This window comes from Pseudorhodobacter antarcticus (assembly GCF_900110135.1).
GTDB lineage: Bacteria > Pseudomonadota > Alphaproteobacteria > Rhodobacterales > Rhodobacteraceae > Pseudorhodobacter > Pseudorhodobacter antarcticus.
Genome location: NZ_FOCO01000002.1, coordinates 1 through 56,986 on the forward strand (window position 1 = coordinate 1; position 56,986 = coordinate 56,986).

The window sequence follows — 56,986 nt, forward strand, 5'->3', positions numbered from 1 at the left end:
GCCGAACAGTACTTTCATCGTCAGACATGTCTGGATCGCAGCGTCACTGTAGTCGGGCTGTCGGCCACGTTTTCCGGTCGGCGCAGCCTCCCAGGTCATGGTGGGATCGAACCAAATCGTCAGCGAGCCACGACGCTTGAGCGCTTCGTTATAGGCGGACCAGTTCCTGGTCTTGTAGGCGAGGGGTGTCGGTTTACTCATACCACACAGCTACCATGCTGGATTCACAAGATGAATCCCTCATGGGATTTGTGCAACAGAGCCATTGCCTTGCGTAGTGCCAATAAGGCCTTGTTGATGCTTTTGTCCTGCATGAGGGCAATCTAGCAAAATCAGCACGCAAAGGATTCACTTTTGTTGGTGCGTTTGATACATAAATCCGCAAATACCTTCCAGGGCGGAAAGCGGGGGACAGAATGTCCCCCGCTTTCCGCCCTGGCCCCATAAAATCAGGCCGCTGATCCGCCCACTGTCAACCCGCCGATCATCAAGGTCGGCTGGCCCACCCCAACCGGCACCCATTGGCCCGCCTTGCCGCAATTGCCAATACCGGGGTCCATCGCCATATCATTGCCAATCGCGCGGATTTTTTGCAGCGCGGTCGCCCCATCGCCAATCAAGGTGGCCCCTTTGACCGGTGCGCCGATCACACCGTTTTGCACGCGGTACGCCTCGGTGCAAGAAAACACGAATTTGCCGTTGGTGATATCGACTTGGCCGCCGCCAAAACCCACGGCGTAAATGCCGTCTTTCAACGACGCGACGATTTCCGCAGGGTCGGTATCGCCGCCCAGCATATAGGTGTTGGTCATGCGCGGCATCGGGATGTGCGCGTGGCTTTCGCGCCGCCCGTTTCCGGTGGGTGCCACGCCCATCAACCGTGCGTTTTGGCGGTCTTGCATGTAGCCGACCAACACACCGTCATCGATCAGCACATTGCGCTGGCTTGGCGTGCCTTCGTCATCAAATGACAGCGAGCCGCGACGATCGGGGATGGTGCCATCATCCAGTACGGTCACGCCCTTTGCCGCGATGCGCTGGCCCATGAGCCCCGAGAAGGCAGAGGTTTTTTTGCGGTTAAAGTCACCTTCCAGCCCGTGACCAATCGCCTCATGCAGCAAAATGCCGGGCCAGCCGGCGCCGAGGACCACGTCCATCACGCCTGCGGGGGCGGGGACGGCATCTAGGTTAACAAGGGCGATGCGCAGCGCCTCGCGCGCCACAGATTGCCAATGCGCGGGGTCCATCAGGCGGGCAAGGCCGTAGCGGCCGCCCCCCCCCATACCGCCCGATTCGCGCCGCCCGTTTTGTTCGACGATGACGGAAATGTTCAGCCGCGCCATGGGCCGGATGTCAGACAGGCGCAGCCCTTCGGGGCGCAGAATTTCCACCTCTTGCAAGCCCGCCGCCAATGTGGCGGAGACTTGGATCACGCGGGGGTCGAGGGCGCGTGCGTAGGCGTCAATTTCGCGCAGCAGGTCGATTTTGCCAGCGAAACTGGCGTCTGCCATCGGGTTTTGATCGGTATAGAGCCGGGTGTTGGTGCCTTTGGGCGCATCGGCCAATGTGCCACCGCCAGCGCCCACAGCCAAACGTGCGGTGTCCATGCCACGGCGCAGCGCGGATTCGGAGATTTCGGTGGAATGGGCGTAGCCTGCCACCTCGCCGCGCACGGCGCGCAGACCGTACCCTTCGGATGCGTCATAGCTGGCGGTTTTGACGCGACCATCATCCAGAACAATCGCCTCGGACCGGCGGCGTTCCAAAAACAGCTCTCCATCATCGGCACCGTGCGTGGCTTGGCGGAGAAGATCAAGGGCAACCGCCTCATCCAGATGGGTGTCGAAGGGGCGGAAAGGGGCGTCTGTCATGGAAAGTCCTTGATTTACATCAAACGGCGTCGGTTTGCCGCAATGGTTTCTCTTGTCGTCATGGTCTTAATATGGTTTCACCGAGAGTAGAAACAACGGGATTCTGCCCTAAGTTAGGGTAAAGCTTGAAAAACGGCCAAATGGCCGCGTAACGAACGGGAATTGCAGATGCGCATGATGACAGGATTTACCGGATTTGGTGCAGTGATGGCGGCGGGCGCCGCTTTTGCACAGGATTTGGAAGTGGTGGGGCGGCCTATTCCGGGTGGCATGGGCTTTCAGCCTGCTGCGACAGAATTGGCGCGCGATTTGCAGTGGTTGGACCATTTCATTTTGATCATCATCACGGTGGTCACGGTGTTTGTGACGGCGCTGTTGTTGTGGTGCGCATGGCGGTTCCACGAAAAGCGCAACAAGACGCCCGCGACATTCACGCACAACAGCCCGCTGGAAGTGGCGTGGACAATTGTGCCCATCCTGATTTTGGTGGTGATTGGGGTGTATTCGCTGCCCGTGCTGTTCAAGCAGCAGGAAATTCCGAAAGGCGACATCAACATTAAAGTGACTGGGTATCAGTGGTACTGGGGTTACGAATATGTGGATGAAGATTTCGCATTCGACAGCTTTTTGCTGCCGCGCGACAAGTTGGTTGAGGCGGGTTTTGCCGAAAGCGATTACCTTCTGGCGACCGATACATCCGTTGTGGTGCCGATTGGCAAGACCATTGTGATGACAGTGACTGGCGCAGATGTGATCCATTCCTGGACCATCCCAGCGTTTGGCGTAAAGCAAGACGCGGTGCCCGGCCGTTTGGCGCATCTGTGGTTTAATGCCGAGCGTGAGGGCGTGTATTTTGGGCAATGTTCGGAGCTGTGCGGCAAGGACCATGCGTACATGCCGATCACCGTAAAGGTGGTGTCTGAGGAGGCCTATGCAACCTGGTTGGCAGGGGCCAAACAAGAGTTTGCGGGCCTGCCAGCGGCACCTGTGGATGTGGCCTTGGCTGATTGAGGAAAGGCGGCGCGGGGGCAACCCTGCGCCCCCGGTTTTGACGTAAGGATGTGAGATGAGCGACGCGGCGGTTCCCCATGATAAAGAGGCAGGGTTTGGTGATTACATCGCCCTATTGAAGCCGCGCGTGATGTCGCTGGTGGTGTTTACGGCGTTGGTCGGCGTTTTGGTGGCGCCCGGGCAAATCCATCCGTTTATTGCGATGACCGCGATTTTGTTCATTGCGCTTGGGGCAGGGGCATCGGGCGCGCTGAACATGTGGTGGGACGCCGATATTGACGCGGTGATGAAGCGCACGCAGCGCCGCCCTGTGCCTGCGGGCAAGGTGTTGCCGGGCGAGGCGCTTGGGTTTGGCATGGCGCTGTCGGGCATTTCGGTGGTGATGCTGGGGTTGGCGACGAACTTGTTGGCGGCGGGGTTGTTGGCGTTTACGATATTCTTTTACGCCGTGGTGTATTCCATGTGGTTGAAGCGGTCCACGCCGCAAAACATTGTGATTGGCGGGGCTGCGGGGGCGTTTCCGCCGATGATCGGTTGGGCCGTGGTGACGGGCAATGTGGGCGTTGAAGCGGTGTTGATGTTCATGATTATTTTCATGTGGACGCCGCCGCATTTCTGGGCTTTGGCGTTGTTTATGAACGAGGATTACAGCAAGGCTGGTGTGCCGATGCTGACTGTGACGCATGGCAAAAAGGTCACGCGGGCGCATGTGTTGGTGTATACGATCCTGCTGATCCCCTTTGCGGTTGGCGCTGCGTTCACGTCGATTGGCGGGCCGGTGTTTTTGGCCGTATCGGTGGTGTTGAACGGCATATTCTTGCTGGGCGCATGGCGGATTTGGCGGCGCGATGAGGTGATGGCTGCGGCGGATAAATACGCGGTGGAAAAGCAAGTGTTCAAGTTTTCCCTGCTGTATCTGTTCTTGATATTTGGCGCGTTTCTGGCCGAGGCGGCGTTGAAACCTTACGGGCTTGGAGGCTGGTAAAATGGTATTTAGCGAAGAACATGACATGCACAAGCGCCGGTTCAGCCGCAATGTGGGGTTGGGCCTGGTCTTGGTCGCCTTTGTCGCGTTGGTGTTTGGCCTGACGGTGGTCAAGGTGATGAACCTTGGCGAAATGCAGGCGTTTGATCATGTGGTGCGCCCAGAGTTGGTGCCCAATTCTGTCCGTGTTCCTGTTGAGGAGGCCCCCAAGCAATGACCCCCATTAATAAAACTGCCGCGCAATTGACCGGCGTCGCGGTGCTTATGGTATCGCTGTCCTTTGCGGCAGTGCCGTTTTACGACTGGTTTTGTCGGGTTACGGGGTTTGGTGGCACGCCCTTGGTGGCGTCTGTCGCACCCGATGTGATTTTGGACCAAACCATCACCATCCGGTTTGACGCGTCCAAAGATCGCGATATGCCGTGGGAATTCAAACCCATGCAGCGAGAGATGGAAGTGCGGATTGGCGAAACCGGCCTTGCGTTTTATGAGGCGTATAACCCGACGGACCGCGCGGTGGGCGGCATGGCCAGCTATAACGTGGCGCCCGACGCTGCAGGTGGTTTTTTCACCAAAATTGCGTGCTTCTGCTTTACCGAACAGGTGTTGCAGCCGGGCGAACGGGTGCAGATGCCCGTCACGTTTTTCGTGGACCCATCCATTGTGACGGACCGTGAAGGCAAGTTTGTGCATGAAATCACCCTATCTTATACATTTTATGAGGCGGATTTGCCGGTTGAGGAGCAAGCAAGCCTTGCCCCCGCAACGCCTGCGCCTGTAAACTGATAAAAACCGCATCCAAGCGGCGCTTGAGATAAAAACCGAGGGAACGACGACCATGGCCAACGCCAAGAACCACGATTATCATATTCTTCCACCGTCGATTTGGCCGCTTATGGCCTCGGTTGGCGCGTTCATCATGCTGTTTGGCGCGGTGATTTGGATGCACGGGTCCGGCCCTTGGATGGGGCTGATCGGGCTTGCCATGGTGCTGTATGTGATGTTCGCCTGGTGGTCCGATGTGATCGCGGAAAGCCAAGTGGGCGACCATACGCCTGTGGTGCGGATTGGCCTGCGCTATGGTTTCATCATGTTCATCATGTCCGAAGTGATGTTTTTCGCGGCGTGGTTCTGGTCGTTTTTCAAACACGCGATGTATCCGATGGGGCCATTGTCGCCGGGGATTGACGGCGTTTGGCCGCCCGCAGGCGTGGAAACTTTTGACCCGTGGCACCTGCCGTTGATCAACACGTTGATTTTGCTGTGTTCGGGCGCTGCGGCGACTTGGGCGCACCACGCGTTGGTGCATGACAACAACCGCAAGGATTTGAAGAACGGGCTTATTCTGGCGATTTTGTTAGGCGCGCTGTTCACTGGATTCCAGATTTATGAATACAGCCACGCGGCCTTTGGGTTTGCGGGCAACATTTATGGTGCAAATTTTTACATGGCGACCGGGTTCCACGGGTTCCACGTTTTGATTGGGACGATCTTTTTGGGTGTTTGCTTGATCCGGACGTACAAAGGCCATTTCACCCCGGAAAAGCATATTGGGTTTGAAGCGGCGGCGTGGTATTGGCACTTTGTGGATGTGGTGTGGCTGTTCTTGTTCGCCTCTATCTATGTTTGGGGCCAGTGATCGGCACCAAGGGCTGACCAAAATTTAGAAGGGCGCGGGCCGAAAGGGCCGCGCTTTTCGCTTTCAAAACGGTTGATATGGACGGGAATTGCGGATGATGCGGCGCGTGATATTGCCCTTGATGTTTGGGCTGGCCGGGGTGGCGATTTTGGTGTCGCTGGGCCTTTGGCAAGTGCAGCGCCTTGCGTGGAAAGAGCAGGTTTTGGCGCAGATTGATGCGCGCATTGCGGCTATTCCGGTGGACCTGCCCGGTGTGCCGGACCCGGTGGCGGACCAATATTTGCCTGTGTCGGTCAGTGGTGAATTGACCAAGGACAGCGTGGATGTGTTGGTCAGTCGCAAGCAAATTGGCGCGGGATACCGGGTGGTTACGGTGTTGAAAACCGACACAGGGCGCCGGGTTTTGCTGGACCGTGGGTTTTTGGCCGAGGCGGCACGGGGATTGCCGCGTGAGGTTGTCACGCTGGCGGTGACTGGCAATTTGGTTTGGCCTGATGAGGTGGACGGTTACACCCCCGCGCCGGATGCCAAAACCGGGATTTGGTTTGCGCGTGATGTGGTGGCATTGGCCGCAGCACTGAAGGCGGAGCCTTTGTTGGTGGTGGCGCGCAGTGACACAGGCGACGGGATTGAACCGCTGCCTGTGGACAGCGCCGCGATTACAAACGATCATTTGAACTATGCGATCACATGGTTTTTGCTTGCTATCGTCTGGGCGGGGATGACAGTGCTGCTGCTGTGGCGTATGAGGCGGAACGTTGCATAAAGGGGGCGTTTGATGCGCTATATCTCCACCCGGGGTCAGGCCCCTGAGCTGAGTTTTGCCGAGGCGATGATGACCGGGCTGGCGCGCGATGGCGGGCTGTATGTGCCCGCGCATGTGCCGCAGATGAGCGCGCAGGAGATTTCGGCGCTGGCGGGTTTGCCGTATGAGGAGGTTACGTTTCGCGTGATGTGGCCGTTTTTGGGCGACACATTCACCGAGGTGCAGTTTCGCGGTTTGATTGCGGCCGCCTACAAGGGTTTCGGGCACGACGCGCGCGCGCCATTGGTGCAGCTGGGGCCGAACCACTTTTTGCTGGAGCTGTTTCATGGGCCGACGCTGGCGTTCAAAGATTTCGCGATGCAACTGCTGGGCCAGATGATGCAGGCGGATTTGGCGAAGTCGGGCCAGCGGATTACCATTGTGGGTGCGACCAGCGGCGATACCGGGTCGGCCGCGATGGAGGCGTTTCGCGGTCTGTCGAACGTGGATTTGTTCATTTTGTACCCGCATGGCCGGGTGTCCGAGGTGCAGCGCCGCCAAATGACCACCCCATCGGAGGCGAATGTGCACGCGATTGCGATGGACGGCGATTTTGACGATTGCCAAGCGCGTGTGAAGGACATGTTCAACGACATGGATTTTCGCGATGGGGTGCGGTTGGCGGGGGTGAATTCAATCAACTGGGCCCGCGTTTTGGCGCAGGTGGTGTATTATTTCTCCTCTGCGGTGGCGTTGGGTGCGCCGGGGCGGCGGGTGAGCTTCACCGTGCCGACGGGGAATTTCGGCGATATTTTTGCAGGCTATATCGCGCGGGCGATGGGGTTGCCGATTGATCAGTTGGTGGTTGCGACCAATCATAATGACATCTTGGACCGCGCGCTGCGGACGGGAGAGCATCGCACGAATGGGGTGAAGCCGTCGATCAGCCCGTCGATGGATATTCAAGTATCATCGAATTTTGAGCGGGTTTTGTTTGATGCTTACGGGCGCGATGGCATGGCCGTGGCGCAGTTGATGGGTGAGATGAAATCGGGCGGCTTTACGATTTCGCAAAGCGCGTTGCAGATGTTGCGCGAACAATTTGCATCGGGGCGTTGTTCGGAGGATGAAACCAGTGCGACCATTCGTGCCGCGTTTGCCTATACCGGAGAGGTGCTTTGCCCCCATTCCGCCGTGGGTGTGAAGGTGGCAGAAGCCCACTTGGGCGTCGTGCCGATGATCACGCTGGCCACCGCACACCCTGCGAAATTCCCCGATGCGGTGGAGGCGGCGATGGGCGTGCGGCCTGCGCTGCCGGACCGCATGGCCGATCTGTTTGATCGCGACGAACGCCTAACCCGTCTGCCCAATGACCTTGCCGTGTTGCAAGCCCATATCCGTGAAAGGATTGCCAATTGACCAGCCGCCTGACCACTTTGCCAAACGGGTTTCGCATTGTCACCGAGGCGATGCCGGGGTTGAAATCGGCCAGCGTGGGGATTTGGATCACGGCAGGCGGGCGGCATGAACGGGCCGAGCAGAACGGTATCGCGCATTTTCTGGAGCATATGGCGTTCAAGGGGACCGAAAAGCGGTCATCTTTGCGGATTGCTGAGGAAATTGAAGATGTTGGCGGGTATATCAACGCCTATACCAGCCGCGAAATGACCGCCTATTACGCGCGGGTGCTGTCGGATGATGTGGCGCTGGCGCTGGATGTGATTAGCGATATTGTGCTGAACCCGGTGTTTGACCCCAAGGAAATTGAGGTGGAGCGCCATGTGATTTTGCAAGAAATCGGGCAAGCGCTGGACACGCCGGACGATATTATTTTCGATTGGCTGCAAGAGGCGTGTTACCCCGACCAAGCCTTTGGGCGCACGATTTTGGGGCCAGCGGAACGGGTTGCAGGGTTTTCGCGCGCCGATTTGACCGGGTTTGTGGCGGAACATTACAACCCAGACCGCATGATTTTGTCGGCTGCCGGTGCGGTGGACCATGACGCGATTGTGGCGCAGGCCGAGACGATGTTTGGCGCGCGCGCCCCGGCCAAAACGGGGTTGATCCAGCCCGCGACGTTTAAGGGCGCGGAGCGGCGCGAGGTGAAAGCGTTGGAGCAGGTGCATTTCGCGCTGGCCTTTGACGCGCCGGGGTATTTGTCGCCTGATGTTTATACCGCGCAGATTTACGCGATGGCGCTGGGGGGTGGTATGTCGAGCCGTCTGTTCCAAAAAGTGCGCGAGGAACGGGGCCTGTGCTATTCGATCTTCGCGCAATCGGGGGCCTATGAGGACGCTGGGCAGATCACGATTTACGCGGGCACGTCCGATGCGGAAATTGGCGAGCTGACCGACATCACCCTGACCGAGTTGAAGCGGGCGGGCGGCGATATGACGGAGGCCGAAGTGGCGCGCGCGCGGGTGCAGTTGAAAGCCGGGATGCTGATGGGGCTGGAAAGCCCATCCAGCCGGGCGGAACGCTTGGCGCGGCTGCTTGCGATCTATGGCCGGGTGCCAGACGCGGATGAGGCGGTGGCAAAAATTGACGCGGTGACCACGACGGATGTGCGCCGCTATGCGGGCGAGATGATCCATGCGGATTCGGCGCTGGCGCTGTATGGTCCGGTTGCGGATGCGCCGGGGCTAGAGGAGATCAAGCGCGGGCTTGCCGCCTGATGCTGGGTTTTCGCCGCAAGGTGAAGGTGGAGACGGAGCGGATGACGCTGCGCCTGCCCATGCATGGCGATTGGAATGCATGGTCGGCGGTGCGAGCCGAAAGTGCAGCGTTTCTAACCCATTGGGAGCCGGTTTGGGCGGCTGACCATCTGTCGCGCCGCGCGTTTACCAACCGGGTGTATTGGGCGGCGCGGGCACAATCGCAGGGCACGGCGCTGCCGATGCTGATGATACGGCGCAGTGACCAGCAGTTGGTGGGCGCGATCACGCTGGACAATATTCGGCGCGGGCCGTCGCAGGCGGGCACCATTGGCTATTGGATTGGGCAACCTTTTGCGCGCCAAGGCCTGATGCGTGAGGCGATTTTGGCGATGGTTCATCATTCCTTTACCAGTTTGGATTTAAGTCGGGTGGAGGCGGCGTGTTTGCCGGAAAACGCAGCCTCGCGCGGGGTGTTGGAAAAAACCGGGTTCAAATATGAAGGGGTGGCGCAAAGTTATTTGCAGATTGCGGGGCGGTGGCGCAACCATGTGCTGTATGCGGCGCTGCGCGCGGACAGGCGCGGGCGGACGGATGTTGGCTGATTTGACGTGACTTTTGCAGGTGATGCCCTAGGTTTTCACAGGAAAACATGGGGGGTGTCGATGCTGCGCTTTGTCCTTTCGTTTCTGATGATGGCCGCGCCTGCAGCGGCGCAAGACCGCGTGCCAAGCCATTGCATTGCGTTGGCCGATGCGGGAACCCCAGTTCACAAAGCCAGTTTCACGGCCCCGGTGGCGGAGGGCGAGGTGCGCATCCGCTATCTGACCCATGCCAGTTTTGCGCTGCGCACGCCGATGGGCAAAGTGTTGGTGACCGATTACACGGGGTTTATCGGCGCGGATGATACGGTGCCCGATGTGGTGACCATGAACAATGCGCATGGCACCCATTGGACCAGCAACCCCGACCCGCGCATCCCGCATGTGCTGCAAGGTTGGGACAACGCAGACCATCATTTGGACCTGGGCGAGGTGTTGGTGCGCAATGTGCCGACCGATGTGATGAACCGCGGGTTTGTCCGGCCGGGCGGCAATTCGATTTTTATCTTTGAGGTGGCGGGGCTTTGCATCGGCCATTTGGGCCATTTGCACCATATCCCGGATGCCGCGCAGTTTGCGGCGATTGGGCGATTGGATGTGTTGATGGTGCCGGTGGATGGTGGCTATACCCTTGATTTGCCGTCGATGATGTCGGTCGTGCGGCGGCTGCGATCGTCTGTGGTGGTGCCGATGCATTGGTTTTCGGGGGCATCGCTGGAAGTGTTCTTGGCGGAAATGAGCACGGAATTTGACGTGGTGCGCCCGGAGATAAGCCAGATTGATTTGTCGCTGGCACGCCTGCCCGGCAAGCCCACGATCATTGTGCTGGAGCCGGACTATTTGCCCTAACGTGCCGCGATAGGCTGGGGTAAGACTGGCAAAACGACAGGAGTGCCCATGCTGAACCCGGCCGATGATGCTTTTGTGCAGCGCCTTGCGGCCCTGTTGTCACCAGATGTTCTGGGGGGCGTGGAACCGCGCTATTTGGCCGATCCGCGCGGGCGTGTGGGCGGTCAGGCGGGTGCGGTGGCGCGACCGCGCACAGTTGATGAAGTGTCTGTTATCATTGCGGAATCGGCGCGGGCGCGGGTGGGGGTGATCCCTTTTGGTGGCGGCACTGGGTTGGTTTTGGGGCAAGTGCAAGACGGTGGGCCGCTGCCTTTGGTCTTGTCGCTGGAACGGATGCGCGCGGTGCGCAGCGTGCATGCCGCGGAAAACGTTTTGGTGGTAGAGGCGGGCGCGACCTTGGCCGAGGTGCAGGCGGCGGCGCAGAGCGTGGACAGGATGTTTCCGTTGAGTTTGGCCAGCCAAGGATCCGCGCGCATTGGTGGCAATTTGGCGACCAATGCGGGCGGCGTGAATGTGCTGCGCTATGGCAATGCGCGGGATTTGTGCTTGGGATTGGAGGCGGTTTTGCCCGATGGCACGATTTGGCACGGGCTGAAACGGTTGCGCAAGGACAACACCGGATACGATCTGCGCAATCTGTTGATCGGGGCGGAAGGCACGCTGGGGGTGATCACGGCGACGAGTTTGAAGCTGTCGCCTGTGCCCGCCGGAATGGGCACCGCGTTTATGGTGGTGCGCGACCCCGCGGCGGCGCTAGATTTGTTGGCATTGGCGCAGGCGCGGCTGGGGGGGCTGGTGTCAGCGTTTGAACTGATTTCCGGCATGGGGTTGGCGTTTTTGGCCGAGGTGATGCCAGAACAGCGCCAACCCTTTGCGGTGGCCCCGGCGTGGATGGTGCTAATTGATGTGGGCCTGCCCGAAGGGTTGGACCCGCAAGCCGCGCTGATGGGATTGTTTGAGGCGGGGATGGAGGCGGGTTTGGTGTTGGACGGCACCATCGCGCAATCATTGGCCCAACGCGCGGAGTTTTGGAGCCTGCGTGAAAACATCCCCGAGGCGAACCGCCGGATTGGGTCCATTTCCAGCCATGATATTTCGCTGCCCTTGGGCGAGGTGGCTGATTTTATTGCGAAAACGGGGCCAGAGTTGGCGCGGTTGGGAGATTGGCGCATCAATTGCTTTGGCCATTTGGGCGATGGGAATTTGCATTACAACGTGTTTCCGGTGCCGGGGCAAACCCGCGCGCAGCATGAAAACAGCCGCGAGGCGATCAAGGGGTTGGTGCATGATCTTGCCCATGCGCGGGGTGGGTCGGTCAGCGCGGAACACGGCATTGGGCGACTAAAGGTGGATGATTTAGAGAAATACGGCGATCCGGCGAAACTGGCGGCGATGCGCGCCATCAAGGCAGCGCTGGACCCTGCGGGGATCATGAACCCGGGCGCAGTGCTGCGCTTGCTTGCCTAACGCGTCCTTGCCATTCGTCTTGGTCCAAATACCTATCTGTGCTGGCCCAAAAAAAGAATTGCCCCGCCGGGGTGAACCGGCGGGGCTGGGGTTTGGGGTTGAGTGGTCACGTGTTTGCAAGCAGCGACCGGTCATCCCGGTAAAGCCTGTTTAAAGTGATTCCGTTAACCAAAGGTTACCAGCCAGCATTTTGTTTTGCGTTTCACGGCCAACGCCTTTTACAGCCCCTCAAAGGCACACAGGGCGTGCACTTCCATCCCCATCGCTTCTAGCCGCGCACGGCCGCCAAGGTCGGGCAGATCAACGACAAAGGCGCAGCCGATGACTTGGGCACCCAGCCGTTCGATCAGTTTGATGCCCGCCTCGGCGGTGCCGCCGGTTGCCAGCAGGTCATCGACCAGCAGCACCTTTTCGCCGGGCAAAAACGCGTCGTCATGCACCTCGATCACCGCCTCGCCGTATTCCAATTTGTAATCTTGGGCGATGGTGCGGCCCGGCAGTTTGCCCTTTTTGCGGATGGGCACGAAGCCGGTGGAAAGCTGATGCGCCACCGCACCGCCAAGGATAAAGCCCCGCGCCTCCAACCCCGTCACCTTGTCGATGCGCATCCCGGCATAGGGCGACAGCAATTGGTCAATCGCCATGCGAAAGCCGCGCGGGTCCGCGAACAAGGTGGTGACATCGCGAAACAAGATGCCGTCATGGGGGAAATCGACGATGGTGCGGATGTAATCTTTGACGGTTTTCATGGGGGTTCCTTGGGCGGATTTCACAAAACGCGGCCTGCGATGGCATCAAGTTTGGCCAACAGGTCGGGGTCGCGGGCAGTGGGGGCAGTCATAATGGCGTGGTCCAGCGCGCGGTCGCAGCCATGCGGGCAGGGCGCGCGGCTTGCACCCAGCAGGGCGGGCAGCCGCGCGATCATTGATTTCGCGTGGCCGGAATTGGTGGTCAGCGTGGCGATGACTTGGGCCACATCCACCGCGCCGTGGCTTTCGTGCCAGCAATCAAAGTCGGTGACCATGACAACGGAGGCGTAACACAGCTCCGCCTCACGCGCCAATTTCGCCTCCGGCATATTGGTCATGCCGATCACATCGGCGCCCCAAGCGCGGTACATCTGCGATTCGGCGCGGGTGGAAAACTGCGGGCCTTCCATTGCAAGGTAAGTGCCGCCGATATGGACGGTGACGCCGGAAATGGCCTGTGCGCAAGCCGCCCCCAGTCGCGGGCAGGTGGGGTCGGCCACGGACACATGCGCCACGCAGCCCGCCCCAAAAAATGATTTTTCGCGCGCGAATGTACGGTCGATAAACTGGTCCACGATCACAAAATCGCCGGGCACATAATCGGCGCGCAACGACCCGCAGGCCGAAACGGAGATGACATCGGTGCAGCCCAAACGTTTGAGCGCGTCAATATTGGCGCGGTAGGGCACATCGCTGGGCGACAAACGATGACCGCGCCCGTGGCGGGGCAAAAACGCCATTGGCACCCCGTCCAGCCGCCCCACGAGGATTTGGTCTGACGGCGCGCCCCAAGGGGTTTTCACCTTGACCCATGATGCGCCCTCCAGCCCCGCAATGTCATAAAGGCCAGAGCCGCCGATCACGCCGATCATGGTTTCCATTTGCATCGCCCCGCTGTTGCCCCGCTGTTGGTTGGCACCCACGATAGGCGGGGGTGGCCTTGCGCGAAAGGGCAAAAGCGTGATGCGGCGGCGCGGTTTTTCACCCTTGCAACTGGCGCGTCTGCGTGTTTTTTGCCCTTTCGTTTGGCATGCGGTTTCAGATGCGGGGGCGGCTAATTTGTACCAGTTGACGCAGGAAACAATGGCGGATGGCGCCGAGGTGGAGGCGCTGTATGACCTGTGCTTTGCGCCGGGGCGCACTGCGTTGTCGTCGTACCGCTTGCGCGATGGGGTGCCGACGATTGCGCCCTTATGCCTTGTGCTGCGCGATGCGGAGGGTGTTTTGGCTGCCGCAATCCGCTATTGGCCCGCGCGGGTGGGGGATGCTGCGATTTTTCTGTTGGGCCCGATTGCGGTGCATCCAACCCGTCAGGGGGAGGGGTTGGGCGCGCTGTTGATCGCCGAAAGCCTTGATGTGGCGCGGGGGCTGGGGGCGGCGCGGGTTTTGTTGGTGGGCGATGCGCCTTATTATGGGCGGTTTGGGTTTGCCAAGTTGAACGATGTGGTGATGCCGCCGCCCACGAACCCGGACCGGGTTTTGGGGCTGGCGTTGGTTTTGGGCGCGTGGGACGGCGTGGTGGGCGATGTGGTGCGGGCGTGACCGCTTGTTTTGGGGCATTGGGCGCATTATCTTTTGGGTATGAGCGTTAAGGTGAACCCTTTGTTGCCCACCCCGCTGGCCCCCGATCCGGGGCCAGAGATTGCGCAGTTGGCGCAGCGGCAGCGGCGTGCCAATGGGCCGTTGATGCGGATAATCACCAAATTTGGCGGCACGATTGAAGAGCAGATGGCGCATTTGCCCAAAGGCGTGCGCGATCAGATTGAACGCGTGACGGGCAACGCCCTGCGGCGTGCGGTCGATGTGGCGGGGCATGGGCGGGCGGTGCCCGATTTCGGGCCGCGCGCCGCCCCCGCCTTTGCCGCGTTTACCGGGGCGATTGGGGGTGCGGGCGGGATTGCCACGTCGCTGGCGGAATTGCCTGTGACGGTGACGGTGATTTTGCACGCGATTTTGCGCGCCGCCGAGGCCGAAGGGTTTGACACCACCTTGCCCGAAGTGCGCGCAGAAGCGTTGCGGGTGCTGACATCAGGCGGGCCGTTGGCGGAAGATGATGGGATAAACACCTCATTTCTGGGGGCGCGGATGACGTTGACGGGGCCAGCGCTGCACGCATTGTTAGCGCGGGTGGTGCCGGGATTTGCCGCTGTGCTAACGCAAAAACTGGCGGCGCAAACGGTGCCGATTTTGGGCGCGGTCACGGGGGCCGCGCTGAACGCGGCGTTTTTGACGCATTACCGCGAGTTGGCGCATATTCGGTTTGGGCTGCTGCGGCTGACGGCGTTGCATGGGGCCGCCCCCGTGCGCGCGCGGTTTGAGGCGGCGTTGAAGGATTTGGCCCGGATTAAGGCGTAATGCCGTAGCGCGCGATTTTATCGGCCAGCGTGCGGCGTGCGATGCCCAAAGATTGTGCTGCGCGGTCCACCGAGCCGTGGCGGGCAAGGGCGGCAGTGATTTCGCGCGCTTCATAATCGGCCACGCGGTCGGGCAGGGTATCGCCTTTTGGGGCGGTGTCGGGCAGCGACAGATCAAGACCGAGGGCAAAACGTTCGGCGGCGGTTTTCAACTCGCGGATATTGCCGGGCCAATCGTGGCGTTGCAGATCGCGGCGCAAGGACAGCGGGATATGTGGCTCGGCGCGGCCATAAAGCCGGGCGGCAAGATGCGCGTAATGCGCGAAAATAAGCGCGATATCGGGGCCAAGGCCGCGCAGGGGCGGCAGGCGCAGTTCGGTGCCCGCAAGGCGGTAAAATAGATCGGCGCGGAAAGTGCCGCCTGCGATGGCCGCGCGCAGATCGGTTTTTGACGTGGTGATGATGCGCAAATCCAAAGGGCGCAGGCGGTTTTCGCCCAAGCGTTCCACACTGCGTTCTTGCAAGGCGCGCAGCAGTTTGGCTTGCAGTGGCAAAGGCATCGCCTCCACCTCATCCAATACCAGCGTGCCGCCGTTTGCCGCCTCCAGTTTTCCAGGTTTTTCCTGTGCGCCGGGAAAGGCGGCGGCGGCGTGGCCGAACACCTCTATCTCAAATAGCGATTCGGGCAGGGCGGCGCAGTTCAGGGCGATGTAGGGGCCATTGGCGCGCGGCGATGCGGCGTGCAAGGCGCGGGCGGCGAGTTCCTTGCCAGTGCCCGTGTCGCCCGTCAGGATAACATCGACATTCAGGGGGGCGAGTGCGGTGATGCGGTCGCGCAGGGTGGCAAGGGCGGGGCTGTCGCCAAGGATGGTGTCGATTTGGTGGGGACGTTCGTTTTGCAAGCGGGCGAGTTCATCGCGAGTGGCATGGGCGCGCAGCGTGCGTTGCAAAACAGACAGCAAGTGGTTGGCGTTATAGGGTTTTTCCAAGAAATCCTCGGCCCCTGCCTGAATGGCTTGGACAGCGGCGGTGACATCGCCGTGGCCTGTCAGCAGGATAACGGGGATGTCGTGGGGCAGTTGGGTGATGGCGGCCAGCAGGGCCATGCCGTCCATGCCCGGCATCCGAAGATCGGTCAGGATGGCCTGCGGCGGGGTTTGGGTGGCGGCGGTGACAGCGCTTTGGGCGTCTGCGAATCCCTGTGCGGTATGGCCGCCCGCGTCCAGCAGGTCCAAAAGGGCTGCGAGGTGATCGGCATCATCATCGACGACAAAGACGGTCATGCGGCACCTTTTTGTTGGGCGGGTGTGGGCAGGGTGATGGTGACGGTTGTGCCTGCGGGTGTGGAATTCAGAGCGATTTGGCCGCCAAATTCCTGCACGATTGCTTGGGATATCGATAGGCCAAGGCCAAGGTTTTCGCCGCTGATTTTGGTGGAAAAGAACGGTTCGGTCACGCGGGGCAGGTCGGCGGCGCTGATGCCTGCGCCCGTGTCGGTGACGGTGAGGGTGGTCAGATCGGGGCCAGCGGTGGTGGTAAGGGTGATTTGGGGCGCGTGCATGCCTTGCACGGCGTCAAGCGCGTTGAGGAGGAGGTTGACGAGGACCTGTTCAATGCGAATGGCCCCGGCGCGGACATAAAGCGGTGGATTGGGGGGCGTGAACTTGGGGGTGACGCCTGCCGTGCGGGCGCGGGGTGCCGTCAGGTCGATAGCGTTTTCAATGGCTTGGGTTAGGTTCACCAAGGTCAGGGTGCCCTGTTCCTTGCGGCTAAAGCTTTTGAGGTGTTTGGTGGTGCGCTGCATCCGGCGCACAAGGCCGCGCGCGGTGTCGATGCGGGTTTGGGTTTTGGTTTGCCCCGGTGGCAGGGCAATTTCGGCGGCGGCCAGCGTCGCCTCCATCGCGGCCAACGGCTGGCTGATTTCATGCACGATTGCTGCGGACATGCGGCCAAGCGCAGCCATTTTTTCAGCATGGATCAACCCATCGGTGGCGGCGCGCAGGTCCGCTTCGGTCTGGCGGCGGGCCTGCACCTCGAGCGCCAGATCGTGGGTGCGTTCGGTCACGCGGATTTCCAAAAGGGCGTTTTGGCGCAAGCGCAGGGCGACCAATTGGCGGCGTTGATGTGCGATTTTGGCAAGCCCCGTGGCCAGAAACGCCAGCAGCGCCGCACCGATCGCAGAAAGGCTGGCCGTGGTGGTGACGGGGGCGTTGGGCGCGCCTGCCAGCAGCGTCCAACCATCATCGGTCAAAGGTTTGGTGCGGATTTGCATGGGGCCTGCGCCCAACATGGCGCGGTTCGGGGCCGTTAGGATGGGGTCGGGGCTGCGCAAATCGACGCCGTCATAGGTGCGCGCATCGTGGATGCGGGCCAAGGCGCCCGGCGACAGCGCTTTGGTGGGGCGGTACAGCCATTCGGGCGCGCCCGACAAAAACGCCACCCCGTCTTGGTCGATGATCGCGGTGGCAAGGCCTGCGCTGGTCCAAGTGTCTTGCAAGGGGCGCAGATCGACCTTGACCACCAAAACGCCGCGCGCGCCATCGGCGGTCAAGGGCGTGGACAAGAAATAGCCGGGGTCGCCCGTGATCGCGCCAATGGCGTAATAGCGCCCGGTTTGCCCCTGCATTGCGGCCTGAAAGTAGGGGCGAAAGCTGAAATTGCGGCCCATCAGGTTCATGTCGGTCTGAAAGTTGGAGGTGGCCAGCGTGGTGCCGGTATCATCCATCAAAAACAAAAGGGATGCGCCCGAAAGTGCGCCCGTGGTGGCGAGGTATTGGTTGGCGGCATCAATCGTGGTCGGGTCATCGATGTGGGCGAGGGCGGCAAGGATGCGGGCATCTTGCGCGGCAATGGCGGGCAGGGCGCCAAAGCGGGCCACTTCGGTTTCGACCGCGCGGGCGGTGAGGATAAGGGTTTGATCAAGCTGGGTATTCAGGGCCGCCATACTGCTGCGGTGGGTGAGGGTATAGGCGAGAAGGGCGGCGCAGAGAGCGAGGGTAATCGCGGCAATAAGGGTGCGCGTGCCCGTCATGGCGCGGCCAGCAGGCGGTCGGCGATATGGGCCGCGATGGGAATGGCGGAGGTGGCGGCGGGGGAAGGCGCGTTGCAAACATGCAAGCTGTGGCGGGTGTCGACGAACAGAAAATCGTCGATAATCTGGCCCGCGCGCGACACGGCTTGCGCGCGCACGCCCGATTTATAGGGGGCGAGGTCGTCGATTTGGATGCGGGTGCAGTATTTTTGCACCTTTTTCAGATAGCGCTGTTTGATCAAGCTGGCGCTGAGTTCATCCACCGCCGAGCCTGCGTTGCGCGCGATCAACCGCCAAAAGCCGGGGTAGCTGAGGCTGTCTGCGAGGTCGCGGGGGTTGAGGCTGAAACGCCCATACCCTTCGCGCGCGCCGGCCAGCACGGCCGAGGGGCCGACGGTGAAACCGCCGTTCAGTTTGCGGGTGAGGTGGACGCCGAGGAACGGGCGGGCGGGGTCGGGGACCGGGTAGATGAGGTGGTTCACCAGATCATGGGGTTGGTTTTTGATCGCGAAATAATCGCCGCGAAAGGGGATGATGCGGAAATCAATCTCTGCGCCAAAGGTTTGGGCCATCCGGTCGGCGTGCAGGCCCGCGCAGAACACAGCCTTGGCGGCGGAAACTTGCCCCGTGGTGGTGTGCAGCGTGATGCCTGTTGTGGTTTCTGCGCCGCCTGTGATGCGGGTGTTATACTGGATGGTTCCGCCGTGGGTGGTGAAGAGGGTGGCCATTTTTTGGGCCATCACGGCGTAATCGACGATGCCGGTGCTGGGGGAGAGGATCGCGCCTGCGGTGGTGATGTTGGGTTCGAGCGCGCGCGCGTCATCTGCCGATAGGCGTTCGATTTGGATGCCGTTGGCGCGGGCGCGGGATTCGAGTGTGGCCAAGCGCGGCAGTTCGGTTGGGTCGGTGGCGACGATTAACTTGCCGCAGGTTTGGGTGGGAATTTGGTGTTCGGCGCAAAACGCCTTGGTCGCGGGAACACCTTTGGCGCAAAACTGGGCTTTGAGGCTGCCGGGGGCGTAGTAGACGCCTGCATGGATGACGCCAGAATTGTGGCCGGTTTGGTGGCGGGCGGGGGTGGATTCCTTTTCCAGCAGCGTGATTTTGGCGCTTGGGTGGCGCGATTGCAGGTCGAGCGCGGTGGCAAGGCCGATGATGCCGCCGCCGATGATCGCGAAATCTGTGGTTTGGGACATATGCGGCCTTCGTAATGGTTGCGGGGGCGTTGGCCCCCTTGCCTGGCGGCAATTCCCCTCAAGGTATTTAAGCCAAGATGAAAGGGGAAGGGGGTTTAGGGGCAGGGTTTGAGCGTGATGGGTTGGCCGGGGGATTGGCCGAGGGTTTGGCAGTCGGGGGTGCAAAGCTGCCAGCCTGCGCCTGTGGCCCCAGAGGCGGCGAGGGTGAGGGCGGGGAGTTGGGTCATCGGGTGCCAGACCCACCAGCCATTTTCGAGTTTAGCAGTGTCGGCGGGTTCCATGCCTGCGCCAGACCCTTTGATCGCAGCGCGGGTGAGGGTGAGAGTTTTGGCGGTGATGTGGTAGGATTCGCGCCATTCGATTTTCTCAACCGAATGGGTCCAGCGCAGGGTGAAGTTTGGGCTGGTGAGGGCGAGCATTGTCGCCCCCACCATGAGACAGGCGGTCATGCGGTTTGCTTTCGGCGGTACCAGATGTTGGCGGCGAAAAGGGCGACAAGCGCAAAGCCGATTTCGTCGGTGATGGGCAGGGCCGCGATGAGGGTTGCGGCGGCGGCCACGGCCAGCGTGCGTTCCCAGATGGCCAGCGGGCGACCGAGCCAGCCGATAACGGCGGCGCCCCACAGCGCAATCGCGATGCTTGCCTTTAGCACGATATAGGCGACGGCGGGGATGAAGCCGATCGCATCCGCCAAGGGGCCGCCCGGTTGCAGCATCAGGGCCGGGGTGTAGACCGCCATGAAGGGAATGACGAAACCTGCGGCGGCGATTTTCACCGCTTGCATGGAAATGCGCAGGCCGGATTCCTTGGCAATGGGGGCGGCGGCAAAGCAGGCCAGCGCCACGGGAGGGGTGAGATCGGCGAGGATGCCGAAGTAAAACACGAACATATGGCTGACGATCAGGGGCACGCCGAGTTCCAGAAGCGCTGGGCCTGCGATTGCTGATGTGATGATATAATTGGGGATGGTGGGGATGCCCATACCAAGGATGATGCAAGTGATCATGGTGAGGATGAGCGACAGGATCAGGCTGTCTTGGCCCACGGACACAATAAAGCTGCCGAAAGTGTTGGCGACGCCCGTAAGTGTCATGGTGCCGATGATGATGCCGACAAGCGCGCAAGCGATGCCCACAGGCAGCGCGGTTTTGGCCCCATCGGCCAGCGCATCACGGCAAATCGTCAGGGTTTCGCGCCCGCCTTTCGTGGCGGCGTTCAGGGCGACGAGGGCCGCGATGGCGGTCATTACGACCCAGATGCCGTAGCTGAAAAAGGCGGCGGCGATGAGGCCGAGGCCGATCCAGAAGATGATACGGAACACGCCTTCGGGCAGGTTGAGGGATGCGGCGGCCCCAAGGATAAGCATGACGGTGAGCGCAAGCCCGATGGTGCCGGAAAAGAGCGGCGTGTAGCCCGAAAAGAGCAGGTAGACGAGGACAGCGAGGGGCAGAACAAGGTGCCAGCCTTCGCGGATTGCCTTGCGGGGTGAGGGCAGATCGGCCTTTGCCATGCCGACGAGGTTGGCGCGCCCGGCCTCTAGGTGAACCATCCAAAATGCGGAGGCGAAATAGAGAATGGCGGGGATGAGGGCGGCTGTGACCACCTCAAAATACTCCACGCCAAGCGTTTCGGCCATGATGAAGGCCACGGCGCCCATGACAGGGGGCATGATTTGGCCGCCCATGGAGGCGGTCGCCTCCACCCCGCCCGCGAACGCGGGGCGGTAGCCAAAGGATTTCATCAGGGGAATGGTGAATTGCCCGGTGGTGACGACATTGGCCACGCCAGAGCCGGAAATGGTGCCCATAAGGCCGGAGGACAGCACCGACACTTTGGCCGGGCCGCCCTGTTTGTGGCCGACAAGGCCGAGGGAGACATCGGTGAACAGTTTGATCATGCCCGCTTTTTCCAGGAACGAGCCGAACAGGATGAAGAGGAAAATGAAGGTGGAGGAGACATAGGTGGGGATGCCGTAGATGCCTTCGGTGCCGAACGCCATGTGATCGACGACTTGGGAAAAGTCATAGCCGCGGTGGTTGAAGGGGCGCGGCAGATATTCACCGAACAGACAATAGGACAGGAACAGACCCGCGATGATGGGCAAGGCGGGGCCCATCAGCGCCCAAGCGGCGGCGAACACGGTGAACAATGCGATGCAACCGATGAGGATATCCGCAGGCAAAGGATCGCCCGCGCGCAAGATCAGGGGGACGTATTCCCACCATTGATACGCCGCCACGGTGACGCCGAGTAAGGCCATTGACCAGCCAATAATGCGGGCATTGCGCGACCCACCTTTCAGGATGGCCAGCAGCGGAAAGCCGAGGAGCGCAAGGAAGCCCACATGGAACGCGCGGGTGATTTGGCTTGCGAAATCGACGATATGGGCGGCGGTGGCGATTTGAAAAACGGAAAAAGCGACAGCAATCCAAAAGAGGATGCGGCCTTCGACGCCGGGCGGAAAGCCAGAGGAGAGGGGGTCGTGGTGCGTAGGTTCAGTGGTGGAATTGGGTTGCATGCTGACGCCCCTGAGCTTGCGCAGCCAAAACATCGGCGTGCGCGGTCAAAACTTGGTTTTCGCGGTCAAAAAAGGGCGGCGCCGGGGGTGCCGGGCCGCCCTTGGATGCCGGGTGACAGGTTACTTGATCACGCCAACTTCGCGGTAGTAGCGTTCCGCACCCGAATGCAGCGGAATTGGCATGCCTGTCAGCGCGGTTTCCAGACCGATGGCCCCGGCAGACGCGTGGGCGGCCACCAGCAACGGCAGGTTTTCAAACATCAGCTTGGTCATTTGATAGGCGGTTTCATCAGACACATCTTCATGCGTGACAAAAAAGTTCATCACGGCGGCGGTGGGCACATCTTCGGTCTGACCTTCATAGGTGCCAGCGGGAATGGTGCCGACCACGAACGGCGCACCCAGTTTTTCGACCACATCAGCGGGGATGGATACGATCTGGGTGGGCATGGATGTTGCCAAATCCTTGATCGAGGCGACGCCCATACCCGCCGATTGCAAGGTCGCATCCAGCTGACGGTTTTTCTGCAATTCAACCGATTCCGCGAAGGGCAGATATTCGACCTTTGCCATGTCGGTATAGGCCATGCCTGCCGCCTCTAAAATCACCCGCGCGTTCAGTTCGGTGCCTGATTTTGGCGCGCCGACAGACAGGCTTTTGCCCGCCAAATCGGCCAGCGTTTTGATGCCGCTGTCAGCGGTCGCAGCGATCTGGATGAAGTTTGGATAAGCCGCAGCAATGCCGCGCAGTTTTGTCAAAGGCGCTGGAAAGCCGACTTCGGCGTTGCCTTCCCACGCGAATTTCACCGAATCGCCAAGCGCCAGCGCCAATTCGCCTTTGCCCTGTTGCAACAGGTTCAGGTTTTCAACGCTTGCCTTGGTCGATTGGACCTGTGCCTGCACGTCTGGAATATTCGCGCCATAAAGGGTCGCGAGCGCGGAGCCGACGGGGTAATAGACGCCCGACGTGCCGCCTGTCAGGACGTTGATGAATTCTTGCGCCGATGCGGCGGCGGGGGCAGTTGCAATGGCAGCGCCAGCAAGCAAAGCCCGCAGATTTGCGGTGAGTTTTGTCATAGGATCCTCCTCCAAGGTGGTGCCACGCTGTTTGACGCGTGATCATAGGGTAGTGTGGGGGGCGGTGCGCCCCGACTCAACCATTTTTAGCGAAACTTGGGGAAAAGGACAGGCGGGGGGCCGCCAAACGACTGGCGGAACGCCGCCTTAGTCGGTTTGGCGGGCCAAAAAGTCCATCACCGCCGGGCGCACGGTTTCGACACCTGCGGCGCAGTTTTCATCAATCACAGCGCGTAAGGCGGCCAGATCGGTGCGGCGGATAAGGCTTTTTACCGGACCGATGGAGGCCGGGCGCATCGACAGCGTGTGCAGGCCCATCGCGGCCAGACAGACCGCCTCGACAGGGCGGCCAGCATCCTCGCCGCAAAAAGACAGCGGGGTTTGTGTGTCGGTGCAACGCGCGACGATTTGGGCGATAAACCCAAGGAAAGACGCGTTCAGTGTGTCATAGCGGCGGCGCACCCGTTCATTTTCGCGATCAGCGGCAAAGAAAAACTGCTTGAGGTCGTTGCCGCCGATAGAGACGAAATCAGTCGCTTCAAAAAACGCGCGGGGGGCAAAGGCAAGGCTGGGGGTTTCCAGCATGGCGCCGATTTCGATGGCTCTGGGCGTGGGGTGGCCCATTGCCGCCTCGCGGTCCAATTGGTCCAGCACATGGGCGCGGGCGGTGATAAATTCCACATGTTCGGCGATGAACGGAAACATGATCGACAAAGGCCGCCCGTTAGAGGCGCGAATAAGGGCCTGCGCCTGCATCCGCAGCACGCCGGGTTTATCAAGGCCCACACGGATTGCACGCCAGCCCATCGCGGGGTTGGGTTCATCCTGCGGTTTCATATAGGGCAGCACTTTGTCCGACCCAATATCGAGCGTGCGAAACGCCACGCGGCGGCCATTTGCGGCATCAATCACGCGGGCATAAAGGCGTGCGAGTTCATCGCGTTTGGGCATTTTATTGCGGATCAAAAACTGCAATTCGGTGCGAAACAGGCCAACACCATCGGCGCCAGACCCCTCCAAGCTGGGCAAATCCGCCATCAGACCTGCGTTCATTTGCAACCCAATGGTGCGCCCGTCACGCGACAGGGCGGGCAAATCGCGCAGGCCCGCATAGCGCTGTTGCGCTTGGGTTTGCATGGCGATTTTATCGCGGAATGCGGCGGCCACCGATTCTTCGGGGCGCAAGTGGGCGATGCCTTGGTCGCCATCGACCAAAATGGCGTCGCCGTTCAGGGCCTGCGCCACAATGCCATTCGCGTGGATGACTAAAGGAATCGCCAGCGCGCGCGCCACAATCGCGGCATGGCTGCCAACCGACCCTTCGGACAGCACAACGCCGCGCAGTTTGCGGCCATATTCCAGCAGTTCGGCGGGGCCAATGTTGCGCGCAACCAAAACTGGGTTTTCGGGCATCGCAGCCCCGGTGTCATGGCCTTGCCCGGTCAGGATGCGCAACAGGCGGTTGGACAGGTCATCAAGGTCGTGCAAACGGTCGCGCAAATAAGCGTCGGGCACTTGGGACAAGCGCGCGCGGGTGGTCGATTGTTCCTTTTCCACCGCCGCTTCGGCCGAAAGGCCTGCTTGAATATCCTCCTCCATCCGGCGCAGCCAACCGCGCGAATGGGCGAACATGCGGTACGCCTCTAGCACTTGTTTTTGATCTTTATCAAGGCTTTGCGCGCCAAGAAGATCATCGACCGACACGCGCAATTCCCCCACGGCGGCACGGATACGGTCGGTTTCCGCGGCCGGATCATCGGCCACGGGGTTGGTTACAACGACCCGCGCCTCATGCAGCCAAACATGACCTTCGGCGCTGCCCTCTTGGCCCGTGGCGCCGCGAAACATGATGGGCTGCTTGTGCAAGGCCCCCAGCGCCTCGCCTTCGCCGATGAACGCGCCCAGCTCTGTCATCTCTGCCAGCACCATGGCGACGACTTCCAGTGCGTACACCTCATCATCCAAAAACTGGCGCGCGGCGCGCGATTGCACCACCAAAACGCCCAGCTTTTCGCCCACCCGCTGTACAGGCACGCCAAGGAACGAGGAAAACACCTCCTCCCCCGTTTCGGGCATGAAACGAAAGCCTTTTTCGGCAGGGGCATTGGCGGTGTTGATCGGCGTGGTGGATTTGGCGACGCGGCCCACCAACCCCTCGCCCAGACGCAGGCGGGTTTGGTGAACGGATTCTGGTCGCAACCCTTCGGTGGCGCACAATTCCAGCGTGTCAGCGTCGCGGAACAAATAGATGGAACACACTTCGGTGCGCATCGAATCCGCGATCAGGCTGGTGATCCGGTCCAGCCGTTCTTGGCCCTGACCGGGTTCTGCCAAACTGTCGCGCAACCGTTTCAGCAGTTTGCGGCTATCGCTTTCGTTGCGTTCCGGCATATTCCCCCGCTTGGATCTGCGGCTTATCCCGCCTTGTCCAATTCAAAGGCATCATGCAGCGCCTGCACGGCAAGTTCCATATATTTCCTGTCAATCAAGACTGAGATTTTGATCTCGGACGTAGAAATAACCTTTATATTCACATTCTCGGTCGAAAGCGCCTTAAACATAGTCGCTGCAACCCCTGCGTGTGACCGCATGCCGATGCCCACGACCGATACTTTGGCCACATCGGTGTCCACATTCAATTCGTCATAGTTGATGTGACCTGCCGCTTTGGCATCTTCCATCGCTTTGCGCGCGCGCGGCACTTGGTTGACCGGGCAGGAAAATGTCATATCCGTCACGGCGCCGGGGTGATCGTCGTAATCGCGCTCCGATATATTTTGGACGATCATATCGACGTTCACGCCCGCCTCTGACAGCGGGCCAAAAATCGCGGCGGCGATGCCGGGGCGATCTTCAACAGTGACCAAAGTGATCTTCGCCTCATCGCGGCTATAGGCAACGCCGGATACAACTTTCGATTCCATGATTTCATCCTCGTCACAGACCAGAGTGCCAGAAGTGTCATTCGTATCCTCGAATGAGGATAAAACCCGCAGCCGCACTTTATAGCGCATAGCAAGTTCAACAGACCGAGTTTGCAGAACCTTTGCACCAAGGGAGGCCAGTTCCAGCATCTCCTCAAACGCGATGCGGTCCAACTTGCGGGCCTTTGATGTGATGCGCGGGTCGGTGGTATAAATGCCGTCCACATCTGTATAAATATCACAACGTTCCGCACCAAACGCGGCGGCAAAGGCGACGGCGGTGGTGTCCGATCCGCCGCGCCCCAATGTGGTGATGCGCCCCTCGGGGCTGACGCCCTGAAAACCGGCGACAACCGCGACCTTAAACCCTTCGGCAAATTTCGCGTTGATATTGGCGGCAGGGATGGATTCAAACCGTGCGGATGCATGGGCCGATGTGGTGTTGATCGGCACTTGCCACCCTTGCCACGACCGCGCGGGCACATCCATTTCCTGCAAAGTCAATGCCATCAAACCTGCGGTCACATTTTCACCCGACGACACAATCGCATCATATTCGCGCGCGTCATACAAAGGCGATGTGCCTTCAACCCAGCCCACCAACTCATTGGTTTTGCCCGACATTGCGCTGACAATGACAATCACGTCATGGCCGCGCTCCACCTCACGCTTGACCTTGGCCGCTGCATTTTTAATGCGCTCCAGATCGGCCACCGAGGTGCCCCCGAATTTCATCACAAGAAGCGGCATGGTCCCTCCCACGGCCCCAAAGGCATGGCCCCAAATTACGCCACGCTTTTATGAGTCAAAAGATATGGGCGCAAGGGCGGATCAAAGCGGCGTCCTTGGTATTCGTCTTGGCTTAAATACCTCTCTTGACGCCGCTACAGCGCACGCCAGCCGATGTCGCGGCGGCAGAACCCACCCGGCCAATCAATGCGGTCCACCATGTCATAAGCCCGCGCTTGCGCTGCAGCAAGAGTATCGCCGCGCGCGGTCACATTCAACACGCGGCCCCCTGCCGCCACCAAATCCGCGTCCTGCAGCGCGGTGCCTGCATGAAACACCATGTTGAAACTGTCGGCAAGCAGCCTGTCCACCCCATTGATCACAGTGCCTTTTTGCGGCGTGCCGGGGTATCCGTTCGCGGCCATCACCACGCATAGCGCGTGGTCGTTTGCCCAATTCACCTGTGCCGTTGCCAAATCTCCGCGCGCGCAGGCCAAAAGCAAGTCCAGCGCCTGCGCGCCCAGCCGCATCATCAAAACCTGCGCCTCCGGGTCGCCAAAGCGTACGTTATATTCCACCAACCGCGCGTGGCCGTCCTTGATCATCAGGCCAGCGTACAAAACTCCTTCAAACGGGGTGCCGCGCCGTGCCATTTCCGCGACAGTTGGGCGCACAATTTTGGCCATTGCTTGTTCCAAAATTGCATCACTCAGCACCGGTGCGGGCGAATATGCGCCCATGCCGCCGGTGTTTGGCCCGGTGTCGCCATCGCCCACGCGCTTGTGGTCTTGGGCGGTGCCGATGGGCAGGCACGTCACCCCATCCGACAGAATGAACAGGCTGGCCTCCTCGCCCTCCATAAATTCTTCAATCACCACTTCCGTGCCTGCAGCCCCGAATGCGCCGCCAAAAATCTCATCAATCCCGGCCAGCGCCTCCGGCAGCGTCATGCCCATAATCACGCCTTTGCCAGCGGCCAGCCCATCGGCCTTGATCACCAATGGCGCGCCGTGAGCGGTGACATAATCACGCGCGGCCGCCGCATCGGTGAACCGCGCATAGGCGGCGTTGGGGGCGTTGCATGCATCACAAATTTCCTTGGTGAACGCCTTTGACGCTTCCAGCTTTGCGGCGGCAGCTGACGGGCCAAAGGTTAAAATCCCCGCTGCGCGCGTGGCATCGGTCACGCCAGCGGCCAGCGGTGCCTCTGGCCCCACAACCACAAAATCCACCGCGTTTTCGGCGCAAAACACCACCACGGCGGCCCCGTCCATCACGTCAAAATCCGCACATTCCGCGATGGATGCAATCCCCGCATTGCCCGGCGCCACAATCAACCGATCGCATTTCGGGTTTTGCTTGAACGCCCAAGCAAGGCTGTGTTCCCGCCCGCCACTGCCCAAAATCAAGATATTCATTGCGCGCCCCCGCTTGGCCTTTGTTGCCTCGCGTTCTATGGTGTGGCCACGCAGATCACAAGAAGGCCGCCAAATGTCTGATATGTTTGAAGATGGGCCCGGTTCAGTCGTGGCGCCAAGCGGCAATTCGCCGGAATTTACCGTGTCCGAACTGTCGGGTGCGGTAAAGCGCGTGATTGAAGGCGAATTTGGCCTTGTCCGCGTGCGCGGTGAGGTTGGGCGCGTGTCGCGGCCCGCATCGGGGCATATGTATTTTGACCTAAAAGACGACCGTTCGGTGATCGCCGCGATCAGTTGGAAAGGCCAAGTCGCCAAAATGCAGGTGAGGCCGGAGGAAGGGATGGAAGTCATCGCCACTGGGCGCATGACCACCTTTCCCGGCCAGTCGAAATATCAGTTGATTGTCGAAGATGTGTCGCCCGCAGGGGCCGGCGCGTTGATGGCGATGCTGGAGGCGCGGCGCAAATCACTGGCGGCTGAGGGGTTGTTTGATGAGGCGCGCAAACGCCGCTTGCCCTATTTGCCAAGTGTGATTGGGGTGGTTACCTCGCCTTCGGGTGCCGTAATCCGCGATATTTTGCACCGTTTGCGCGACCGTTTTCCGCGCCATGTGCTGATTTGGCCCGTGGCGGTGCAAGGCCAAGCGTGCGCGGCAGAGGTGGCAGCGGCCATTCGCGGCTTTAACGCCATTGCGCCGGGCGGCCCCGTGCCGCGCCCCGACCTGATCATCGTCGCACGCGGCGGTGGCTCGCTGGAGGATTTGTGGGGCTTTAACGAGGAAATTGTGGTGCGCGCGGCGGCCGACAGCCAAATCCCGCTGATTTCGGCGGTGGGGCACGAAACCGACACCACGTTGATTGATTACGCCAGCGACCGCCGCGCCCCCACCCCCACGGCAGCCGCCGAAATGGCCGTGCCCGTGCGGATGGAATTGATTGCGGGGCTGGACGGGCAGGGCGCGCGGCTGTTGCGTGCCGTGGTGCAAGGGGTGGGCGCGCGCGGCCAACGCCTGCGCGATTTGGGGCGTGCGCTGCCGCGTTTGGACAGTTTGACGGTGGCGGCGGCACAGCGGTTTGATCTGTGGTCGGGGCGGTTGGGCGGGGCTTTGGTTTTGGCCACCAGCGCCAAACGCGCGCGATTGGACCGGATTGCAGCCCCCATGCGGCCCCGCTTGCTGCTGGATTTGGTGGCGCGCAGACATGATCGGTTGGCCGAACGTGACCGCGCGTTGACCGCTGCCCAAACCCGCCGGATGGACCGCGCGGCAGAGCGTTTGGCCCTGCTGTCCGCCCGTCTTGCCCCTGCTTTGACCCGCGCCTTTGCGGATGCAGGGCGCGATATTACCCGCACGCGTGAGAAATTATTGATGCTGGACAAACGGCTGCAAGCCGCACCCGCCCTGCGCTTGGACAGTTTGTCCAAACGCCTGGACGCGCTGGACCGCACGCGCCAAACGCTGGGATATGCCGAAACCCTGCGGCGTGGGTATGCTGTTGTGCGCGACAGCGATGGGGTGATCACCACTCGGTTTGCCGCCGAAACCGCAGGCGCGCTGGAAATCGAATTCCACGATGGTCGCTTTGCAACCGCGCCCCGGACAAAGCCCACAAAACCCACCCCAGCAACGCCGCCGGGCGGACAAGGCAGCCTGTTTTAACCTGTGCTAAACCCCAACATCCGGCCCGGTGCAGGCCAAAGGCTGGGTGGTTTGCCCTGTCTCAAACAGCTCCGTCGCGGGCAGGTTTGATGTGAACAGCGCGCGCAGTTTGCCGTTGGTCAGATAAAACTCCCAGCATTGCGGCGTGGCGTCTTGTTTATAGACAAAGCAGATGTTGGCAGCATCAGAATACCAATGCCCAATGCGGCAGGTGTCATCAATAAACGCCCATCGCACGCGGCGGTTCGACAGATATTGCTCGACCCCATACGCCTCTCCTTGAGAGGAGAAAAAGATGGTTTTGCCTTGCGTATAGGCGTCAAATTCGGTGGCGGTCAGCGGCGTTTCGGCCTGTGCCAGATGGGCAGGCGTCAGGGCAAGCAGGGCACAAAGAAAGGTCGCGCGCATGGGGGGATCCTGTCATTAGTTTTGCAAATTATGCCCCAGCCAAAACGAAATGGCCAGTCACAGCGCCGTTTGGGCCTGCATGTTGCGCCATTTGACCAAACGCCGGTCCATAATGCGCTGCCACAGGCGCGGGGCCAGCGCCAAAGTGCAACAAATCGGCAGTGGATAGGGCAAATAAGGCGCTGCAGTTTCGGGTGGCATGCGCAGTGCCGGATAGGGGCGGCTGGGATGGGTGTGATGGTCCGAATGGCGCGGCGCATTCAGCATCAAAGCCGATGAAAACCACTGGGGCGCGTTCCAACTGTGGGCCTCATGCACCGGCTCCAACTTGCCATTTAGCAGTCGCGCGCGGGTCAGGCCATAGTGCTGGACGTAATCGGCCAACAACAATTGGCTGTGGCCGTAAACCGCCAACAAGGCCCATACCGCCACCCCCGGCAGGCCTGCGATCGCAAACCCAGCACCCAGCGACGCCAGCGACAAAAGCGCGTAAATCCAATAGGGATGCGGTCCCGGCTTGCCCACCCGCCGCGCGGTTTCTGCCTGCAGGCCCAACAGGAACGACCCCCGCCATGCGCGCAGCCAAAAGCCGTAAAACGTCTCCCCCTCTCGTGCGGAATTGGGATCATCCGCGCTGGCGGCATGGCGGTGATGCACAAGGCGGTGCGCCGAGGCGTGGTGCCCAAACAGCATCGTCGCGTAAACCACCACACCCAAAGCATACAGCGCGCGGTGGCCGCGGTGGATCAATTCATGCGCAGTGGGGTTGGAAACTTGACCAAACCATTGCCCGGCGGCAAGGCCAAGCAAAATCCGCTCTCCCACGCGCAGCCCGCTGTCGCTCGCCAACGCCCAAACAACCAGCCCGAACGCCGCCAGATGCGCAAAGGCCAACACGATCAACAAAGCATCGGCGGCCGGAAACTCCGCCCCCTGTGGCGCGTCAGGCAAGGTTAGCCGCAGCAATTGGTCCAGCCCCGCCGTCAAAACCCCCATGTACAGCACCGCGGCCCAAACCCACAGCCCGCCCGTGATCGCAGCCATGCAGATCAACCCAAAAGGCAGCAGGGCAGCAAGGGCGAACAGCGGCATTTGCGGCAGTTTGGGCATGGCGGGCCTTTGGCGAATAAACAACGCTTCACAACATAACCATGCGACGGGTTAAGGAAAGCAAAATGATCGCAGGTTTTGCGCGGGCAAAGCCCTTTCCCTGCGCGGCCAGATTGGATAGGGGAAAGGAAACCGCCTGCAGTGCAAGGAACCGCGATGTCATTCCTGAAAAAACTCCGCGACAAGATGTTCCGCTCCTCGGATAAAATCACCGAAGGGGTGGAGGCGATTGTGGCAGTAGATGCGCCCGATGCGCCCAAACCGGGGATTTTGGGGCGCTTGATCGGGCAGCAACCTGACGCGGTGAAACGTGAATTTGACGACGCAATGCTGGAGGGGTTGGAGGAGGTGCTGATCGCCGCAGATATGGGCGTCGATACCGCACTGCGGGTCGCGGCCAACATCGCCGAAGGGCGGATGGGCAAAAAAGTATCCGTGGTGGAAATCAAACAAGCCTTGGCTGATGAGGTGGCGCGGATCATGGAACCCGTCGCCCGCCCGATGCCCATCTATGCCAAGCGCCCGCAAGTGGTGCTGGTTGTGGGGGTCAACGGGTCGGGCAAAACCACGACAATCGGCAAGCTGGCCAGCCAGTTCAAGGCGGCAGGCAAAACGGTGGTGATCGCGGCGGGCGACACGTTTCGTGCGGCGGCGGTGGAACAGCTGCAGGTCTGGGGCACCCGCGCGGGCGTTCCGGTCCTCACCGCGCCCGAAGGGTCCGACCCCGCCAGCCTTGCCTTTGATGCGATGACCAAGGCGCAGGAAAGCGGCGCAGACCTTTTGTTGATCGACACCGCAGGCCGCCTACAAAATCGCGCAGACTTGATGGAGGAGTTGACCAAAATCGTCCGCGTTATCCGCAAAAAAGACCCCGACGCGCCGCACAACACCTTGCTGGTTTTGGACGCGACCACGGGCCAAAATGCGATCAACCAGGTTGAGATTTTTCGCAATCTGGCAGATGTGACGGGCCTTGTGATGACCAAGCTGGACGGCACGGCCAAAGGCGGCGTGCTGGTGGCGCTGGCCGATAAATTCGGCCTGCCCATTCATGCGATCGGGGTGGGCGAACAAATCGACGATCTTTCCCCCTTTGACCCGCAAGATTTCGCAAACGCGCTTGTAGGCCTCGACAAGTGACACCCTCTTTTTCTGTTTCTAAATATCCCGGGGGGTGCGGGGGGCTGGCCCCCCGCTGCGTCGAGTGAGCGACTGGATACGCGCCTTAGAAGGGACCACTGCGGGTCACGACCTTGCGCTGGCCCTTGCGCTTTTGGCCGCCGTTTTACATGCGCTGTTTGGGGCGCTGCAAAAGGGCAAGCATGATCCGTGGATTTCGCGCGCGGCGATTGATGGCTGTTACGGCTTGATCGCGGCCCCTTTTGCGCTGTTTTTGGTGCCGTGGCCGGAGCCGCATATGTGGCTGATTTTCGCAGGCGCGGTGGTCATTCACGCGGTCTATAAATACCTGCAAGCGATGACCTACAGCCGTGGCGCTTATACGGTGGTCTATCCGGTTGTGCGGGGCACGGGGCCGTTGTTTGCGGTTTTGGGTGCGATGGTGGTGTTTGATGAACGCTTCACCTTTGGGCAATGGGTGGGGCTTGCCACGCTGCTTGCCGGGATATTCGGGCTGGCGGTGTATAATCTGCGCTATGTGGTCGTGGCGCGCGACACGCTGGTGCAAGCGCTTTTCTATGCGGTGGCGACGGGGGCGTTTGTGGCGCTTTACACGACCTATGATGCGTATGGAATTCGCGCGACCTATGACCCGTTCACGTTTCTTGCGTGGTTTTTCATGTTTGACGGTGTTTTCATGCCGCTGGTGATGCGGCGGCAATTGGCGGCGCTGGCGTGGCATGAGGTGGGGCCGCTGTTGAAGCGGGGGCTTTTGGGGGCCTTTGTTGCATTTTTCAGTTTCGGGTCCATCTTGATGGCAACGCGGCTGGATAAGGTGGGTGAGGCGGCGGTGCTGCGCGAAACATCCACCGTTTTTGCGGCGCTGATTGGGTGGCTGGTGTTGAAAGAACGCGTCACGCGGGTTCAATTGGGGCTGATGGCGTTAATTGCGGCGGGGGCGGTTATTGTGGAAGTGATGGGGTAGGACATGGCAGACAAGGCAGAAAAAAAGGTCAGCGGCGGCGTGAAAATGCTGCTGGAACTGGGCCCGGTGGCGGCATTTTTCATTGGCTATATCAAACTGAAGGATGAGGTGTTCACGATTGGGGGCACCGAATATGATGGGTTTATCGTGGTCACGGCGGCTTTCATTCCCCTGATGCTGCTGACCACGGGAATTTTATGGGCGCTGACGGGCAAGCTGTCGAAAATGCAGATTTTGACCGTGGTGCTGGTCACGGTGTTTGGCGGCCTGTCGGTTTGGCTGAATGATGAGCGGTTTTTCAAGATGAAACCCACGATTATTTACGCGCTGTTTGCAGCGATTTTGGGGTTTGGGCTGTGGCGGGGCGAAAGCTATCTTAAGGTTTTGATGGGAGAGGTTTTGCCGATGGAACAGGCGGGGTGGATGATTATTACCAAGAGATTGGTTGGTTTTTTCGTTCTGCTTGCCGTGCTTAATGAGGTGGTTTGGCGCGGGTTTTCGACCGAAGCTTGGGTGAATTTCAAAACCTTTGGCCTGACCGCCGCGCTGTTTTTGTTTTTCATGACGCAATCCCGAGTTTTTTCGAAATACGGCATTGAACCACCAAAGGAAGATGCGTGAAATCGCGCGCGATGCGCAAGTTAAGATATTGATATAAAAAGAAACTGTTTTTTTCATTAACCCTATCTTTGTCTTTGATCGCGCGGATCGCAGCTGTGGTGTGGCGGCACATTTGCGCCGCAACTCTGCCAAAATCCCCCCCTATGCCCGAATTTGAGGCACCAAAGGAGGGGTTTATGGACGGGCGCATTTGGATTAGTTTGCGGATTTTTGCCGCATTGTTTGAGAAAATTCCGATGATCGAAGCGCGTGTGATGCTGCCATCCGCGGTGCTGTTGATTGCCTTTCCGGTCTGTAGGACATTGTGGCCGGACCAGCCCGATATCGCCTTTGTGGTGGCGTTTGTGCTGTGCCAAACCGCGCGGTTTTCGCTGCGGTGGCGGGCGCAATTTGCCCGCGAGGCGCGACGTGAAGGTACGGGGCGCAAGCGGATGGTGGGGGCGTTTTTGATTCCGGGCGCGGTGATTTTTGCGGCGCAAAGCCCAGAACTTTGCCAACATGTGCCCAGCATGATCAGCGCGGGTTTTGTGATTTTATTCGCGATTGATGCGATGGACAGCAGTTATTCAACAGCGCGGGCCTATTGGCCGGGCGCGGTTTATGCCCCTTATGCCCGCGAGTTGACGCAAGCGATGCTGGTGTTGCACCTGATTTATATTTTGTTGAATGAAACCATGATTGCCGCCGTTTCGCTGGAAGGCTGGGTGGTGTTTTACGCCTTTTTGCCCGTGGTGCATCATGTGTTGTTGACCGCGTTTTTCCGCACCGTGTTTTGGGTGACACCGGACCCTGAACGGCGGTCGTGACGGGCGCGCCCGAAAGGTGACCCCGAAAGCTGGGCCCCTAAAGCCTACATTGACGTTTTCGGGCGGGCGGCGTATTAGGGACGCGTGGCGCTTTGTTACCGGATTGCGGGCCACGTTAAACATTCCGCTAAAGAGGGTTCGGGCATGACCCCGGCACCTTCTGGGTTGCCGGGATTTTTATGCCGGGGGCCCGAGATGACCAAAGAGTGGAAAACGCGCACGCAATTGGTGCATGAAGGCAGCCGCCGCAGCCAGTATGGCGAGATGGCGGAAGCGATTTTCCTGACCCAAGGGTTTGTGTACGAGAGTGCGGAGGCGGCGGAGGCGCGGTTTATCAAACCGGGGCCGGATGAGTTTATCTATGCCCGCTATGGCAACCCCACGGTGCGGATGTTTGAGGACCGGATTGCCGCGATTGAAGGCACGGAGGATGCGTTTGCAACGGCCAGCGGGATGGCGGCGGTATCGGGGGCGCTGACGTCGATGCTGCGCGCGGGCGATCATGTGGTGTCCAGCCGGGCGCTGTTTGGGTCGTGTTTGTATATCCTTGAGGAGGTTTTGACGCGCTACGGCGTGCAGGTTACCTTTGTGGATGGGGTGGATTTGGCGGAGTGGCGTGCGGCCTGTGTGCCCGGCACCAAAGCGGTGTTTTTCGAGTCGATGTCGAACCCGACGCTGGAGCTGGTGGATATAGAAGCGGTTTCCGCAATTGCCCACGGCGTTGGCGCGATTGTGGTGGTGGACAATGTGTTTTCCACGCCGATTTTTTCAAACGCGGTGGCGCAGGGTGCGGATGTGGTGGTGTATTCGACCACCAAGCATATCGACGGGCAGGGACGCGCGTTGGGCGGCGTGATTTGCGGCACGCGTGACTTTATTCGCGGCGTGGTGGAGCCGTATATGAAGCACACCGGCGGGTCGATGAGCCCGTTTACAGCGTGGATTATGCTGAACGGCATGGTGACGCTGGATTTGCGCTGCCGGGCGATGGCCGAAGCGGCGGCACGGGTGGCATCGGCGCTGGAAGGCGACGCGCGGTTGACGCGCGTGATTTATCCCGGCCTGTACAGCCACCCACAGGCGGATTTGGCGGCGCGCCAGATGGGATCGGGCGGCACCATGTTGGCGTTTGACATTGCGGGCGGCAAAGACGCTGCGTTCCGGTTTATGAACGCGCTTGAGATTATTAAGATTTCGAATAACCTTGGCGATGCAAAGTCCATCGTGACCCACCCGGCGACCACGACACACCAGCGGCTGCCCGAGGCGCAAAAGGCGGTTTTGGGGATTACGCCGGGGTTGATCCGGCTGTCGGTTGGGTTGGAAGATGCGCAGGATTTGATCGCAGATTTGCAGGCGGGGTTGGCCGCCATTTGAGGGTGGATGCGGGATTTTGCAACGGCAAAAGAGGTGGCGGAATATTCGCTGGAGCAGACGGGCATTGGCCTGATGTCCGGCGATTTTGACCTGTTTGCGCCGCATTTTTTGCTGCCGCAATATGTGAAAACCTTTGACGGCAAGCGGTTGTTGCAAACGCGAGAGGATGTGCGGTCGGTGTTTGATGCGGTGCGCGCGCATTTTAACAAACTGCAAGTGACGCTGTTAAGCCGGACCTGCATCTCGGCTGAATTTCAAGATGCTGACACTGTGTTTTCCACGCATGAAACGCGGTTGATTGCGCGCGATGTTATGGTGCAGCAACCCTATCCGGTGTTTTCCGTGCTGCGCCGGGTGGGGGGTGTTTGGCTGGTGGCCGACAGCGAATACGCGATTGTAGAAGCGCCGTGGCACAGCAAGGCTTTTGGGCCCGCAACGCCAGAGCGTGGCAGAGCCTAAGGGCGAAAAAGCGCCAGAGAAATTTGCTATTTGCCACGGACCGCCCTAAGTTGCGGTTTGGTCTTTTGTTGGGGCCGCTTTGCAGGGGAATATGCCGTGAACGTCCAGATGAAACCAAACGCAGTCCCCACCCGCGATGAGGCGGAGGCCGCGTTGGCGCTGTTGCAGCGCTGGGCGGGCGATGCGCCTGCGGGGGAGGTGGCCGCGTTGGGCGCACAAGCGTTTTTGGCAGGTGGATACCCTGAATTATCGGCGCACTACCCGGCGGATTTCGTGGTGGATGCGGCGTATAAGGCCAGCCTGCCGGATTTGCAGAACGGGCCGGCGAGCTTGATCAAGGGGGAAAAGACCCTGATCCAGCATGTGGGGATTTCCAATTTCCGCCTGCCGATCCGGTATCACGTGCGCGACGGGGCGGATGTGGTGTTGGAAACCAGCGTCACGGGGTCGGTCAGCTTGGAGGCCGAGAAGAAGGGCATTAACATGAGCCGCATCATGCGGTCGTTTTATTCCCATGCGGAACAAGCGTTTAGCCATAAGGTGATAGAGCGTGCTTTGGAGGATTATAAGCGTGACCTGGACAGTTTCGATGCGCGAATTCAAATGCGGTTTTCGTTTCCGGTAAAGATTGAAAGCCTGCGGTCGGGGCTGGCGGGTTGGCAATATTACGATATCGCGTTGGAGTTGGTGGACCAGGGAGGCGTGCGCAAGACGATCATGCATCTGGACTATGTCTATTCCAGCACATGCCCGTGTTCGTTGGAACTGTCGGAACATGCGCGGCGCACGCGGGGGCAATTGGCCACGCCGCACAGCCAGCGGTCGGTTGCACGGATATCGGTGGAGTTGGTGGGCGATAACTGCCTGTGGTTTGAGGACCTTATCAACCTTGCGCGGGCGGCGGTGCCAACGGAAACGCAAGTGATGGTGAAGCGCGAGGATGAACAAGCCTTTGCCGAGTTGAACGCCGCCAACCCGATCTTTGTGGAGGATGCGGCGCGCAGTTTTTGTGCGCAGTTGCAGGCCGACCCGCGCGTGGGTGATTTTAGGATTGTCGCCAGCCACCAAGAAAGCCTGCACAGCCATGATGCGGTCAGTGTGCTGACGATTGGCGACACATTTGCCGCGACCAGCCTTGACCCCAAGCTGTTCACGACATTGTTTCATATCGGTTAATTTGGCCGTTTTTGCCCTGTTCACCGCATGGGTGGGCGGGGCAAACGGCCCTTGGTGATCGGCAATAAACGCGCCTTGATCACGCGATTGTTGCAAGACTGTTAATTGCCCCCAATTTCCCCAATTGACGCCGCCCCTGCACAGGCATAGCGATTATTCCACCATGATAGACATGCGCCCTGTTGCCTATGTGATCGGGCGTATCCTGATCGTTCTGGCCATTTTGATGATGGCGCCGGCGTTGGTTGATTTGGGCGATCGCCAGGTCAACGGGCTGCGATTTTTGGAAAGCGCTTTGATCACTGGGTTGACGGGAGCCTGCGTGGTGCTGTCCACCCGCAATGCGCTGCGGGGCGCGCTGTCGCTGAAACAAGCGTATCTTTTGACCGTAGGGATTTGGGCGCTGCTTCCGCTGTTTGGGGCGCTGCCGTTTTATATCGGTGCGCCGCATCTGGCGTTTTCAGATGCGTATTTTGAGGCGGTTTCGGGCATCACCACCACGGGGGCCACGGTGATTTTCGGGCTGGACCAATTGCCCGCCGGGATGAACCTGTGGCGGGGCATGCTGAACTGGCTTGGCGGCCTTGGGATTGCGTTTATCGCCATGATTTTCCTGCCTTTAATGCGGGTTGGCGGCATGCAGTTTTTCCGCACCGAAGGGTTTGATACCTTTGGCAAAGCGCTGCCGCGCGCGCGCGATATTGCGCGGGAATTGGCGCGGGTTTATGTGATTTTGACTGCGTTGTGCATCTGCGCATATGGGCTGATTGGCATGACGGCGCTGGATGCGGTTGTGAACGGGGCCGCGACGATTGCGACGGGAGGATTTTCGCCGTCTGACATCTCATTTGAGAAATATTCCGGCGCGGGCGAATATGTGGGCACGGTGTTTATGCTGTTGGGGTCGCTGCCCTATGTGCGCTATTTGCAAATGTTGCGCGGCGATGCGCGGCCATTTTGGCAAGACGAACAAGCGCGCGCCTATCTGCGCTGGCTCTGCGGGGCGGTGGTGATGGTGACGGTGTGGCAGCATTTCCACGCGGGTATGCCGTGGGAACCGGCGTTTCGCCAATCGCTGTTCAACCTGACGTCGATCATGTCCAGCACCGGGTTCTTTTCCGGCACCTTTGCATCTTGGGGCGGGTTCATGTTGATCGTGGCCTTTTTGGTGGGCATGGTGGGGGCGTGTTCGGGGTCATCGGCGGCGGGGTTAAGCGTGTTTCGCGTGCAAATAGCGCTGGCAGCATTGCGCGCGCATTTGGCGCAAATTACGCGCCCGAACACGGTTGCGTTGGTGAAATACGGTGGCCGCCGGGTGGAAAATGACGTGCTAAACGGGCTGATCCTGTTTTTTACGGGGTATATTGTGATTTTGGGCGTGCTGACGGTGGCGATGTCGCTGACGGGCGTTGATACGCTGTCGTCGCTGTTTGCGGTTTGGACCAGTTTGGGCAATGTCGGCTATGGATTTGGCCCGCTGGTGTTGCGCACGGGGACGTTTATTGATTTTCCGCAAGCCGCGATTGCGATCATGACTTTGGCGATGTTGCTGGGGCGGTTGGGGTTGCTGGCGATCATGGTGATCCTTTTGCCCTCGTTTTGGCGGCGATAAGGCGGGGGGAGTTGACAGGCGTGCCCGACCGCTTCAAGTCTGCCAGATGATTGATCTGCGCCCCGTTGGATATATTATTGGTCTGCTGATTGCCACTTTGGGGGCGATGATGCTGTTTCCGATGGTGCTGGATTACGTGTCGGGCGATGGCAATTGGCAGGCGTTTTTGGAATCTGCGGTGCTGACCTGCCTGATGGGCACGCTGCTGTCGCTGGCCTGCGCCAATGGGATGGAGCGCGGTCAAGGGATTACGCTGCGGCAAAGTTTCGTATTAACAACAGGCACTTGGGTGATGTTGCCTGCCTTTGGTGCGCTGCCCTTTATGCTGGGTGCGCCCGATGCGCCGTTCACCCATGCGATGTTTGAAGCGGTGTCGGGCATGACCACCACGGGCACCACGGTGTTTGTTGGCTTGGACAATTTGCCGCCGGGGGTGAACCTGTGGCGGGGTATTTTGCAATGGCTGGGCGGCCTTGGCATTGTGATTGTGGCGCTGATTTTCCTGCCGGTGATGAAGGTGGGCGGGATGCAGTTTTTCCGATCCGAAGGGTTTGACACGCTGGGCAAGATTTTGCCGCGCGCGCTGGATATTTCCAGCGCCTTGATCCAGATTTATATCGGTCTGACGGTGGCCTGTGCGGCCGCCTATTTCGCGCTGGGGATGAGCGGGTTTGACGCGGTCGTTCACGCCCTGACCACTGTTTCCACGGGCGGATTTTCCAGTTCCGACATCTCATTCGGTAAATTCGCCCACTCGATGGAGCTGGTGGCGATTGTGTTTATGTTGCTGGCCAGCTTGCCGTTTATTCGGTTTGTGCAAGCCACGCAGGGCGATTTGCGACCGATGTGGCGCGATGCCCAAGTGCGGGCCTATCTGCGCTGGAACGCCTATGCCGCGTTGGCGGTGACCGCGTATGAAATGTATCATTTCGACCGCGGGTTCTGGGAATCGCTGCGCGAAAGCAGTTTCAACATCGTATCGACGTTTTCGGGCACGGGGTTTGCCTCGGTTGATCTGTCGACGTGGGGTCCGTTTCCCTTTGTGGTGCTGATCATGGTGGGGCTGATTGGGGGGTGTACATCGTCCACCGGCTGTTCGGTCAAGGTGTTTCGCTATCTGATTTTGTTTGAGGCGATCCGCGTGCAAATTCTCCGCTTGCACAGCCCGTCCGCGATGCTGGATGTACGCTATGACGGGCGGCGCGTGGGCAATGATGTGATCAATTCGGTCATCGTGTTTTTCACGCTGTTCATCCTGACCTTTGGCGTGGTCGCGGTGGCGCTGTCGCTGACGGGGCTGGAAATGAAAACCGCCTTTACCGCCGCATGGACCGCCGTGGCCAACATCGGCCCCGCGTTTGGGCCGGGGGTGGGGCCCACGGGGGCGGTGGATGGTTTCCCCACCGCCGCGCATTGGATCATGATTGCGGGTATGCTGGTGGGGCGGTTGGAACTGCTGTCAGTCTATGTTTTATTCTTGGCGCGGTTCTGGCGCAATTGAACCAAATTTGATTAAAATTGCGCGCGTTTTCCCCATTCGGCTTGGTCCAAATACCTAAAAACGCCTGCAACGGGGGCATTGGGTGGGGCGACAAAACCCCACCCGTTCGGTTATTCCCAGCACGATACCAAGACGGTCAATGACATCGCCAAATCCGTCAGATCACCGGGCGGCAAAGGTGCTGCGCGGGGGGCGGTTTTTGGCGGGATGCCAGAGGTGGTCAACAGGGCGGTGATCGCTGTGGTATCGGCCAAAAATGACACTTCGGCAGGCAGCACGCGGCCTTGGGGGGCGGTGGCGGGGATAAGCATGCCGATCACGGCGCCTTTGGCATCCACCACCGGCCCGCCTGCATCGCCGGGCAGGGACGCAAGCGACAAGCGCGCGATGCCGGTTTCCCCGTCAAGGCCTTTGGTGTCGGCCAGCGCGCCGAAGGTCAGGGTGGGGGCGGGCAGCGCATCTTCATAACTGTAGCCAGCAAGGGCGATTTCGGTGCCGATGCTGCCGCTGCCAAATTCCGCGACAAAGCGCGGGGCAAGGGGTTTGGTGGGCATCAGCAGCACAAGGCCTGCCGTGTCGTCTTGGGCGGTCACGGTCGCTTCAATATCGCGGTCAAGGGTGATGCGGCCGCAAGATTGCACCACCTCGGCCGTGGTCAGCACGGCGCCTGCGGGCGAGACAAAGAACCCACTGCGCGACAGTTTGGGTTTGCGCACTTCCATCCCCGCCAGCAGGTTGCGGCGTTGGGCATCATCCAGCGACACCAAACCGGGGTCAAGCGCGCGGCCCCGGATGGTTTTAAAGCTGGATTGCATGGCGGCTTGGGCGCGGGCCGCTTTGTCGGCGGCGGCGGGTGTCCAGATCAGCATGTAACCTTTGATCAACCCGCCGCTGAGTTCAACGAAGGAGTGGGAGGCGAGGGCGTCGCTGCTGGCGTTGATGGTAAAGCCGCTGTCGGTGATGGACCGTTCGCCCACGGCGGGGACCACCTCTAGGGTTTGCAAGATGTCATAAAGGCCTCGCAACACGGCGCGGTCGCCGGGTTCAGAGATAAGGACGATGCGCACGCCGGAATTGTCTTTTTCGACGAAATGCACGAAGGGCGGTTCGTAGCGATCAAAGGTGACAAGTGCGAGGGGGAGGTTGATTTCAATGCCTGCCTCCTGTTCCACCACGGGGGTGAGGCCGAGTTCGGCGATGTCGGCGGTGCGGCGATCAAACATTTGTTGGCGCTGCTGGGTGGTCATAACGCCTGTCGCCTCGAACCCATTGGCGGTTTGCCAAGCGGCCATGGAGGCGCGGGTGCCACGGCCAAAGGCGCCGTCGATCGTGCTGGTGTAAAAGCCGAAATATTGCAGGGCTGTTTGCAGGTCTTTGCGTTCGTCCTGCGTCAAGGCTTGTTCAGAGCGTTGCGCCTCGGCCAGTGTTTCGCCCAGTGGTTCGGGTTCTGGTGCGGGTTCGACAATAATCTCAACTGTTTTTGTTGGGGCTGCGTCTGGCGCAGCATCTGCGATGGGGGCGGTGGTGACGGGGGCTACGGTGGGGTCTGTGGCCACAGCCGCTTCACCCCGCACGGGGGCGGTAAGCGGGTCTGCGCCCACGGGCCAGAAGGTGCCGCGAAACTGTTCGCCATTGGCAATGAAGCTGTCATTCGGGATCAGGTTGTCGCGGCGCAGTTGGGTCAGCCGCGTCAGCGCCGCTTCGGGGGTGTAGGGGCCAAGGGCTACGGCGTACCAGCCGGAGGGCAGTTGAAACCCGGCCACATCGGAAAACGCGCTGGCATAAGCGCTGGCGCGTTCTTGGGCCAAATTCAGATTTGGCTGCGCTTCAATCTGGATCCAAGCCCGATCTTCGGCTGCGGGTTGCGGGGCGGTTTGGGCGGATAGGATGCTGGCCGAAAGGGACCAAAGGACAAGGCTGATTAGGGTCATAAACTGGCGCATCGTGATCCCGCTTTTGGTACAAAATAAACTTCGCTTATGGCGAAAACACAAAAATACGGATTCTACCAGAGTGTGCAGTGCATTTTGCCGCCTTTTTGGTCTGTTGGGGCCTGTCCGCGCCGCTTGGGCGCATTGACCCTGTGCGGGCCTTTGCATATGGACAAGCGCAAACCAGACCAAAAAGGGATGCGCATGACCATTGCACCAACCACCCCGCGCAGTTTTCAAGAGATTATCTTGCGGCTGATGACTTATTGGGCGGGCAAAGGCTGCGCGATTTTGCAACCTTATGATATGGAGGTGGGGGCGGGGACGTTTCACCCGGCGACCACGCTGCGATCGCTTGGCGGCAAGCCGTGGGCGGCGGCCTATGTGCAGCCATCGCGGCGGCCCACCGATGGGCGGTACGGCGAAAACCCGAACCGGTTGCAGCATTATTACCAATATCAGGTTTTGATCAAACCCAGCCCGCCGGACATGCAAGACCTGTATCTGGGGTCGCTGGCCGCGATTGGCATTGATATGGCGCTGCATGATATTCGCTTTGTCGAGGATGATTGGGAATCCCCGACCCTTGGCGCGTGGGGCTTGGGTTGGGAGGTGTGGTGCGACGGCATGGAGGTGAGCCAGTTCACCTATTTCCAGCAGGTTGGCGGCCATGATTGCCACCCGGTGTCTGGCGAATTGACTTACGGCTTGGAACGGTTGGCGATGTATATTCTGGGTGTCGATCACGTCATGGACATGCCGTTCAATGACCCCGACGCGCCGACGCCGTTGAAATACGGTGATATTTTCCGCCAAACCGAGCAGGAATATAGCCGTTGGAATTTTGACCAAGCCAACACCGACGTGCTGTTGCAGCATTTCAAAGATGCTGAGGCCGAGTGTTTGGCGACGCTGAACGCGGACGCCGTGGACGGGGCGGGGCGGCGCATTATCATGGCGCATCCGGCCTATGATCAATGCATCAAGGCCAGTCATTTGTTTAACTTGCTGGATGCGCGCGGCGTGATTTCGGTGACGGAGCGCCAAGCCTATATCGGGCGGGTGCGTGCGTTGGCCAAGGCCTGCGCGGATGCGTTTGTGCGCACGGACGCCGCCGGTGCTGAATTGGAAACGCTGTGATTGGCAAAATTTTTGCGGGGTTTACTGTGATTACTGCGGTGTTGGCCGGTGGGGCCATGTATTATCTGCAAGTTTATGCGTTTTATGATGAGGTGAAGGCGAACAGCCCTGCCGCCGAAATTCGCATGACAACGGTGGAGGGCGTGGCCGAACCCGTGATGATCGAGGCGTTTGAGGGGATTGATTCCGAAAGTTCGCCCATCCGGTTTCGCGCCTGTTTTCGCACGCCGCAAAGCATGGCGATGCTGACCGAAACCTACCGCGTGTATGATCGGGCGGTGCCGTTGACCGCGCCCAGTTGGTTTGGCTGTTTTGACGCGCAAGCCATTGGTTTGGCGTTGGAAGAGGGGCGCGCCGTTGCCTATATGGGCGAGGAAAACATCGAATATGGCATCGACCGCGTGATCGCGATCATGGACGATGGCCGGGCGTTTGCGTGGAACCAGATCAACCGCTGCGGGGCGGTGGTGTTTAAGGGCGAACCTGCGCCCGAAGGTTGCCCCGTTGTGAAAGAGGAATAAGCCATGCCCGATTTGTTGTTGGAGCTGTTTTCCGAGGAAATTCCCGCGCGGATGCAAGTGCGGGCAGCCTCAGACCTGAAAAAGCTGGTCACGGATGGCTTGGTGGAGGCGGGGCTGACCTATGCCAGCGCGGGCGCGTTTTGCACGCCGCGCCGTTTGGTGTTGTCGGTGGACGGGTTGCTGGGCGAAAGCAAACCGGTGCGCGAAGAACGCAAAGGGCCGAAAACCGATGCGCCGGATGCCGCCTTGCAGGGGTTTTTGCGCGCCACCGGGTTGACCCGTGAGCAGTTGGAGACGCGCGACGACAAAAAGGGGCAGGTCTATTTTGCCGTGTTGGAGCGGCCCGGACGTGCGGCATCCGCGATTGTGGCGGAGGTGGTGGAGGCTGCTGTGCGCAACTTCCCTTGGCCGAAATCGATGCGCTGGGGGGCGGGGACGTTGCGCTGGGTGCGGCCTTTGCAATCTATTTTGTGTATTCTAAGCGATGAGGCGGGGGCGGAGGTGGTGCCCGTGGTGGTCGATCATCTGACCGCTGGGAATGTGACGTTCGGCCACCGTTTCATGGCCCCGGCTGCGATCACCGTGACGGGGTTTGAGGATTATTCTTTGCGGCTGCGCCGCGCCTTTGTGGTGCTGGACGCAGGCGAGCGGGAGGCCGCGATTTGGCAGGACGCGCAAAACCAAGCCTTTGCCCAAGGGTTGGAGGTGGTGCCGGACGCTGGCCTGCTGGCCGAGGTGGCGGGGTTGGTCGAATGGCCCGTGGTGTTGATGGGCCGGATTGATGCGGCGTTTTTGGACCTGCCGCCGGAGGTTTTGCAGACGTCGATGCGGGAGCATCAAAAATTCTTCTCGGTCCGTAACCCAAAGTCGGGGCGGATTGAAGGGTTTGTGACAGTCGCCAACCGCGACACGGCTGATCATGGGGCCACGATTTTGGCGGGCAATAACAAGGTGTTGTCGGCGCGGTTGTCGGATGCGAAATTCTTTTGGGAAAATGATTTGCGCGTGGTGGCGGCCAAGGGGTTGGACGGGATGGGGGCCGGGTTGGCGTCTGTGACGTTCCACAACAAGCTGGGAAGCCAAGCCGACCGGGTGGCGCGGATTGCAGCACTGGCGGCGGAAATTGCGCCGATGGTGGGGGCGGATGCGGAACTGTCGGCTGCGGCTGCGCGGGTGGCCAAGGCCGATCTGCAATCCGCGATGGTGGGCGAATTCCCCGAACTGCAAGGCACGATGGGCGGCTATTACGCGCGGGCTGCTGGGATGCCAGAGGCTGTGGCGCTGGCCTGCAAAGCGCATTACGCGCCGCTGGGGCCAACCGATGCGGTGCCAACCGACCCGGTTTCCGTGGCCGTGGCGCTGGCCGATAAGATTGACACGCTGACCGGGTTCTGGGCGATTGACGAGAAACCGACAGGAAGCAAAGACCCCTTTGCGCTGCGTAGGGCTGCGTTGGGGGCTATTCGGTTGATTTTGGGGAATGGGGTGCGGATTGATTTACAAAACCTGCTAAATCAAGAAGGTCACATCCTATACGAATGTTTTTCCGTCGTTTTCAACGTCTTTGAGCCCGATGGTGGCTCAGAAAACTGGGACGGCTGGCAACTAATTTTCACGGGTTATGATCGCGAAAGCCAAGAACCAAAGTATGTCACTTTTGAACGTCCGCGCAACCTGCACCTTGGTGATGACGAGATGGCTTTTGTCGGGGGTGATTTGGAGCCATATCTCCTCCCCACCCCAAGCGGAATTGCCACCGACCTCCTCACCTTCTTCCACGACCGCCTTAAAGTCTTTCTGCGCGATGAAGGCATCCGCCACGACATCATCGACGCCTGCATCGCGATGCCCGGCAATGATGACCTGACGCTGCTGGTCAACCGCGCCCGCGCGCTCAATACCTTTATCACCTCTGATGATGGCACCAACCTGCTGCAAGGGTTCAAGCGTGCCAACAATATCCTGACCCAAGCGGAGGCGAAGGATAATGTCGAATACTCCTACGGTGCCGATATTAAGTTTGCGGAAACCGATGTGGAACGCGCGCTGTTCCACGCGCTGGACACCGCCGCGGCGACCATTGCCCCGGCGATGAAAGTTGAGGATTTCGCCACGGCGATGGCCGCCCTTGCAAACTTGCGCGCACCGATTGATGCGTTTTTCAACACGGTGCAGGTGAACGCGGAAAACGACATCATCCGTCGCAACCGCCTGAACCTGCTGCACCGCATCCGCGCCGCCTGCGCGCCCGTGGCCGACCTGACCAAGATTGAGGGCTAACCTCTTTTTCTGTTTACAAATATCCCACGGGGGTTTGGGGGCGTGAAGCCCCCAACTTTGACCAAGCACGCCCCGGCTTTCTGCGCAAACCCAACCGTTTTACTTGCGCGACACCCCGTTCCGTCTATGCTGCGATTGAACATAAAAAGGTGCCGCAGTGCAGAAACTTGACCTGATCACGGATTTCGCTGAAATCACCCATGGGGCGGCGATCACCACGCCGACGCATGGCTGGCGGGCGAAATGTTTGCAGCGGTTGGGGCGGCTGGATATGCCGGTGCCGCGCACGGTGGCGGTGTCGGCGGCTGCGGTGCAGGCGATTGCGGCGGGGCGCAGTTTGGATTGCGCGGGCGTTTTGGCGTGTTTTGGGCCGGATGCGCTGGTGTCCGTGCGGCCCAGCCCGGAAAATCCGGAATGGGGCGGGCCATCGACCGTGTTGAACATCGGGATGAATGCGGCGCGGCATGCGGGGTTGGTGCTGACGCATGGGCAGGCGGCGGCGGATGCGCTGTATCTGCGATTTGTGCAAGGATACGCGGTGCATGTGGCCCGTTTGGACCCCGATATGTTCGAAATTGCCGAACCGTCGGCGCAGGCGTTGCGCGATGCGCTGCGCGCCTACCGCGATGAGATGGACGAGCCGTTCCCCGAGGACCCGGCGCGGCAGTTGGCAGAGGTGCTGCGGTCCATGGCACGGGCGTGGGCCGGAACATCGGCGCGGTTGCTGCGCCAATCCAAAGGCGCGCCCGAAGATGCGCCGCTGGGGTTGGTGGTGCAAGAAATGGTGCAAGGGATGGGGCAAGGCCTGTCTGGCACCGGGGTTATTCAGTTTATTGACCCGGTGACGGGGCTGGAGCAGATCACGGGGCGGTTTGTGGGGCAAAGCCAATCGACCGACCTGAATGATGTGTGCGAGGAGGCGCTTTATTTGACGCGCGACCCACGCGGCCCGTCGTTGGAGGATTTGGCGCCCGAGATTTTTGCGACGCTGGCGCGGCAGGGGGCGGCATGCCGAGCCAAGCTGCGTGAGGAGATGCAGATAAAATTCACCATTGATCGCAACAGCTTGGCAGTGATTGATGCAGTGCGGGTGCCCCGGTCCAGCCGGGCGGGGCTGCGCATTGCGGTGGAACTGGCGCAAGACGGGATTATCACGCGCGAGGAGGCGATTTTGCGGGTGGAACCGCGCGCGCTGTCGGAATTGCTGCACCCGCAGGTCGATCCGCGCGGGCCGCGCGATGTGGTGGCGCGGGGCATTGCGGCCAGTCCGGGGGCCGCGACGGGGCGGATTGTGTTTTCATCGGCAGCAGCCCAAGCCAGCGAGTCGCGCGGTGAGGCGTGCATTTTGGTTCGGCGTGAAACCGCGCCCGAAGATATTCGCGGCATGCATTCGGCGGTTGGTGTTTTGACCGAACGCGGCGGCATGACCAGCCATGCGGCGGTGATTGGTCGCGGTTTGGGCCTGCCCTGCATTGTGGGCGCATCGGACCTGAGCTTTGACGCCAAGGCGCTGACCATCACCTCAAAATCGGGCCGCAAGTTTGTGGAAGGCGATGTGATTACGGTGGATGGCACCACGGGCGAGGTGTTGGCCGGGGCGACCGAAATGTTGCCGCCCGCGCTGGATGATGCGTTTCGCACGCTGCTGTCTTGGGCCGATGATGTGCGCGATATTGGGATTCGCGCCAATGCCGACACGCCCGCCGATGCGCTGGTTGCGCGCAACTTTATGGCGCAGGGCATTGGGCTGTGCCGCACCGAACATATGTTTTTTGAAGAGGCGCGGTTGGTCGCAATGCGCGAGATGATCTTTGCCGATACGCCTGCCGACCGGGCGGCAGCCTTGGCAAGGTTGTTGCCCATGCAGCGCGATGACTTTGTGCAAGTGTTTGAAATTATGCAGGGTTTGCCTGTGTGTATCCGGTTGTTTGACCCGCCGCTGCACGAATTTTTGCCCCATTCGCGCGAAGGGATGCGCGAGTTGGCGGAGGCGCTGGACCGCCCCTTGTCGGAGGTGATTAGGCGTGCGGAGGCGTTGGCGGAGTTCAACCCGATGCTGGGGATGCGCGGTGTGCGGTTGGGGATTGTGCTGCCTGAAATTTACGACATGCAAGCGCAGGCGATTTTTGAGGCGGTGATTGAGGTGGCGCGGCGCGGCGGGTCGATTGTGCCCGAAATCATGATCCCTTTGGTGTCGGCGCGGCGCGAGGTGGAGTTGGTGAAAACCCGGATTGATGCGGTGGCAGCAAGGGTGCGCACGGCCAAGCTGACCGATTTCGCGTTCAAGCTGGGCGTGATGGTGGAAACCCCGCGCGCGGCGTTGCGGGCGGGTGATATTGCGCAGCACGCGGCATTTTTATCGTTTGGGACCAATGATTTGACGCAGATGACCTATGGCTTGTCGCGCGATGATGCTGGGCGGTTTATGAACACCTATGTGCAGCAGGGTGTGTTTCCCGAAGATCCCTTCCATATCTTGGATGTGGACGGGGTGGGGGAGTTGTTGTTGATTGGGGCCGAACGTGGGCGGCAGACGCGCGAAAAGCTGACCCTTTCGATTTGTGGGGAGCATGGGGGCAACCCCGAATCAATCGCGTTTTGCCGCAAGGCGGGGTTTGATTATGTGTCCTGTTCGCCCTACCGGGTGCCGTTGGCGCGGTTGGCTGCGGCCCATTTGGCGCTGTTGGACCCCAACGACGGAAATTAAGGTTTATCAGGGGGTTATGCGGGTTTTAGTACCAATGTTTCAAAGGGTGAAATATGCGTTTGTTGCAAAAATACCACAAGGTATAGACTCTGGAAAAAATTTCAGCTAGGTGAAGCGCTGCGACGCGTGGGGGGCTGGGGTTCCGGCAGCGCGTTTGTAGGTGAAACAGATCCGGGATCTTGCTGAATGAATGTGCGATTAAGTTGGTTGGGCGCCGCTGCCATGGCGCTTGCGTTGACAGGTGTTGCCGTTGCCGAAACGTCGATGAGCCGATCAAACAACCCGACGGAAAATCTGGGCGCGCTGATGGGCGCGGAGCGGTTGGCGTTGGGTGCGATGCCCGAGGCGATGCTGACCCATGCGCGGCCCAAAGAGGCGGCGACGCAGGTTTCCTATGACCGCAACTGGATTGCCAAGCAGCCCACAGCCACTGGGGGCGACCAGTTTGCCTGCCTTGCCAAAGCCCTTTATTTTGAGGCGCGTGGCGAATCCATCAAAGGGCAGTTTGCCGTGGCCGAGGTGATTTTGAACCGGGTCGACAGCCGCAAATATCCAAATTCGGTTTGTGGCGTGGTGAACCAAGGCGCGCATCGGCGCAATTCGTGCCAGTTTTCATATGCTTGCGATGGGCGCGCGGACCGGATTAACGAAAAGGCAGCCTATGCCCGCGTGGCCAAAGTGGCGCGGGTGATGATTGACGGTGCGCCGCGCAATCTGACCAAAGGCGCCACGCATTTCCACACCACATCTGTGCGCCCCAATTGGGCGCGGCGGTTCCCAAACACTGCCAAAATTGGCACCCATTTGTTTTACCGCCAACCGTCCTGATCGTCGTGCGGCCGTTCCAAGGCGGCGCTAACGGGCATGGCCGGGCCTGGGGCCGCGTGATATGGCTGGGGATTAACCCTTGGTGGAGCGGCGATGACCAGCGATCTTTCCCATGCTTTTGACCACCCGGATGCGCGGGTGGCCGGTTTGGTGGGCGATGACCCGGCAGACCGTATTTCCGTGCGCGATTATGTGGTCGAGGTGGAAATCGGTGCTTTTGCGCAAGAGCGCGGCGTTTTGCAAAAGGTGCGGTTCAACATCGTGGTGGAGGTGGCGAAGGTGCCGCAGCCTTTGGATGATGATGTTGATCTGATCCTGTCTTATGACCGATTGACGCAAGCGGTGGGGCACGAGTTGTGCGCGGAGCGTGTGAACCTGTTGGAAACATTGGCAGAACGGGTGGCGCTGCGGATATTGGCGGAACCGCAAGCGTTGCGGGTTTTTCTGCGGATCGAAAAAATTGACCGTGGCCCTTATGATTTAGGGGTAGAGATTGTGCGCAGCAAGGCCGCTGTGGCGGTCGATGCGCTGGCCGCACCCCGCCCTGTGGTGGTGTATTTGGGCGATCCCGGTGCGTTGACAGGCGCGATTGCGGCGTTGGATGGTGCGGCCCCGTTGATTATTGTGACCGCAGTGCCCGATTTACCCCTGCCTGTCAGTGGGGACCCCCAAGGCCAGCGCCGGATTGCGCTGCTGGCGATGGAGCAGGCGGCATGGGCGCTGGCGGGCCGCGATGCGCGCTGTTTTGTGGTGGGCACGCGGACGGAGTTGGATTGGGCGCTGCGCAACGGCCAGATCAGCGTTTGGGCCCCCAGTCGGATGGTGATGGACGCGGTTGTACCGCCGCAGGGTGATGGTTTGGCGCTGGCCGCGTGGTTGGCTGCGCAAATGCAAGCGCTGGAGTTGGTTGTGGTGGGCGTGCCCGCCCCGGATGCGACAATCCCGGTGCGGGCATTGGTGCTGTGATGCGGGCCGCAGGGACAGTGTGCGGGGTGGCGCTGGACCGCCCGCGGATTATGGGGATATTGAACGTAACCCCGGATAGTTTTTCGGATGGGGGCGATTTTTCATCCGTGGCGTCGGTTTTGGCGCGCGCGGCCTTGATGCAATCCGCCGATATTTTGGACATTGGCGGCGAGAGCACGCGACCGGGGGCCGAGACGGTTTCGGTCGCGGAGGAGATTGGCCGTGTGGTGCCTGCCATTCGCGCGCTGCGCGATGCAGGGGTGGTGACGCCCATCAGCATCGACACGCGCAAGGCAGCGGTGGCGGATGCAGCCTTGGCGGCGGGGGCGGATATGGTGAATGATGTCACCGCCTTTCGATTTGACCCTGAAATGGTGGATGTGGTGGCGGGGTGGGGCGTGCCGGCCTGCCTGATGCATTCCAAGGGGGAGCCTGCGACGATGCAGGTGAACCCGACCTATACGGATGTGCTGGCCGAGGTTTTGGCGCATTTGGCGGAACGTGTGGATTTTGCCGTGTCGCGCGGTGTGGCGCAGGGGCTGCTGGTGGTGGACCCCGGCATCGGGTTTGCAAAGACCCAAGCGCATAATTTGACGTTGTTGCGGGGGCTGGGCGCGTTCCATGCGCTTGGGTGCCCCGTGCTGTTGGGGGCCTCGCGCAAGAAATTCATTGGGGTTATTGGTGGCGCGGATTTAGCGGCGGACCGTGTGCCGGGGTCGATCGCGGTGGCGCTGCACGGCGCAGCGCAGGGCGCACATATTTTGCGGGTGCATGATGTGGCCGCAACCGCGCAGGCGCTGGCGCTGTGGGGCGCGCTGAATTAACCCGGTTTGCGTTGTGACAGCAAAAGCCCCGCGAGGATGAGGGCGAGGGCGGCGAAAAACCGCAAGGGCAATTCTTCATTTAACACCAGCACGCCGAAAACGACCGACCAGACGGGCACTTGGTAGCTGGTCAGGGTCATGAACCCCGACCCTGCGCTGCGGATTACGGACACGCGCAACAGGGCGGCAAGGGCCGTGGGGACCAGCCCCAGCAGGATGATGGCGGTGCCGGGGATGGGCCCGGCCCATGTGGGGACCCCTTCGGTTACCAGCATCAAGGGGGTTAGGGTGACCGCGCCCACGGTCAGCGACAGGGCGGCCAGCGTGATCGGGTCAATCGGGGGGCAGCGGCGGGTGAGGACCGAGGCCACCGCATAGCACAGCGCGGCGGCGATGCAGGCGAGGCGCGGCAGCACCAAGGGGCCACCCGTCAGGATGTCGGGGCCAAGCAGGATAAGCGTGCCGAGAAAGCCAAGGCCAAAGCCTGCAGCCTTGAACCGGTGCAGGGTTTCGCCCGCAAAGATATAGGCCAGCGGCAAAACGAGCAGCGGCACGGCGGCCATCGACAAGCCTGCGAAGGCCGAGGGGACTTGGGTTTGACCCCAACTGAGGAGCGTAAACGGGATGGCGGAGGAAAGGAGGCCAATGGGAAGGATATGCGCCCAAAGTTTGGCGCTGTGCGCGGGCATCGGGCGACCAAGGGCTGCGGCAAGGCTGGCAAGGGCAAGCGCGCCGAGGACCACGCGGGCGGTGGCGACCGTGATGGGGCCGTAACCGCGCAACGCGAAACTGACCACCATGAAGGTGCCGCCCCAAACCAAACCGAGAAACAAGATCGACAGCCAGTCGCGGCGGGTGGGTTGGGTCATGTGCGGGCTTCTTTATGCAAAATGGGGGGGGCGTGCGGTGTCGCGCGCCCCCCCCGACTGTGATTGCTGATTTAGGTTTAGTTGCGGGCCTTGTCGACCATTTTGCCTTTGGAAATCCACGGCATCATGTCGCGCAGTTTCTTGCCCACCAATTCGATCTGGTGTTCATCGTTAGAACGGCGCGAGGCCTTGATTGTGGGCTGGCCCACAGCGTTTTCCAGCATGAAGTCACGCACGAATTTGCCGGATTGAATGTCAGCCAAAACTGCCTTCATGCGGGCTTTGGTTTCATCATACGGCAGGATGCGTGGGCCGGAAACGTATTGGCCGTATTCCGCGGTGTTGGAGATCGAGTAATCCATGTTGGCAATGCCGCCTTCATAGATCAGGTCGACGATCAGCTTCACCTCGTGCAAACACTCGAAATACGCCATTTCAGGCTCGTATCCCGCTTCAACCAGCGTCTCAAAGCCCATGCGGATCAGTTCGACCAAGCCGCCACACAGAACTGCTTGTTCACCAAACAGGTCGGTTTCACATTCTTGACGGAAGTTGGTTTCAATGATGCCAGACCGCCCGCCACCGATACCGGAGCAATAGGACAGACCGATTTCCATGGCTTTGCCAGTCGCATCATGGTGAACGGCGACAAGGCAGGGCACGCCGCCGCCTTTGGTGTATTCGCCGCGCACGGTGTGGCCGGGGCCCTTTGGGGCCATCATCAAAATATCAACGCCGGCTTTTGGTTCGATCAGGCCAAAGTGGATGTTCAGGCCGTGGGCAAACGCAATTGCAGCGCCTTCGCGGATGTTGTCATGGACGTATTTCTTGTACGTTTCGGCCTGCAATTCGTCGGGCATGGTGAACATGATCAGGTCGGCCCAAGCGGCAGCTTCGGCGATGCCCATAACTTTCAGGCCTTCGCCTTCGGCTTTTTTGGCCGAAGGGGAGCCGTCGCGCAGCGCCACAACCAGATTTTTCGCACCCGAATCGCGCAGGTTCAACGCATGGGCGTGGCCTTGGGAACCGTAGCCGAGGATGGCCACTTTTTTGTCCTTGATCAGGTTGATGTCGCAGTCACGGTCATAATACACGCGCATGATAGTATCCTTTGGTTGCTTGATGGGGGCAATATAGGCGGGTTTGGCAGGGGATGCGTGCATAGTTTGACGTTTTTACCGGTCTATGCGAAAGATCATGCGCAGATTGGGCCTTTGGTGAAAAATTCATGCTTATTGATGATGCGGACCGCAGGATTTTGCGCCATTTGCTGGCCGACAGTGATTTGGCCAATGCCGACCTTGCAGCGCGGGCGGGTGTGACGCCTGCAACTTGCTGGCGGCGCGTGGAACGGATGCGGGCGGCGGGGATTATTGCCGTTCCCGTGGCCGTGATCAACTGGCGCGCATTGGGGTATGAGGTGGAGGTGTCGCTGCGGTTCAACCTTGATAAAACCGAACCCCGTGCGTTTGATGAATTTTTGGCCGCGGCGCGGGATGTGCCCGAAGTCATTGCAATTGAGACGTTTTTGGGCCGGGTGGATGTGCGCCTGAACGTGATCGCGCGGGATATGGCGCAGTACCAACAGATTTACCGCACGCGCATCCTGACCCTGCCGCATATCGCGGATATTGAGGCGCTGATGCTGATTGCCACCATCAAAGACGAAAGCGCGCTGCCCTTATGATTGATTTGGATGATACCGACCGCGACCTGCTGCGCGCGCTGTCGAGGGATGCGACCACCAGTGCAGGCGCGTTGGGGCGGCGGTTTGGCCTTAGCCAGCCTGCGGCGTGGCGGCGCATCAAGCGGCTGGAGGCGGCGGGGATTATCGCGGGGCGGCGGGTGGCGGTGGACCGGGCGGCGTTGGGGTTTGGGGTGACGGTGTTTTTGGGCATCAAGCTGGCGACCAAGGGCCGGGTGTCGTTGGAGGATTTTGAACGGGCGGTGACAGCAATCCCCGAGGTGCAGGTGGTGCAGCATGTGTTGGGGCTGTTTGATTACCGCCTGCGCGTGGTCGCGCGCGATATTGCTGATTTTGAACGTGTGCTGCGCCGCCGGATTATGACGTTGCCGGGGGTTGGGCAGGTGGAGGCGAATGTTTTGCTGACCGAGGAGGCGCTGCCGGGCCCGCTGGGGTGAAACGCGGGGGAAAGGGTTTTGCTTTTGCAGGGTGGACCGGGTAGCGTGGGGCAAACAATCAATGGAGATTTCCTATGGCATCCTTTCCAAACAGTGCTGACCCGACTGGCCTTGATGAATTTTCCGTTGTGTTTACGGACCGGTCGCTGAACCATATGTCCACGAAATTTCAAGGGGTTATGCGCGAGATTTCCGTGTTGCTGCGCGAGGTGTATAGCGCCGAAGCGGTGGCCGTGGTTCCGGGTGGCGGGTCATACGCGATGGAGGCGGTGGCGCGGCAATTTGGGCGCAGCGCACGGGTGATGGTGGTGCGCAACGGGTGGTTTTCCTATCGGTGGAGCCAGATTTTTGATGCGGGCGGGTTTGCCGCCGATGTGGATGTAGTGATGGCGCGGCAAACCGGGAACGCGGCGCGCGCGCCCTATGCGCCGCCGCCCATTGCCGAAGTGGTCGCGCGTATCCATGAAACAAAACCAGATGTGGTGTTTGCCCCGCATGTGGAAACCAGCGCTGGGATTATTTTACCCGATGCCTATATCACAGCGATGGCCGCAGCGGCGCATGAGGTGGGCGCGCTGTTGGTGCTGGATTGCATCGCCAGCGGGTGTATTTGGGTGGATATGGCGGCAACCGGCGTGGATGTGGTGATATCTGCGCCGCAAAAGGGGTGGTCGGCCAGCCCATCGGCGGGGTTGGTGATGCTGTCGGCGCGCGCGGCGGCGCGGTTGGAGGCGACAGTTTCCGACAGTTTTGCGCTGGATTTGAAGAAATGGCGCAGCATCATGGTGGCCTATGAAAACGGGGGCCACGCCTATCACGCGACGATGCCAACCGACGCATTGGTTGGATTTTTAGAAGCGATGAAGGAAACCCAAGCGATGGGGTTTGATGCCGCGAAAGCCGCGCAGTGGGAGTTGGGCGAGGCAGTGCGCGCGATGTTTGCGGCGCGCGGCGTCATGTCGGTGGCCGCTGATGGGTTTGCAGCACCCGGCGTTGTGGTGAATTATACCGACGACCCTGCCGTGCAAAACGGCGCGAAATTCCGCGAGCAAGGGATGCAGATTGCCGCCGGTGTGCCCTTACAAGTGGGCGAGGGGGAGGCGTTCAAAACCTTCCGTATCGGGTTGTTTGGATTGGATAAACTGGCCGATGTGCCGGGCACGGTTGCCCGGCTGCAACGCGCGGTTGAGGTGGTTTTGTAAACGCGCGCTCAGCGCAACCCCAACCCGGTTTTCATCAACACTTTGCGCAGGGGGCTGACGCTGTGCAGCGCGCTCAACCCGGCGGCGCGCAGGTCGCGCAGAACGGGTGCGCCCATCATCGACGCGCGGTTCAATGCGTCAATGCCCGCCACGCGCAGCGCAATGTCGCGGTGGCGGCTGTCGTGATATGCGTCCAGCATGGGTGCGGCACCCAGATTTGCCGGGTCGGCCAGCGCCAAATCGCGCAGGGTCGCCAGATCAGCCAAGCTCATATTCAAACCTTGGGCGCCGATGGGGGGCATGACATGCGCCGCTTCGGCCATCAAAACACTGCGTTGGCCGGACAGGCGCGCGGCGGTTTGGCTGATGATGGGCCAGACGGTCAGGGCGCTGCTGCGGGTCATGGGGCCAAGGATGTGGCAGGCGCGGATGGACATTTCGGCGTCAAATTCCGGGGCGGGGAGGGCGGCGAGCCGGGTGATTTCGGCGCTTTTGTCCATCCAGACCACCGCGGATGCGGGCAGGCCGTTGTGATCGGGCAAAGGCACCATTGTGAAGGGCCCGCCGGAGCGATGCACCTCGGTTGAGACGTTGTCATGCGGGATGGGGTGGGTGGTGGCAAAGGCCAGCGCCTTTTGACCATAGCGAGTAGTTTTCACTTCAATTCCAAGGGCTTGGCGTACTGCAGAGTTGCGACCATCTGCGCCGATCACCAGGCGTGCGCGCCACTGCGTGCTGTCAGACAGGGTCACCAAACCTTCGGTTTCGCGGGTGATGAGGGCGGTTAGGGCCACGCCGGGCAGGAAGGTGACATTGTCCAAATCGGCCAGATGCGCCAGCATTTCGCGCCGCAGCAGCCAGTTGGGCAGGTTGTAGCCAAAGGGGTTTTCGGACAGGTCGGTGGCGTTGAAATCGCGGGTCAAACG

General features: G+C 60.3%; 52 protein-coding genes and 1 riboswitch (1 of these 53 cut by a window edge). Of the genes, 33 read left to right on the plus strand and 19 right to left on the minus strand.

The window, feature by feature from the left end:
* Positions 1 to 201 (minus strand): transposase (locus BMY36_RS01000; RefSeq protein WP_175469226.1); only part of this gene is annotated, 201 nt, incomplete at its 3' end.
* Between the two features lie 248 nt (positions 202 to 449).
* Entirely contained in the window at positions 450 to 1,871 is a 1,422-nt protein-coding gene (gene tldD / locus BMY36_RS01005; protein WP_050518824.1) for a metalloprotease TldD, read from the minus strand.
* Between the two features lie 174 nt (positions 1,872 to 2,045).
* On the opposite strand from tldD, the gene coxB reads away from it, so the two are divergent.
* The 11 genes from coxB (at position 2,046) to BMY36_RS01060 (ending at position 11,823) form a co-directional block, all read left to right on the plus strand.
* A complete protein-coding gene (gene coxB, locus BMY36_RS01010) occupies positions 2,046 to 2,882 on the plus strand; it encodes a cytochrome c oxidase subunit II (RefSeq protein ID WP_414811673.1) in 837 nt (278 codons plus the stop codon).
* Positions 2,883 to 2,937: 55 nt separating this feature from the next.
* Entirely contained in the window at positions 2,938 to 3,867 is a 930-nt protein-coding gene (gene cyoE / locus BMY36_RS01015) for a heme o synthase (RefSeq protein WP_050518822.1), read from the plus strand.
* Position 3,868: 1 nt separating this feature from the next.
* A complete protein-coding gene (locus tag BMY36_RS01020; RefSeq protein ID WP_050518821.1) occupies positions 3,869 to 4,084 on the plus strand; it encodes a cytochrome c oxidase system small membrane protein in 216 nt (71 codons plus the stop codon).
* The gene (locus BMY36_RS01025; protein WP_050518820.1) at positions 4,081 to 4,653 is read left to right on the plus strand and encodes a cytochrome c oxidase assembly protein; all 573 of its coding nucleotides are present in this window, start codon (positions 4,081 to 4,083) and stop codon (positions 4,651 to 4,653) included. Before BMY36_RS01020 ends, BMY36_RS01025 begins: the two co-directional genes overlap by 4 nt.
* A gap of 52 nt (positions 4,654 to 4,705) precedes the next feature.
* On the plus strand, positions 4,706 to 5,506 hold the full coding sequence (locus BMY36_RS01030) for a cytochrome c oxidase subunit 3 (protein WP_050518819.1): 801 nt from the start codon (positions 4,706 to 4,708) through the stop codon (positions 5,504 to 5,506).
* Between the two features lie 94 nt (positions 5,507 to 5,600).
* Positions 5,601 to 6,272: an SURF1 family protein gene (locus tag BMY36_RS01035; RefSeq protein WP_050518818.1), complete on the plus strand. Its 672-nt coding sequence runs from the start codon at positions 5,601 to 5,603 to the stop codon at positions 6,270 to 6,272.
* A 12-nt stretch (positions 6,273 to 6,284) separates the two neighbouring features.
* Positions 6,285 to 7,670, plus strand: a complete 1,386-nt coding sequence (gene thrC, locus BMY36_RS01040) for a threonine synthase (RefSeq protein ID WP_050518817.1) — start codon at positions 6,285 to 6,287, stop codon at positions 7,668 to 7,670.
* Positions 7,667 to 8,926, plus strand: coding sequence for a M16 family metallopeptidase (locus BMY36_RS01045; RefSeq protein ID WP_050518816.1), 1,260 nt, complete (start codon positions 7,667 to 7,669; stop codon positions 8,924 to 8,926). The genes thrC and BMY36_RS01045 overlap by 4 nt, the downstream gene beginning before the upstream one ends.
* Positions 8,926 to 9,510 (plus strand): GNAT family N-acetyltransferase, encoded by a 585-nt coding sequence (locus BMY36_RS01050; protein WP_050518815.1) that lies wholly within the window; start codon positions 8,926 to 8,928, stop codon positions 9,508 to 9,510. Before BMY36_RS01045 ends, BMY36_RS01050 begins: the two co-directional genes overlap by 1 nt.
* A 60-nt stretch (positions 9,511 to 9,570) precedes the next feature.
* Positions 9,571 to 10,356 (plus strand): MBL fold metallo-hydrolase, encoded by a 786-nt coding sequence (locus tag BMY36_RS01055; RefSeq protein WP_050518814.1) that lies wholly within the window; start codon positions 9,571 to 9,573, stop codon positions 10,354 to 10,356.
* Between the two features lie 48 nt (positions 10,357 to 10,404).
* Positions 10,405 to 11,823, plus strand: a complete 1,419-nt coding sequence (locus tag BMY36_RS01060; protein WP_050518813.1) for an FAD-binding oxidoreductase — start codon at positions 10,405 to 10,407, stop codon at positions 11,821 to 11,823.
* Positions 11,824 to 12,041: 218 nt separating this feature from the next.
* Here the strand turns inward: BMY36_RS01060 and BMY36_RS01065 are convergent, their stop codons facing one another.
* Together BMY36_RS01065 and BMY36_RS01070 are read right to left on the minus strand one after the other, a co-directional pair.
* Positions 12,042 to 12,572, minus strand: a complete 531-nt coding sequence (locus tag BMY36_RS01065) for an adenine phosphoribosyltransferase (RefSeq protein WP_050518812.1) — start codon at positions 12,570 to 12,572, stop codon at positions 12,042 to 12,044.
* A gap of 20 nt (positions 12,573 to 12,592) precedes the next feature.
* Positions 12,593 to 13,453: an S-methyl-5'-thioadenosine phosphorylase gene (locus tag BMY36_RS01070; protein ID WP_050518855.1), complete on the minus strand. Its 861-nt coding sequence runs from the start codon at positions 13,451 to 13,453 to the stop codon at positions 12,593 to 12,595.
* 178 nt (positions 13,454 to 13,631) lie between these two features.
* Between BMY36_RS01070 and BMY36_RS01075 the strand changes: the two genes are divergently transcribed.
* Together BMY36_RS01075 and BMY36_RS01080 are read left to right on the plus strand one after the other, a co-directional pair.
* Positions 13,632 to 14,114: a GNAT family N-acetyltransferase gene (locus tag BMY36_RS01075; RefSeq protein ID WP_050518854.1), complete on the plus strand. Its 483-nt coding sequence runs from the start codon at positions 13,632 to 13,634 to the stop codon at positions 14,112 to 14,114.
* A gap of 39 nt (positions 14,115 to 14,153) precedes the next feature.
* A complete protein-coding gene (locus BMY36_RS01080) occupies positions 14,154 to 14,927 on the plus strand; it encodes an EcsC family protein (protein ID WP_050518811.1) in 774 nt (257 codons plus the stop codon).
* Here BMY36_RS01080 and BMY36_RS01085 read toward each other — a convergent pair.
* The 9 genes from BMY36_RS01085 to purD all read right to left on the minus strand — a co-directional run bounded on the left by BMY36_RS01085 (position 14,917) and on the right by purD (position 27,819).
* Positions 14,917 to 16,209 (minus strand): sigma-54-dependent transcriptional regulator, encoded by a 1,293-nt coding sequence (locus BMY36_RS01085; RefSeq protein WP_050518810.1) that lies wholly within the window; start codon positions 16,207 to 16,209, stop codon positions 14,917 to 14,919. The genes BMY36_RS01080 and BMY36_RS01085 overlap by 11 nt on opposite strands.
* Positions 16,206 to 17,957: a sensor histidine kinase gene (locus BMY36_RS01090; RefSeq protein WP_050518809.1), complete on the minus strand. Its 1,752-nt coding sequence runs from the start codon at positions 17,955 to 17,957 to the stop codon at positions 16,206 to 16,208. Before BMY36_RS01090 ends, BMY36_RS01085 begins: the two co-directional genes overlap by 4 nt.
* Entirely contained in the window at positions 17,954 to 19,153 is a 1,200-nt protein-coding gene (gene lhgO, locus BMY36_RS01095) for an L-2-hydroxyglutarate dehydrogenase (RefSeq protein ID WP_050518808.1), read from the minus strand. Before lhgO ends, BMY36_RS01090 begins: the two co-directional genes overlap by 4 nt.
* Positions 19,154 to 19,248: 95 nt before the next feature.
* Positions 19,249 to 19,602, minus strand: coding sequence for a DUF1850 domain-containing protein (locus tag BMY36_RS01100; RefSeq protein ID WP_050518807.1), 354 nt, complete (start codon positions 19,600 to 19,602; stop codon positions 19,249 to 19,251).
* Positions 19,599 to 21,671, minus strand: coding sequence for a TRAP transporter permease (locus BMY36_RS01105; protein ID WP_050518853.1), 2,073 nt, complete (start codon positions 21,669 to 21,671; stop codon positions 19,599 to 19,601). The genes BMY36_RS01100 and BMY36_RS01105 overlap by 4 nt, the downstream gene beginning before the upstream one ends.
* A gap of 120 nt (positions 21,672 to 21,791) precedes the next feature.
* The gene (locus tag BMY36_RS01110) at positions 21,792 to 22,748 is read right to left on the minus strand and encodes a TAXI family TRAP transporter solute-binding subunit (RefSeq protein WP_050518806.1); all 957 of its coding nucleotides are present in this window, start codon (positions 22,746 to 22,748) and stop codon (positions 21,792 to 21,794) included.
* A gap of 147 nt (positions 22,749 to 22,895) precedes the next feature.
* Complete coding sequence (locus BMY36_RS01115) at positions 22,896 to 25,139, minus strand: phosphoenolpyruvate--protein phosphotransferase (RefSeq protein WP_050518805.1); 2,244 nt, start codon at positions 25,137 to 25,139, stop codon at positions 22,896 to 22,898.
* A 23-nt stretch (positions 25,140 to 25,162) separates the two neighbouring features.
* Positions 25,163 to 26,422, minus strand: a complete 1,260-nt coding sequence (locus tag BMY36_RS01120) for an aspartate kinase (RefSeq protein WP_050518804.1) — start codon at positions 26,420 to 26,422, stop codon at positions 25,163 to 25,165.
* A 134-nt stretch (positions 26,423 to 26,556) separates the two neighbouring features.
* Positions 26,557 to 27,819, minus strand: a complete 1,263-nt coding sequence (gene purD / locus BMY36_RS01125) for a phosphoribosylamine--glycine ligase (protein ID WP_050518803.1) — start codon at positions 27,817 to 27,819, stop codon at positions 26,557 to 26,559.
* 73 nt (positions 27,820 to 27,892) lie between these two features.
* On the opposite strand from purD, the gene xseA reads away from it, so the two are divergent.
* On the plus strand, positions 27,893 to 29,476 hold the full coding sequence (gene xseA, locus BMY36_RS01130; protein WP_050518852.1) for an exodeoxyribonuclease VII large subunit: 1,584 nt from the start codon (positions 27,893 to 27,895) through the stop codon (positions 29,474 to 29,476).
* Positions 29,477 to 29,482: 6 nt separating this feature from the next.
* Here xseA and BMY36_RS01135 read toward each other — a convergent pair whose 3' ends face one another.
* Positions 29,483 to 29,884: a hypothetical protein gene (locus BMY36_RS01135; protein WP_050518802.1), complete on the minus strand. Its 402-nt coding sequence runs from the start codon at positions 29,882 to 29,884 to the stop codon at positions 29,483 to 29,485.
* A 57-nt stretch (positions 29,885 to 29,941) separates the two neighbouring features.
* Complete coding sequence (locus BMY36_RS01140; protein ID WP_231579667.1) at positions 29,942 to 30,994, minus strand: alkane 1-monooxygenase; 1,053 nt, start codon at positions 30,992 to 30,994, stop codon at positions 29,942 to 29,944.
* A 156-nt stretch (positions 30,995 to 31,150) separates the two neighbouring features.
* On the opposite strand from BMY36_RS01140, the gene ftsY reads away from it, so the two are divergent.
* The 9 genes from ftsY (at position 31,151) to BMY36_RS01185 (ending at position 40,650) form a co-directional block, all read left to right on the plus strand.
* The gene (gene ftsY, locus BMY36_RS01145; RefSeq protein ID WP_050518801.1) at positions 31,151 to 32,134 is read left to right on the plus strand and encodes a signal recognition particle-docking protein FtsY; all 984 of its coding nucleotides are present in this window, start codon (positions 31,151 to 31,153) and stop codon (positions 32,132 to 32,134) included.
* A 64-nt stretch (positions 32,135 to 32,198) separates the two neighbouring features.
* Positions 32,199 to 33,098, plus strand: coding sequence for an EamA family transporter (locus BMY36_RS01150; protein WP_050518850.1), 900 nt, complete (start codon positions 32,199 to 32,201; stop codon positions 33,096 to 33,098).
* Between the two features lie 3 nt (positions 33,099 to 33,101).
* Positions 33,102 to 33,719: an inner membrane-spanning protein YciB gene (locus tag BMY36_RS01155; protein WP_050518800.1), complete on the plus strand. Its 618-nt coding sequence runs from the start codon at positions 33,102 to 33,104 to the stop codon at positions 33,717 to 33,719.
* Between the two features lie 176 nt (positions 33,720 to 33,895).
* Entirely contained in the window at positions 33,896 to 34,525 is a 630-nt protein-coding gene (locus tag BMY36_RS19775) for a hypothetical protein (RefSeq protein WP_175469227.1), read from the plus strand.
* A gap of 74 nt (positions 34,526 to 34,599) precedes the next feature.
* A riboswitch (SAM riboswitch) is annotated at positions 34,600 to 34,677 on the plus strand.
* 43 nt (positions 34,678 to 34,720) lie between these two features.
* Positions 34,721 to 35,902: an O-succinylhomoserine sulfhydrylase gene (gene metZ, locus BMY36_RS01165; RefSeq protein WP_050518849.1), complete on the plus strand. Its 1,182-nt coding sequence runs from the start codon at positions 34,721 to 34,723 to the stop codon at positions 35,900 to 35,902.
* A gap of 6 nt (positions 35,903 to 35,908) precedes the next feature.
* Positions 35,909 to 36,361 (plus strand): hypothetical protein, encoded by a 453-nt coding sequence (locus BMY36_RS01170; protein ID WP_050518798.1) that lies wholly within the window; start codon positions 35,909 to 35,911, stop codon positions 36,359 to 36,361.
* Positions 36,362 to 36,469: 108 nt separating this feature from the next.
* On the plus strand, positions 36,470 to 37,537 hold the full coding sequence (folE2, locus tag BMY36_RS01175; RefSeq protein WP_050518848.1) for a GTP cyclohydrolase FolE2: 1,068 nt from the start codon (positions 36,470 to 36,472) through the stop codon (positions 37,535 to 37,537).
* A gap of 172 nt (positions 37,538 to 37,709) precedes the next feature.
* The gene (locus tag BMY36_RS01180; RefSeq protein WP_244888649.1) at positions 37,710 to 39,149 is read left to right on the plus strand and encodes a TrkH family potassium uptake protein; all 1,440 of its coding nucleotides are present in this window, start codon (positions 37,710 to 37,712) and stop codon (positions 39,147 to 39,149) included.
* Positions 39,150 to 39,195: 46 nt separating this feature from the next.
* Positions 39,196 to 40,650 carry a TrkH family potassium uptake protein gene (locus BMY36_RS01185; RefSeq protein WP_050518796.1) on the plus strand — a complete coding sequence of 485 codons (1,455 nt, stop codon included), beginning with the start codon at positions 39,196 to 39,198 and terminating at the stop codon, positions 40,648 to 40,650.
* A 110-nt stretch (positions 40,651 to 40,760) separates the two neighbouring features.
* Here the strand turns inward: BMY36_RS01185 and BMY36_RS01190 are convergent, their stop codons facing one another.
* The gene (locus BMY36_RS01190; RefSeq protein WP_050518847.1) at positions 40,761 to 42,581 is read right to left on the minus strand and encodes a serine protease; all 1,821 of its coding nucleotides are present in this window, start codon (positions 42,579 to 42,581) and stop codon (positions 40,761 to 40,763) included.
* 204 nt (positions 42,582 to 42,785) lie between these two features.
* Here BMY36_RS01190 and BMY36_RS01195 point away from each other — a divergent pair, with 204 nt between their 5' ends.
* The 7 genes from BMY36_RS01195 (at position 42,786) to folP (ending at position 51,847) form a co-directional block, all read left to right on the plus strand.
* Entirely contained in the window at positions 42,786 to 43,721 is a 936-nt protein-coding gene (locus BMY36_RS01195) for a glycine--tRNA ligase subunit alpha (protein ID WP_050518846.1), read from the plus strand.
* Positions 43,718 to 44,242: a DUF6446 family protein gene (locus BMY36_RS01200; RefSeq protein ID WP_331458119.1), complete on the plus strand. Its 525-nt coding sequence runs from the start codon at positions 43,718 to 43,720 to the stop codon at positions 44,240 to 44,242. Before BMY36_RS01195 ends, BMY36_RS01200 begins: the two co-directional genes overlap by 4 nt.
* 3 nt (positions 44,243 to 44,245) lie before the next feature.
* Entirely contained in the window at positions 44,246 to 46,522 is a 2,277-nt protein-coding gene (gene glyS / locus BMY36_RS01205) for a glycine--tRNA ligase subunit beta (RefSeq protein WP_050518795.1), read from the plus strand.
* Between the two features lie 157 nt (positions 46,523 to 46,679).
* Positions 46,680 to 49,229, plus strand: coding sequence for a putative PEP-binding protein (locus tag BMY36_RS01210; RefSeq protein WP_050518794.1), 2,550 nt, complete (start codon positions 46,680 to 46,682; stop codon positions 49,227 to 49,229).
* 186 nt (positions 49,230 to 49,415) lie between these two features.
* A complete protein-coding gene (locus tag BMY36_RS01215; RefSeq protein WP_050518793.1) occupies positions 49,416 to 50,057 on the plus strand; it encodes a cell wall hydrolase in 642 nt (213 codons plus the stop codon).
* Between the two features lie 93 nt (positions 50,058 to 50,150).
* Positions 50,151 to 51,023, plus strand: coding sequence for a dihydroneopterin aldolase (locus BMY36_RS01220; RefSeq protein ID WP_050518792.1), 873 nt, complete (start codon positions 50,151 to 50,153; stop codon positions 51,021 to 51,023).
* The gene (folP, locus tag BMY36_RS01225) at positions 51,023 to 51,847 is read left to right on the plus strand and encodes a dihydropteroate synthase (RefSeq protein WP_050518791.1); all 825 of its coding nucleotides are present in this window, start codon (positions 51,023 to 51,025) and stop codon (positions 51,845 to 51,847) included. The genes BMY36_RS01220 and folP overlap by 1 nt, the downstream gene beginning before the upstream one ends.
* Here folP and BMY36_RS01230 read toward each other — a convergent pair.
* Entirely contained in the window at positions 51,844 to 52,716 is an 873-nt protein-coding gene (locus BMY36_RS01230) for a DMT family transporter (RefSeq protein ID WP_050518790.1), read from the minus strand. The two genes, folP and BMY36_RS01230, sit on opposite strands and share 4 nt — an antisense overlap.
* Positions 52,717 to 52,793: 77 nt before the next feature.
* A complete protein-coding gene (ilvC, locus tag BMY36_RS01235) occupies positions 52,794 to 53,816 on the minus strand; it encodes a ketol-acid reductoisomerase (RefSeq protein WP_050518844.1) in 1,023 nt (340 codons plus the stop codon).
* Positions 53,817 to 53,944: 128 nt separating this feature from the next.
* Between ilvC and BMY36_RS01240 the strand changes: the two genes are divergently transcribed.
* The 3 genes from BMY36_RS01240 (at position 53,945) to BMY36_RS01250 (ending at position 56,060) form a co-directional block, all read left to right on the plus strand.
* Complete coding sequence (locus tag BMY36_RS01240; RefSeq protein WP_050518789.1) at positions 53,945 to 54,403, plus strand: Lrp/AsnC family transcriptional regulator; 459 nt, start codon at positions 53,945 to 53,947, stop codon at positions 54,401 to 54,403.
* Positions 54,400 to 54,858 (plus strand): Lrp/AsnC family transcriptional regulator, encoded by a 459-nt coding sequence (locus tag BMY36_RS01245; protein ID WP_050518788.1) that lies wholly within the window; start codon positions 54,400 to 54,402, stop codon positions 54,856 to 54,858. Before BMY36_RS01240 ends, BMY36_RS01245 begins: the two co-directional genes overlap by 4 nt.
* A 74-nt stretch (positions 54,859 to 54,932) precedes the next feature.
* Complete coding sequence (locus tag BMY36_RS01250; protein WP_050518787.1) at positions 54,933 to 56,060, plus strand: aminotransferase class V-fold PLP-dependent enzyme; 1,128 nt, start codon at positions 54,933 to 54,935, stop codon at positions 56,058 to 56,060.
* A gap of 8 nt (positions 56,061 to 56,068) precedes the next feature.
* Here BMY36_RS01250 and BMY36_RS01255 read toward each other — a convergent pair whose 3' ends face one another.
* Positions 56,069 to 56,986 carry the 3' portion of a UbiH/UbiF family hydroxylase gene (locus tag BMY36_RS01255; protein WP_050518786.1) on the minus strand. It continues 282 nt past the right edge of the window, so the window shows 918 of its 1,200 coding nt (coding positions 283–1,200); its start codon lies off the right edge, out of view — the gene reads right to left on this strand; the stop codon is at positions 56,069 to 56,071.

Excerpts from the sequence above, each read along its gene's own strand:
- tldD (WP_050518824.1), bottom strand. The coding sequence starts at position 1,871 with ATGACAGACGCCCCTTTCCGCCCCTTCGACACCCATCTGGATGAGGCG.
- coxB (WP_414811673.1), top strand. The coding sequence starts at position 2,046 with ATGATGACAGGATTTACCGGATTTGGTGCAGTGATGGCGGCGGGCGCC.
- cyoE (WP_050518822.1), top strand. The coding sequence starts at position 2,938 with ATGAGCGACGCGGCGGTTCCCCATGATAAAGAGGCAGGGTTTGGTGAT.
- BMY36_RS01020 (WP_050518821.1), top strand. The coding sequence starts at position 3,869 with ATGGTATTTAGCGAAGAACATGACATGCACAAGCGCCGGTTCAGCCGC.
- BMY36_RS01025 (WP_050518820.1), top strand. The coding sequence starts at position 4,081 with ATGACCCCCATTAATAAAACTGCCGCGCAATTGACCGGCGTCGCGGTG.
- BMY36_RS01030 (WP_050518819.1), top strand. The coding sequence starts at position 4,706 with ATGGCCAACGCCAAGAACCACGATTATCATATTCTTCCACCGTCGATT.
- BMY36_RS01035 (WP_050518818.1), top strand. The coding sequence starts at position 5,601 with ATGATGCGGCGCGTGATATTGCCCTTGATGTTTGGGCTGGCCGGGGTG.
- thrC (WP_050518817.1), top strand. The coding sequence starts at position 6,285 with ATGCGCTATATCTCCACCCGGGGTCAGGCCCCTGAGCTGAGTTTTGCC.
- BMY36_RS01050 (WP_050518815.1), top strand. The coding sequence starts at position 8,926 with ATGCTGGGTTTTCGCCGCAAGGTGAAGGTGGAGACGGAGCGGATGACG.
- BMY36_RS01055 (WP_050518814.1), top strand. The coding sequence starts at position 9,571 with ATGCTGCGCTTTGTCCTTTCGTTTCTGATGATGGCCGCGCCTGCAGCG.
- BMY36_RS01060 (WP_050518813.1), top strand. The coding sequence starts at position 10,405 with ATGCTGAACCCGGCCGATGATGCTTTTGTGCAGCGCCTTGCGGCCCTG.
- BMY36_RS01065 (WP_050518812.1), bottom strand. The coding sequence starts at position 12,572 with ATGAAAACCGTCAAAGATTACATCCGCACCATCGTCGATTTCCCCCAT.
- BMY36_RS01070 (WP_050518855.1), bottom strand. The coding sequence starts at position 13,453 with ATGGAAACCATGATCGGCGTGATCGGCGGCTCTGGCCTTTATGACATT.
- BMY36_RS01080 (WP_050518811.1), top strand. The coding sequence starts at position 14,154 with ATGAGCGTTAAGGTGAACCCTTTGTTGCCCACCCCGCTGGCCCCCGAT.
- BMY36_RS01085 (WP_050518810.1), bottom strand. The coding sequence starts at position 16,209 with ATGACCGTCTTTGTCGTCGATGATGATGCCGATCACCTCGCAGCCCTT.
- BMY36_RS01090 (WP_050518809.1), bottom strand. The coding sequence starts at position 17,957 with ATGACGGGCACGCGCACCCTTATTGCCGCGATTACCCTCGCTCTCTGC.
- lhgO (WP_050518808.1), bottom strand. The coding sequence starts at position 19,153 with ATGTCCCAAACCACAGATTTCGCGATCATCGGCGGCGGCATCATCGGC.
- BMY36_RS01100 (WP_050518807.1), bottom strand. The coding sequence starts at position 19,602 with ATGACCGCCTGTCTCATGGTGGGGGCGACAATGCTCGCCCTCACCAGC.
- BMY36_RS01105 (WP_050518853.1), bottom strand. The coding sequence starts at position 21,671 with ATGCAACCCAATTCCACCACTGAACCTACGCACCACGACCCCCTCTCC.
- BMY36_RS01110 (WP_050518806.1), bottom strand. The coding sequence starts at position 22,748 with ATGACAAAACTCACCGCAAATCTGCGGGCTTTGCTTGCTGGCGCTGCC.
- BMY36_RS01115 (WP_050518805.1), bottom strand. The coding sequence starts at position 25,139 with ATGCCGGAACGCAACGAAAGCGATAGCCGCAAACTGCTGAAACGGTTG.
- BMY36_RS01120 (WP_050518804.1), bottom strand. The coding sequence starts at position 26,422 with ATGCCGCTTCTTGTGATGAAATTCGGGGGCACCTCGGTGGCCGATCTG.
- purD (WP_050518803.1), bottom strand. The coding sequence starts at position 27,819 with ATGAATATCTTGATTTTGGGCAGTGGCGGGCGGGAACACAGCCTTGCT.
- xseA (WP_050518852.1), top strand. The coding sequence starts at position 27,893 with ATGTCTGATATGTTTGAAGATGGGCCCGGTTCAGTCGTGGCGCCAAGC.
- BMY36_RS01135 (WP_050518802.1), bottom strand. The coding sequence starts at position 29,884 with ATGCGCGCGACCTTTCTTTGTGCCCTGCTTGCCCTGACGCCTGCCCAT.
- BMY36_RS01140 (WP_231579667.1), bottom strand. The coding sequence starts at position 30,994 with ATGCCCAAACTGCCGCAAATGCCGCTGTTCGCCCTTGCTGCCCTGCTG.
- ftsY (WP_050518801.1), top strand. The coding sequence starts at position 31,151 with ATGTCATTCCTGAAAAAACTCCGCGACAAGATGTTCCGCTCCTCGGAT.
- BMY36_RS01155 (WP_050518800.1), top strand. The coding sequence starts at position 33,102 with ATGGCAGACAAGGCAGAAAAAAAGGTCAGCGGCGGCGTGAAAATGCTG.
- BMY36_RS19775 (WP_175469227.1), top strand. The coding sequence starts at position 33,896 with ATGGACGGGCGCATTTGGATTAGTTTGCGGATTTTTGCCGCATTGTTT.
- metZ (WP_050518849.1), top strand. The coding sequence starts at position 34,721 with ATGACCAAAGAGTGGAAAACGCGCACGCAATTGGTGCATGAAGGCAGC.
- BMY36_RS01170 (WP_050518798.1), top strand. The coding sequence starts at position 35,909 with ATGCGGGATTTTGCAACGGCAAAAGAGGTGGCGGAATATTCGCTGGAG.
- folE2 (WP_050518848.1), top strand. The coding sequence starts at position 36,470 with ATGAAACCAAACGCAGTCCCCACCCGCGATGAGGCGGAGGCCGCGTTG.
- BMY36_RS01180 (WP_244888649.1), top strand. The coding sequence starts at position 37,710 with ATGCGCCCTGTTGCCTATGTGATCGGGCGTATCCTGATCGTTCTGGCC.
- BMY36_RS01185 (WP_050518796.1), top strand. The coding sequence starts at position 39,196 with ATGATTGATCTGCGCCCCGTTGGATATATTATTGGTCTGCTGATTGCC.
- BMY36_RS01190 (WP_050518847.1), bottom strand. The coding sequence starts at position 42,581 with ATGACCCTAATCAGCCTTGTCCTTTGGTCCCTTTCGGCCAGCATCCTA.
- BMY36_RS01195 (WP_050518846.1), top strand. The coding sequence starts at position 42,786 with ATGACCATTGCACCAACCACCCCGCGCAGTTTTCAAGAGATTATCTTG.
- glyS (WP_050518795.1), top strand. The coding sequence starts at position 44,246 with ATGCCCGATTTGTTGTTGGAGCTGTTTTCCGAGGAAATTCCCGCGCGG.
- BMY36_RS01215 (WP_050518793.1), top strand. The coding sequence starts at position 49,416 with ATGAATGTGCGATTAAGTTGGTTGGGCGCCGCTGCCATGGCGCTTGCG.
- BMY36_RS01220 (WP_050518792.1), top strand. The coding sequence starts at position 50,151 with ATGACCAGCGATCTTTCCCATGCTTTTGACCACCCGGATGCGCGGGTG.
- folP (WP_050518791.1), top strand. The coding sequence starts at position 51,023 with ATGCGGGCCGCAGGGACAGTGTGCGGGGTGGCGCTGGACCGCCCGCGG.
- BMY36_RS01230 (WP_050518790.1), bottom strand. The coding sequence starts at position 52,716 with ATGACCCAACCCACCCGCCGCGACTGGCTGTCGATCTTGTTTCTCGGT.
- ilvC (WP_050518844.1), bottom strand. The coding sequence starts at position 53,816 with ATGCGCGTGTATTATGACCGTGACTGCGACATCAACCTGATCAAGGAC.
- BMY36_RS01240 (WP_050518789.1), top strand. The coding sequence starts at position 53,945 with ATGCTTATTGATGATGCGGACCGCAGGATTTTGCGCCATTTGCTGGCC.
- BMY36_RS01245 (WP_050518788.1), top strand. The coding sequence starts at position 54,400 with ATGATTGATTTGGATGATACCGACCGCGACCTGCTGCGCGCGCTGTCG.
- BMY36_RS01250 (WP_050518787.1), top strand. The coding sequence starts at position 54,933 with ATGGCATCCTTTCCAAACAGTGCTGACCCGACTGGCCTTGATGAATTT.